Consider the following 57,671-nt stretch of genomic DNA (forward strand, 5'->3'; position numbering starts at 1 on the left):
CCGGCTGGTCGGCGTCGCCCCACGGCGGCGTCTCGTACACCCCGGACGCGACCAGCAGCACGTCGTCGAACGACGCCACCGCCGCCCGTAGCCGGCCGATCCGGTCACCGAGGTTGCTGCCCAGCGACAGCACCGCCCGGGTCCCGGGTTTCCCGGTGCCCGCGCTCCGCTGCCCGGTCATGTCCCCGGCCTGGTCCGGGTCAGGGTGACCGCGACGTCGGCGAAGTCGTGCGGGATCGGCGCCTGCGGCTTGTGCACCGTGACCGTCGCCGAGTTGACCCGTACGTCGGACAGGCACACCGCCACCAGCCGGTCGGCCAGCGTCTCGATCAGGTTGACCGGCTCGCCGGTGACCACCGCGACCAGACGTTCGGCGAGTTCGCCGTAGTGGACGGTGTCGCCGACGTCGTCGGAGCCGGCCGCCGGCCGCAGGTCGACGTCGAGCACGACATCGACGACGAAGTCCTGGCCCTGCTCGCGTTCGAAGTCGAAGACCCCGTGCCGGCCGTGGGCGCGCAGCCCGGTCAGCGAGATCCGGTCGGTCATCGCGACGGTCCTCCTTCGACGTCGGTGCTCCGGGCGCCTTGCCCGGGGCCGGTCCCGGGGTCCACGGTCGGGGCTGGGTCCACGGTTGGTGCCGGGTCCACGGTCTGGGCCGGGTCCGCGGCCGCGGCGGTCGGGGCGGGGGCCAGCCGGGGGCGCCCGCTGGCCCGCCACACCGCGAGCGCGTCGACGGTCTCGCGTACGTCGTGCACCCGTACCCCCCATGCTCCCGCCGCGACCGCGAGCACGCTGGTGGCGACGGTGGCGGCCGTACGGCCACCGGTCGGCCGTGGCGTCCCGTCCGGCCCGGCGAGCAATTGTCCCAGGTACGACTTGCGGCTGGCGGCGAACAGCAACGGATACCCCAACGACAGCAGGTCCGGCAGGCCCATGGTGAGCCGCCAGTTGTCCTGCGGGCCCTTGGCGAAGCCGAGTCCGGGGTCGATGACGATGCGGTCGGCGGCGACCCCGGCGGCGAGCGCCGCCTCGATCCGTCGGGCGAGTTCGGTCCGTACGTCGCGGACGACATCGGAGTAGCTGGCGAGATCACGCATCCGCTTCGAGTGGCCGCGCCAGTGCATCAGCACCCAGGGGCAGCCGGCGGCGGCCACCACCCCGGCCATCGCGGGGTCGGCCAGCCCGCCGGACACGTCGTTGACGACCGTCGCGCCGGCCTCGAGGGCGGCGGCCGCCACGCTGGCCCGGGTGGTGTCGACGCTCATCGGTACGCCGAGGTCGGCGAGCGCGCGGACGACCGGCAGGATGCGGGCGATCTCCGTCCTGGCGTCGACCCGGTCGGCACCCGGACGGGTCGACTCGCCGCCGACGTCGACCAGGTCGGCACCCTGCTCGCGCATCTCGACCCCGTGTCGTACGGCGGCGTCCAGATCGGTGTACCGCCCGCCGTCGGAGAACGAGTCCGGCGTGACGTTGAGTACCCCCATCACCACCGGATGGTCGGCGCGCAGCAGATCAGGCACGGCTAGACGGTACCCAGGGCCGGAGAACCCCTTGCCACCACCTCTTAGAACAGGTGTACGATTCCTCGCGCCACGCCAGCACCACCAGCCACACTCTTCGTAGCTTGTTCCTAAGCAGGGCGCACCGTACGCTTTGGAATTGCGCATCATTCAGACGTCCAAGCGCGAGGGGATGGGCCAAAGTTGCACAAAACGCCCAGAAACCACCACCATTCGCGGTGGCGGTGAGACGCAGAGTCAGCATGACCATGCTCGACTCGGCACTTCGCAAGGCTTGACAACTGCAGTGCCTCGGCTCCGCCGGCCGGGCACCGGGGAGGTTTCCGATGATCGCCACAGAGCTGGTCGACGCGGCGTGGACGAGCGCCACGCAGGTGGTCGACGCGCTCGCCCCCATACTCGCCGCCGAACCGGCCCCCTCCGACTTCAACACCGAGGGCGTCGTCACCTTCCTGGCCAGCAAGGTGGCCCCGATCCTGCTCGCCGTACTCGGCGTGATCTTCATCGGCCGGGCCAGCAAGGGCGAGATCTCGAAGGTGCTCACCAGCTCGGCGATCGCGATCGTCGGCCTCGCCTTCATCGCCGGCGCCGCCACACTGTTCTTCGTCGGGGATTACCTGATCAATCTGATGTTCGAATAGGGCGCGGGGCACGAGATGCGGCTGCGCACCGACGACGACATCTACCGGGCCCGACTGGTCTACCTCGGTCCGCCGGGCTACACGCTGCCGGTACACCTCCCGTACGCCCAGTACGGCCTGTTCATGCTGCTCGTCCCGCTGTACATGTTCATCCACTGGATGTTCACGCTCAACGTCGAACTGTTCCCCGCCTGGGAAATCGCGCTGGCGATCGTGACGACGTCGTTCATCTTCCGCTACGTCGACCCCGACCGGCCCGCACGCATGGTCATCCGGACGGCACTGACCGACTGGCGGCGCACCCGCGAACCGGCCGTCGAACGGCGCGACCCCCGGTTGATCGCCACCCGCATCCGGGTTCGGGAGGAACTGGTATGAGCGAACACATCCGGCGGAACCCGCCACCCGCCGGCGACCTGGGTGGGGCGAGAGCATGACCCGTTCCACTCCGCCGGGCCCATCCCGCTCGGCCGGCCGCCCGACCGGCAACCGTCGTGACGGTACGCGTTCACGCGACTACCACGAGCCTGATCTTGCCGAGGAGGCGGGCACCGACGGCGAGCTGGTGGCGAGTCCCGGACACGGGGCGGTCGCCGTCTTCCAGGCGCCGCAACCGCCCCGGGGTCGTCCGGCCGCACCGCCGGCGGCGGGGCGCCACCCGACGTCGGCCGCCGAGCACGCCGACATCGACTCCCCGTTCCTCGATCTCTTCGCCGAATCGCCGCCACGGGTCGATCCACCCGCCGCCGTGGCCAACCGACCGGTCGCCTCGCCAGAGACGCCGGCCCGCCGGCCCCGACCGGAGCTGCCCGGCGGCCGCGAGCGGCCGCCGGCCTGGGAGCCGGATCCGGGCCCCACCGCCCACCGCCGGCCCGAACCGGTACGGCACGAGCTGGCGCCGACGCCGGCGACGCCATCCGGTCCGGTCGTCGTGCCGCCGGACGCCGAACCGCACCACGTCACAGCACCGGTCGCCCCACCGGCCGCGGTTGCTCCGGACGAGCCGGTCACGTCCATCGACCAGTTGCTCACGAGCCCCGCCCAGCAACCGGTTCCGGTGGAGCCGTCCGCCCTGCCGGCCACCATCCCACCCGACGAGGACGTGGTCCCGAGCCGACGCCGCGCCGACAAACCGGCGACCGACAAGCGCGGCCGGCCCCGGAAGCAGCCAGCAGCGAAACCGGTCCGGGTCAAACCCCCCAAGGTCAAGTTCAGCGACCGCGACCCGTCGATCGAGCTGGCCATCTCCGAGATCGCCGGCCACCTGACGTTCGCCCCCAACACCGTCACCGCGTGGTACTGGCTGCCCGAGGTGCGGTGGGCCTTCCGGCCGGACGCCGAACGGGAGGCCCTCCTTTCGGCGATCTCCGAGCAGTACGCCGGGCTCGCCGGGTTCCGGCTGCATCTGCGCCGGACCACCCGGCCGTTCCCCGCCGACGAGTGGGCCCGGACGATCGACACCTATACGGCCAACCCGCTGCCCGACGTACCCGGGGCCGCGTCGTGGTCCGACCACCTCGTCGCCGCCCAGCGGCACCTGCTGTCGGTCAACCACGCCGAGGGGCAGACCTACCTCGGGGTGACCTTCGCCCGCCGTACGATCGGCAACTCGCTCGCCGAACGGGTACTGCGGGCCTTCGGCCGCGGCGTCGGCGAGGGCGAACGCCGCAAGCTCGGCCGTACGGTCGAACAGTTCGACGAGGTGCTCGCCGCGTTCGGCATGCGCGGCCGCCGGGTGACGTCGCAGGAGCTCGAGTGGCTGCTCTACCGCTCGGTGGCACTGTGCATGGCGCCGCCCGGCGTGCTGTCACCGGTCACCAACGGCCGGTGGGAACGCGGCGACCTGCTCGCCCTGACCGAGCAGATCGAGCGCTACCGCACCCCGTACGGCTCCACTGTGAAGCTGGTCAACCGGATGACCGGCGAGGAGCGGCACGTCGCCGTACTCGCCGTCGGCCGGATGGAGCCGCTGGAGATCCCCGAACGCCACGAGCCGTGGTTGCACTTCCACGAACGGCTGCCGTGGCCGATGGAGCTGTCGTCCCGATTCGACATCCTGGGCTCCAACGACTCGTTCCGGAACCTCGAACACCGGCTCCGGATGATCCGCTCCCAGCAACTCGACTACGCCGAGCACGGCATCGACGCGCCCCCGGAACTGGAACGGCTCGCCAAGCGGGCACTGGTGATCGGCGACGAGATGACCACCGGGCTGCCGGTGGAATCGGCCCGCGCGCACGGCTGGCACCGGATCGCGGTCGGCGGAAAGACCCGCGAGGAGTGCCTCGAACGGGCCCGTCGACTGATCCAGCTCTACTCCCGCGAACTGCGGATCGCGCTCCAGCATCCGAAGAGCCAGGACTGGTTGGCCCGGGAGTTCATCCCCGGCGAGCCGATCGCCAACACCGGCTACGTCCGCCGGATGCCGGTGAAACTGCTCGCCGCCGCGCTGCCACAGGCCGCGTCCACCGTCGGCGACCGGCGCGGTGACCTGATCGGCCGGACCGCCGGCACCTGCCGCCGGCCGGTCTTCCTCGACCTGCACTTCCCGATGGAGGTCCGCGAACGCTCCGGGCTGGCCGTCTTCGTCGCCGAACCCGGCGGCGGCAAGTCCACCCTGCTCGGCGCGCTGGGCTACCTCGCCGCCCGGCGGGGCGTGCAGGTGACGCTGCTCGACCCGTCCGGACCGCTCGCCCGGCTGTGCGCGATGCCCGAACTGCGGCCGTACTCGCGGGTGCTCAACCTGACCGGCTCCGAGCAGGGCACCCTCGCCCCGTACGCGTTGATCCCGACTCCGCTGCGGTCGGAGTTCCCGACCGGTGCGGCGGGCGACCGTGAGTTCGAGATCGCCGTCTCCAACGCCCGCGCCGAACGCCGCATGTTGGTCCAGGACATCTGCATGATGCTGGTGCCACCGCAGGTCGCCCGGGAGGCGTCCACGGCGACCCTGCTGCGACACGCCGTACGGCAGGTGCCGGCGGAGGAGACCTCGACGCTCGACGACGTGGTCGCCTGCCTGGCCGGCCTCGACGACCACGAGGGGCGCGAACTCGCCAACCTGCTCCTCGACACCGCCGAGATGCCGCTGGCCCTGCTCTTCTTCGGCCGTCCGCCGGAGGGGCTACTGGGCGCCGACGCCACCCTGACCGTCATCACCATGGCCGGTCTGCGGTTGCCCGACCTCAAGATCGAACGCGAGTACTGGTCAGCCGAGGAAGCCCTCGCCCTGCCGATGCTGCACACCGCGCACCGGCTCGCCGTACGGCGCTGCTACGGCGGCTCCATGTCGTCCCGCAAACTGGTCGGCCTCGACGAGGCGCACTTCATGGAGGGGTGGCGCTCCGGACGCTCGTTCCTGGTCCGGCTGGCCCGCGACTCCCGCAAGTGGAACCTGTCCGCCCTGGTCGCGTCGCAGAACCCGCGCGACATCCTCGGGCTCGACGTACAGAACCTCGTCTCCACCGTCTTCGTCGGCCGCATCGCCGAGGACGAAGAGATCGCCTCGGAGGCCCTGCGGCTGCTCCGGGTGCCGGTCAACGACGGCTACGAGGCCACCCTGGCTTCCCTGTCCAACGTGGATGCGTCATCGGCTTCTCGGCTCGGCTTCCGGGAGTTCGTCATGCGTGATGTGGACGGTCGCGTGCAGAAGGTACGCGTGGACGTGTCGTACGTCGAGGGTCTGCTCGACCACCTCGACACCACACCGGCCGCGATGACACCGACACCCACAGCCCTCACCTCCGAACTGCCGGATCTGGAGTCCTGACATGGCCAGGCGGGCCATGGCCATGCTCCTCGCCGTACTCGTCGGTGCGGTGGCGACCGTGTCGTGGCCGGCGCTGGGGGCAAGCCCGGCGCAAGCCGCCCCGCTGCCGGCCCGGGCCCCGGCCGAACTCTGCACCACCGAGCAGTGGCAGGCCGATTTCCGGGCCTGCGTCGACCGCCTCCAGGACGTCACCGAGGCCCGCGCCCAGTGCCTGACCGCCCCGACTCCGGGCACTCCCGACTCCGGACTGGCCGGCTGGTTCGCCGGGCGGCCCGATTCGTCGAAGCTCCCCGGCCCGCAGGGGCTCTACAGCGACTACGGCTACGCCGGGTACAGCTACACCACGTACGACATCGAGGGCGGCTGCGCCTCGACGCTGCTACACCCGGAATACCGGGTCACCACGACGATCGCCAATGGCGAGTTCATGATCGCCACCGCGATCATCGGTGCCTCGAACGCGCTGCGGGAACGGGCCTGGAGCCCCCAGTCGATGTGGGGCTGGGCCGATCCCCTGGTCGAGCAGGCCACGAAGGCGATCTACCAGAAGGTGTTCAGCGTCTTCGGCATCGTCACGCTGTGCGTGGTGGGGCTCTACCTCATCTGGCGCTCCCGGCAGTCCGACATGAGCAACGCCATGACGACCGCCGGATGGGCGGTGTTCGTGATGGTGGCGGTGACCGCCGTGGCGGCGTGGCCGGTGGCATCGGCAAACATCGCGGACCGGGCCCTGGTGAGCGGCCTGGGCGTCGTACACGACGCGGTCGGTCCGGCGGCCAGAGACGTGCCACCGGACAAATGCGCCGTCCCCAATCCCGACGCTTGCGTCGACAAACGACCACCCGCGGTACGGGCCAGCGACACATCCACCGAGACGATGCTCTACCGGAACTGGCTGCGCGGCGTGCTCGGCTCCGCGGACACCGAGACGGCCCGGAAGTACGGGCGTGCGCTCTACGATGCCAAGTCGCTGTCGTGGGACGAGGCGCAGAAGTTGCGGGACAACCCCGCGACTCGGCAGGCGACCATCGACGCCAAGGGCCGGCAGTGGATGAAGGTCGCCGAGCAGATCCGGGCCGAGGATCCGGAGGCCTACGAGTACCTCCAGGGCACCCGGGACATGGACCGGGTGGGGGCGGGCTTCATCGCCGTGCTCGCCGCGCTCCTGTTCGCAATGTTCGATCTCACCGCGTCGCTGCTGGTCCTGCTCGGGTTCCTGATCTTCCGGTGGGCGGTCGTCGCCGCACCGATCCTCGGCACGGTCGGGCTGATGCGCCCGGCCAGTGCCGGCATCCGGCGGCTCGGGAACGCCGTCGTGGCCGCCATCTTCAACATCGCAATCTTCGGTACCGGTGCGGCCGTCTACCTCCTGGCGGTCGATCTGGTGATGAGTACCCCGACCCTGCCGGGCTGGCTGCAGGTGGTGCTGGTCTGGCTCTGCGGCGTGGTCGGGTGGCTGTTGCTCCGGCCGTACCGGCGGATCACCCAGCTCGGGGGCAAGGACGCCACCGCCGCGGTCACCTCGGCCGGCTCGTGGCACCGCCAGTTCTTCAAGGACATGCGCGAGGCTGCGAAGCTCAACAGCGCCGAACCGGGTAGCTCCGCGGAACCGCAGTCCGGCAAACGTCGGCAGGTTGTCGTCGAACAGTCCAACCTGCGCCCGGAGGCGCGGCTGGAGGATCCGGCGCATTCCTCCGAGGGCCGGGAACGCTCCGGGGAGAAGGCACCGTCGTCGGCGGCGGAGCCGGCGGCCACCCCTTCCCGCGAACCGTCACGGCCACCGGTCCGGCCACGGCGCCCCGCGCAGTGGACCGAACCGGACGTCCCGGAGAGTGCTCCCTCCTTCGCCATCTACCGTCCGGGCTCCAGCGACCGCACGACGCCCGAGCCGGCGCCGCGGGTGCGTACCGAGGCGAGGTGACCGGTTGAGACGCGCACTGGAACGCCTCGTCGTCGGCGTCTTCCGGTCCCGGGTGTGGGTCGCCGTCGCGCTCGGCATGGCGATCTTCGGCATCGTGGCACTGGCCCGGCTGGTGTCCGGACCGGACGGGACCGGTGACGAGGTGCCCCGGGGGGCACCGGTGCGTCCCCTGGTCACCATCGACCCGGGTACCGGTGACGACGGGGTGGTGTCGCCACCACCGCAACCGTCGATCAAGGCCCGGCCGGGCACACCCGCGCCGGAAACCGTCGCCCGCGCCTTCGCCGCGGCCTGGGTGGACCATCAGGACGTCTCGGCCGAGGACTGGCACGCCGCGCTGCTCCCGCACTCGACGGCCGCGCTCGCCGACAAACTGAGCGGGGTGGACCCGGCGGTCGTGCCCGCCAGCCGGGTGACCGGCGATCCCGCCCTGACCCCGTACGCCGAAGGGCTCGCCGACGCGACGGTCCCGGTCGACTCCGGTCGGCTACGGCTGCGGATGGTCACCTCGTCGGACCGCTGGCTGGTCGACGGCGTCGACTGGGAGCGGGCATGACCACGGGCGGCAGCCGACGCCGGCCATGGCGCGGGGTGCTGGCCCTCGGAATCACCACCGTGCTGGTGGCGCTCTGCTGCGCCGGCGGCGTGACCGCGCTCTTCCTCACCGACCCGGCGACGGAGGACGACTCCCTTCTGCTGTCCAGCTTCGGCTGCGGCGAGAGTGGGCCGGTCGACGCCAACGGCGACCTGCCCCGGATCGACCCGTACGGTGAGGCGCAGATCCGCAACGCGGCCGTCATCATCAACGTGGGTGCGGAGATGTCCGTGCCGCCCAAGGGCTGGGTCGTGGCGGTGGCGACCGCGATGCAGGAGTCGGCGCTGTCGAACCTGCCCCACCTGGGTGCCGACAACGACCACGACTCGGTGGGGCTATTCCAGCAGCGGCCCAGCCAGGGCTGGGGCACGCCGGCCCAGCTCCAGGATCCGGTCTACGCGTCCCGAAAGTTCTACCAGAAACTGCTCACCGTCAAAGGCTGGCAGCAGATGCCGCTCACCGAGGCGGCCCAGAAGGTACAGGTCAGCGCCTTCCCCGACGCGTACGCGAAGCACGAACCGCTCGCCACGCAGATCGTCAACATCCTGGCCGACGGTGCGGCGCGGGCGGCCGGTGCGGTCTCCGATCTGCGCTGCGCGACGGACGGTGAGGTCGCCGCGTCCGGCTGGACCGCGCCGGTCGGCGAGGGCATCGTCTCCGGATTCCGGACGGCGGCGCGGCCGAGCCACCACGGGGTCGACCTCGGTTCCGGCCGCGGTACGCCGATCCGGGCCGCCGCCGCCGGGCGGGTGCTGGTCTCCCGGTGCGACGCCGACAGCGCACCACCCTGGTCCTGCGACTCGGACGGCTCCCCGTCCACCGCGGGGTGCGGCTGGTACGTCGACATGCTCCATGCCGGCAACATCGTCACCCGGTACTGCCACATGGTCAGCCGGCCGCACGTCGCCGTCGGCGAGAAGATCGCGGCCGGTCAGGTCATCGGACTGGTCGGCACCAGCGGCCGCTCCTCCGGTCCGCACCTGCACTTCGAGGTGCACATCAACGGCGACCGGAGCAGCCGCGGCGCGGTCGACCCGGTGCGATTCATGCGGGACGTGGGCGCCCCCCTGGGGGCCGGTACATGATCCGGGGACGCTGATGGGTGAAGAACCGATCCCGGACCCGTTCGCGGACCAGCCCGACTGGGCGCCGCGGCCACCGCGGCCGATCGTTCCCACCCCGGCCGCTGGCCGGAACGACCTACGCGGACGGCGGGTACTCGTCGGGCTGCCCGGCCTCGGCTGGCGCACGGACCTCCGCGCCGACGAGACGGTCGTGCAGGGCAGTCGCAGCTACGTGCCGGTCATCGTCGAACAGGACTGGTACCGCGCCGAGACGGAGCAGATCGAGGTGTTCGCGCCGTTGGTACCCGCCGAGCGGGTGTGGCTGGAGACGGTCGGACCGGCGAGTTCCGACCGCCCGTCGCGCACCGACGTGCTCTCGCGGCTGGTCTCGCTCGACGCGCCGGCCCGCCGCGATCCGGTACCGGTGGTGGATGCCGACGCGCTGGTCGGTCGGCGGGTGGTCGAGGTCTCCGACGGAGTGGAGCGGCGCGATCTGCGCGCGGTCACCGACATGCACACGAGCAGCGACGGGGACATCTGCGTACGGGTCGCCACCGAGATGGACTGGTACCGCTGGGCCTGGACCGGCCAGCCACCCAAGACACTGGAAGTACCGGTCCATCTACTCTGGATCGAGTGACACTAGGCGTTTTCTGCCGCGGCACACACCCGCCAACTATCGGACTCTGCCAGCTCAAAACGCCAGCCCTGAAGGTCGCTCTGCTCGAAACCATCTACCGAGGCAGAAATCCTCAACTCCAGCGTGACCTCGGCAAACTCATCGCGCGTTATCATTCCCAGGCTCCCCCACGAGACGTTGAACTGAGTGCCGAACTCCTGCTCACGGCTCAACAGGTCCGCACGAAGCAGCAAAAGCGGAGCCAGCCGGGCGGACTCTGGGCAGGTGAAGATGGCCGCTTTGACGTCGTCACGTTCGACGAACACCGCGCGCAGATAGTTGTCGACAACAACGTCCGGGGCGCTGCGGTCGGGCTGGGTCACGGTGTCGTACGCGACGTACACCACTCCCGCCCCACCGACGCAGAGCAACGCGATCATCCCGCCCAACACCGACAGCACCAGCCGGAGCCGCCGTACCCGGGGCATCGAACCGCCGGGCCCGTACGCGGACCGCTGACCGGGTTGCACCGGAGGCATCGCTGATTCCACGTACCGAGGTTATCGGCCCTGGCGCCCCGACCCAACGGGCGCGAACCTCCATCTCCGTAACCACAACGGCTCGATCGTTAACTATGCGTAGTCACCCCGTCGACCCTGGCCGCACTGCCTGCGCGTCCGTGAAAGGCGGTGCGGTTCTTGGGATACGGTCGTCTTTCGACGGACGTGCCGGCCACGACGAAAGGCGGACGGGGTGGCCAGCTTGAAGGGGCGGGCGAGCCGGGCTGCCGTGTTGCACCGGCAGGCCGCGGCGATGGTGGCGGCGGCCGGTGGTGCCCTCGACGCCACCCGACCGGCTCCGGCCGACCGGCGGGAGCAGCATGATCTGGCCGAGCGGCTGCGGGCCGCGGCGGCCTTGCTGGCGCCGGGTTGGCTCGGCGGGCCGTTGGAGGCGCAGTCGGCGGAGACGCCGCTCGGTGGGCCGGGGCTGCCGGAGTTCGTCCGGATCGGTACGGCGCAGCCGTTGGACGATGCCCGATTCCCGGCGATCGTCCCGCTCCTCGGCACCGGTCATCTGACCATCGACGCCGATGCCCGGGACGCGCGGGTCTCGGGTCTGATCCGGGCCGTGTTGCTGCGGCTGCTCGCGGCCGCGCCGGCCGGTTCGCTGCTGGTCCGCGCGGTCGACGCGGCCGGGATGGGTACGGTCTTCGCGCCGTTCGCCCCGCTTGCCGATGCCGGGCTGATGCCGCCTCCGGTCTCCGACCGCACCGGGCTGCGGGCGGTGTTGGCCGAGGCCGAGCAGTGGGTACGGCCCGCCCGGCCCGCCGCGGCCCGGCACAACCGCCGGGATCGTACGTTGCTGGTGGTGATCGCGTCGCTGCCGGAACTGACCGAGGGTGGTGATCTGGCCCGGATCGCCGCCCTGGCGCAGCACGGTCCGGCGGCCGGTCTGCACCTGATCGTGGCCGGCTGGCCGCCACCGCCGTTGACCGCGGAGACCACTCAGGCGCCGTTGCCGCGGACCACGATGGTCACGTTACGGAATCCGTACGCGCTGATCAGTGATCCGCCGGGTGGGTCGTTCGGCAGCCCGGCACCGCATCTGCCGTCGACCGGGCTGAATTCTCCGGTCTTCCTCGACGAGGACCCGCCGGCCCACCTGTTCGACCGGGTGTGCCAGGAGTTGGCCGACCGGTTCGACGCCCGGTCGCGGCTGTCGCTGCGTGACCTGCTGCCCGACGAGGTCGACGGGTCGTGGACCGAGGAGTCGTCGGCGGGGCTGGCGACGACGGTGGGCCAGGACGGCGATCGTCCGGTGTTGCTCCAGTTCAACGACCTGACGCCGCACTGGATGGTCGGCGGGCGGTCGGGCTCCGGCAAGACGGCGTTCCTCGTCAACGTCCTCTATGGACTCTGCGCCCGGTACGGTCCGGCGGAGTTGACGCTCTACCTGCTCGATTTCAAGGAAGGCGTCTCCTTCGTCGAGTTCGTGCCGACCGAACGGGATCAGACGTGGTTGCCGCAGGCACGGGCGGTCGGTGTCGAGTCCGACCGGGAGTACGGGCTCGCGGTGCTACGCGAACTCGACGCGGAGATGACCCGGCGTTCGGTGGCGTACAAGCGGGCCGGGGTGACCCGCTTCGCCGAGTTGCGCGAGCGCCAGCGGCTGCCGCGGGTGGTGTGCGTGGTGGACGAGTTCCAGGTGCTGTTGGCCGGCGGCGACCGGCTGGCCGGCGAGGCGGTGGACCTGCTGGAGTCGCTGGCCCGCAAGGGCCGGTCGTACGGCATCCACCTGGTGCTCGCGAGCCAGACGGTGCTGGGGGTCGAGGCGCTGTACGCCAAGCGTGACGCGATCTTCGGACAGTTCCCGGTACGGGTCGCCCTGCCCGGCGGCGGTGAGGTGCTGGAGCCCGCCAACGACGCGGCCGCCGGCCTGCCGCTGGGTACGGCGGTCGTCAACACCGCGGGTGGGTTGGGTGGGCCGCGGGGCGCGACCCGGGGGCACGAACGCATCGTCCGGTTTCCGGATCCGCACGCCGACCGGGCGGCGCTGTCGGCGCTGCGGCACCGGTTGTGGGAGGCCCGGCCGCCGGAGGCGACACCGCCGCCGGTGTTCGCCGGGTATGCGGAGCAGCGTCTCGACGACGATCCGACCTACCGGGCGGCGCTGGCGGGCCGGTCGGCGCGGCCGGCGGCGCTGGTGGGCCGGACGGTCGACGTCCAGTTGTCGACCGCGTCCTTTCCGCTCGACGCCTCGCCGGGCCGGCATCTGGCGGTGCTCGGCCCGGACCCGGCCGGCGCGGACGTGCTGGCGGCGGCGGCCCGCAGCCTGGCTGTGCAGCACGCGCCGGGTACGGTGCGGTTCGTCGTGGCCTCGTTGGTGGGTGACGGCGATCCGGCCGCGAGCGCATTGGTGGCGGAGTTGGCCGGGCGGCAGGAGGTCGAGAGTGTCGACGTGGCGGGCCTGACCGGGGCACTGGGCCTGGATCGTCCCGGCTATCTGGTGGTCTTCGGCATGGACACGGTGGGTACGGACTCGCTGCCGGCGGAGCGGCTTCGGGAGCTGCTGCGGCACGGTCCCGGCCGCGGGGTCCATCTGCTGTCGTGGTGGCGTGGGACGCGCCGGTTCGCCGAGGAGCTGGGCGGCGCCGCGGCCCGCGACGACGTGGCCGGCCTGGTCTTCCTCAACGTGCCCGGCACCGAGGTGTCGGCGCTGGTCGGTCGCCCGGTCGACTGGCAGCCTCGGCCCAACCGGGCGTTGCTCCACGACCGGCACACCGACCGTACGGCGGTGATCGTGCCGTTCACGGGTCCGGAGCGGGACGCATGACCGGGCCGGAGCCGACCGCGGACGCGTGGCGTGACTATCTGGCGGCCGCGCAGCGGCTGGACGCGGTACGCCGGGCCGCTGCCCAGGCCGCGAGCGAGCAGGCGCAGGCGGTCCAGGCCGCCCGCGACGAGCTGACCGGGGTACGGGCCCGACTCGTGCCGCAACAGTCGCGTCTGCGTGAGCTGGGGATCCGGGACCGTGATCTGGTGCCGGAGCCGGCCGAGGTGGCGGCGGAGGCCGCGAGGATGGGTGGCGGCCCCGGGGCGGTGGTGACGGCACTGCGGCGAAGCCGGTCGATCGTGGATGCGGCGGACGCCGCGGCGGCGGGTACGCTGCCCGACCCGCCGCGTGGCGCGGGCGCCCCGTGGCTGCGCAACCTGCTCGTGTACGGCCCGTTCGCTCTCGTGGTCCTGGTCATCGAGGTGGCCCTCTACCTGGTGTCCGGGGAGCGGTCGCCGGATCTCGCCGTGCTGCTGTGCGGGGCCGGACTGCCGGTGGCGGCGTTCGCCCTCGGCTGGCTGGTCGTCGGTTTCGTCTTCCGGCCGGCACCCGGCGCCCGGGTCGAGCGCACCGCTCTGGTCGGGGCTCTGGTGTGTGGTGCCCCGATGCTGGTGCTGTGCCTGTGGTCGGTTGCCGACCGGATCAACGGATAGGGCCGCCGCCCGCTACGAGTTGATGATGAGCGACATCGCCTCGGCGCGGGATTTGGCGCTGCGCTGGTGCAGGCCGCGTACGGCCGAGGTGATGGTCTTGGCCCCGGCCTTCTGGATGCCACGCATGGCCATGCACATGTGCTCGCACTCCAGCACGACGATCACGCCGCGCGGGTCGAGCTTGGCCATCAGCAGATCCGCGATCTGCGAGGTGAGCCGTTCCTGCACCTGGGGGCGGCGGGCGTAGACCTCCACCAGCCGGGCGAGCTTGGACAGACCGGTGATCCGGCCGTGGGTGCCGGGCACGTAGCCGATGTGCGCCACGCCGTGGAACGGCAGCAGGTGGTGCTCGCACAGGCTCATCACGTCGATGTCGCGGACCAGCACGAGTTCCTCGTGGTTGGCCTCGAAGGTGGTGGTGAGCACCTGGGCGGGGTCGACGCGCAGGCCGGCGAACAGCTCGGCGTACGCCCGGGCGACCCGGGCCGGGGTGTTCCGCAGCCCGTCGCGGTCGGGGTCCTCCCCGACCGCGACGAGGATCTCGCGTACGGCGCGCTGGATCCGGTCGAGGTCGACGGCCTGCTCGACGGGTACACCGGTGAGCTTGCCGTTGACCAGGCGGGCGGCCAGGTAGTCGAGGGCGTCGTCGCCGTCGGGTTCGGTCGAGGAGACCGACTGGCCGTTGGGCGACGGGAACGCCTCGACCGGGTCGGGGCGGGAGCCCGTGCCGGCGCTCAGTGTGTGCCGTCCGAGTTCGCGGCGGGCCCGCCGACGGCGGCGGCCTGTGCCCCGTCCGCCTCTGCCTGCTTCTTCAGCGTGTTCTTCTCGCCGGGCGTGAGGACCGGCGGCTCGGTCGACGGCTGGCGCTTGCCGAAGTTGTTGTACGGCGCCATCGGCGGCCGCTTGACCACCCGGGCGCAGATGCGGGCCATGTCGGTCTGGGAGATGGTCTCCTTCTCCATCAGCTCCAGCACGATGTTGTCGAGCACGTCCCGGTATTCGACCAGGATCTCCCAGGCCTCGTCGTGGGCCAGTTCGATCAGCGCCCGCATCTCGCCGTCGATCTCGGCGGCGACCGCGTCGGAGTAGTCCCGCTCGTGGCCCATGTTGCGACCGAGGAAGGGCTCGTCGCCGCTGGTGCCGTACTTGATGGCACCGAGCTTGGAGCTCATGCCGTACTGGGTGATCATGGCGCGGGCGAGCGCGGTGGCCTTCTCGATGTCGTTGCCGGCACCGGTGGTGGGCTCGTGGAAGACCAGTTCCTCGGCGGCCCGGCCGCCGAGCGCGTACGCCAGGGTGTCGATCATCTCGGCCCTGGTCTGGGTGTACTTGTCCTCGGTGGGCAGCACCAGCGTGTGTCCGAGCGACCGGCCCCGGGACAGGATCGTCACCTTGTGTACGGGCGCGGCGTGCGGCAGCGCCCAGGCGACCAGTGCGTGGCCGCCCTCGTGGTAGGCGGTGATCTTCTTCTCGTTGTCGCCCATGACCCGGGTGCGCCGCTGCGGGCCGGCGACCACCCGGTCGATCGACTCCTCCAGCGACTCGTTGGAGATCGCCCGCTTGTCCTGCCGGGCGGTCAGCAGGGCCGCCTCGTTGATCACGTTGGCCAGGTCGGCGCCGCTGAAGCCGGGGGTACGCCGGGCGACCGCGTCGAGGTCGACGTCGGGCGTGAACGGCTTGCCCTTGGCGTGCACCCGCAGGATGGCCTTGCGGCCCTCCATGTCGGGGGTGTCGACCGGGATCTGCCGGTCGAAGCGGCCCGGCCGCAGCAGGGCGGGGTCGAGGATGTCGGGCCGGTTGGTGGCGGCGATCAGGATGACGCCGCCCTTGGTGTCGAAGCCGTCCATCTCGACGAGGAGTTGGTTGAGGGTCTGCTCGCGCTCGTCGTGGCCACCGCCCATACCGGCACCCCGGTGCCGGCCGACGGCGTCGATCTCGTCGACGAACACGATGGCCGGGGCGTTGGCCTTCGCCTGCTCGAAGAGGTCGCGGACCCGGCTGGCGCCGACACCGACGAACATCTCGACGAAGTCGGAACCGGAGATCGAGTAGAAGGGCACGCCGGCCTCGCCGGCGACCGCGCGGGCGAGCAGGGTCTTACCCGTACCGGGCGGGCCGAAGAGCAGGACGCCCTTCGGGATCTTGGCGCCGAGCGCCTGGTACTTCGCCGGGTTCTGGAGGAAGTCCTTGATCTCGTGGAGTTCCTCCACGGCCTCCTCGGAGCCGGCGACGTCGGCGAACGTCGTCTTCGGCGTGTCCTTGGTGATCATCTTCGCCTTGGACTTGCCGAAGTTGAGCACCCGGGAGCCGCCGCCCTGCATCTGCGACATGAACAGCAGGAGCAGGATGACCAGCACCGCGATCGGCAGCAGGTTGACCAGCAGGGTGAGGAAGACGTTGTCCTGCGACACCTCGGTGTCGGCGGGGCCGGTGATCCGGTTGGCCGCCTTCGCCTCGAGCACGCTGTTCCAGACCTCGTCGCCCACCTGGTACGGGAACTGGGCCTCGATCTTGTCGGTGTCGGTGTCGCCGAACCGCGCCTGGTCGGCGAGGTCGAGCCGGAGCGTCTGCTCCTTGTCCTGTAGGACGGCCTTGTCGATGCCCCCCTTGTTGAGCTGCTCGAGCATCACCGAGGTGTCGACCTTGTGGTAGCTCGGACCGCTGGTGAAGAAAGAACTGAGTGCGATCGCACCGATGATCACCAGGATGATCCAGACCACCGGGCGGCGGAAGAAACGCGTACGTTCCATGCTGTTTCGAGCGCCGAAACGCCCGGACCCTCCTGATCGACGTCTTGGCCGTCTGGTTAGCCAGGAGCCGCCGGTGGCGACCTCTCGACCGGCTCGGGAGCCGGTTTCGACCCGACCTGGGTGGCCGGCCCTGATCCGACCGGACCGGCTGGTCGGCCGGGATCCGTCCGTCCGGGATCCGTCCGACCGGCCAGGATGGCCGGATTGCCCGCGGCACTGATCTGCTGCGCCACGGTCATTCGAAGGTACACCGTGAGCGCGAGGCGCGAGTGTTTCGGGGCGGTCTACGCACGGCGACACCGTCCCGGGTGTGCGTGTGGGCTCGCGGCCCCCGCGACAGCCGCCCCGGACCGCCCCGGGCTGGGTTCGGAACCGGGCCGGCCTGCTCCCGGCGCCGTCCACGGTAACGACGGTTCCTGAGAGTGGCCTGTACGCGCCGACGTGGTCAGGCCCGGGCGTAGACCTCGGGCTTGAGGACCCCGACGTACGGCAGTTCGCGGTAGCGCTCGCCGAAGTCGAGGCCGTACCCGACGACGAACTCGGTCGGGATGTCGAAGCCGACGTACTTCACCGGCACCGACACCTTGACCGCGTCGGGCTTGCGGAAGAGCGCGACCACCTCGACGCTGGCCGCCGACCGGGACTCCAGGTATTTCAGCAGCCACGACAGGGTGAGGCCGGAGTCGACGATGTCCTCGACGACCACGACGTGCCGGCCGGCGATGTCACGGTCGAGGTCCTTGAGGATGCGTACGACCCCGGACGAGGTGGTGCCCTGGCCGTAGGAGGAGACGGCCATGAACTCCATCTCGGTGGAGGGACCGTGGCGGCCGAGCGCCCGGGCGAAGTCGGCCATGAACATGACCGCGCCCTTGAGTACGCAGACGAGCAGCAGGCCGTCCTCGACCGAGGCGTAGTCGACGGAGACCTGCTTGGCCAGTTCCGCCGTCTTCTCGCGGATCTGGGCTTCCGAGATGATCACGTGGTCGATGTCGGCGTCGTACCAGGAGCCGTCAGACATGACCTAAGCCTGCCGTACGCGGGTTGCGGCCTGTCAGCGGGGCAGGCGCTTTTCGGCTGGCTGCCCCACGTACGGCGGGCGGCGGATCACGCACCGTCGCGGGTCAGGCGCTGGCCTGCCAGCGCCGGCCCTCGTCGGTGGGTTTCCAGTCGGCGGAATCGCGAGTGTCACTGGTCACACCGATGACCGAGGCGAGCGCGAGCAGCCCGACAAAAGCGAGAAGAACGAAGAATTCCATGGCGGCGTCAGCCTTTCGAGTCGGCTTGGAGAGCTTCGCCGCCGGTGCGCACCGGACGTCACGTAGAAGTCTCCGCCGCCGCCGACGGCCCGCCCAGTGGCAGAGATGCCATTGAACCTCGATTTCCTGCCACCTTCGGCGTAGGCTCGGCGGCATGCTCCGTACCGTCGCCGTGATCGCCCTCGACCAGGTCGCCGCCTTCGAACTGGGCGTGCTCTGCGAGGTCTTCGGCACCGACCGCACCGCCGACGGGTTCCCCGGCTACCGGTTCGACGTCTGCACCGCCGACGGCCAGCCGGTTCGCACCCGGTCCGGGTTCGGCATCACGCCGGCCGCCGACCTGACCCCGGCCGCGGACGCCGACCTGGTCGCCGTACCCGCCCACGCCGAGGGCGGCCACATCCCGCCCGCGGTGCTGGACGCGCTGCGCCGGGCCGCCGACCGGGGGGCGTACGTCCTCAGCGTCTGCTCCGGTGCCTTCGTGCTCGGCGAGGCCGGGCTGCTAAACGGGCGGGAGTGCACCACCCACTGGCGCTACGCCGACCTGCTCGCCGACCGCTACCCGCTGGCCCGGGTCCGCTGCAACTCCCTCTACGTCCAGGACGGCAACCTGCTGACCAGCGCCGGCACGGCCGCCGGGATCGACGCCTGCCTGCACCTGGTCCGGCAGGAACACGGCTCGGCGCTGGCCACCAAGCTCGCCCGGCGGATGGTCGTACCGCCGCACCGCGACGGGGGGCAGGCGCAGTTCATCGAGGCGCCGATCCCGCGTACGCCGGACGCGCCCACCCTCGAACCGGTGCTCGGCTGGCTGATGGGCAACCTCGACAAGACCACCACCGTCGAGGAGTTGGCCGGACGCGCCCACATGGCACCCCGGACGTTCGCCCGCCGGTTCCGGGCCGAGACCGGCACCACGCCGCACGACTGGCTGACCAACCAGCGGGTGCTGCTCGCCCGGCGCCTGCTGGAGGAGACCGCGCTGAGCGTCGAGGCGATCGCGGTCCGGGCCGGTTTCGGTGACGCGGCCGCGATGCGGCACCACTTCGGGCGCCGGGTCGGCGCCACCCCGCACGCCTACCGGGCCACCTTCCGCGAGCGGGTCTGAGCAGCCCGAAACACGAGCGGGTCTGAGCAGCCCGAAACACGAGCGGGTCTGAGCGACCAGGAACGCGAGCGGTCCAAGCCGCCCGGAACACGAGCGGGTCCGAGCCGGCCGCGGGATCAGTACCCCACGGCCAACCCGTCGGCGCGCGGTTCGGAACCGGCGACGTACCCGCCGTCCGGCAGCCGCCAGATCGCCTGGCCGTACCCGAAGGTCGACGGCTCGGGCTCGACGGTGATCTCGTGGCCCCGGCCGCGCAGGTCGGCGACCACGTCGCCGTCGAGTCCGGGCTCGACGAGCAGCGACCGGCCGGCGTGCCAGTACCAGCGCGGCGCGTCCAGGGCGGCCTGCGGGTCGAGCCCGCCGTCCAGCGTCGACGAGATGACCTGCACGTGTCCCTGTGGCTGCATGTGGCCGCCCATCACCCCGAACGGCCCCACCGGCTCGCCGCCGCGGGTCAGGAAGCCGGGGATGATCGTGTGGTACGGCCGCTTGCCGGGCGCGGCGACGTTGGGATGCGCCGGGTCGAGGCTGAACCCGGCACCCCGGTTCTGCAGGCCGAAGCCGAGGCCGGGCACCACGACGTACGACCCGAAGCCGAGGTAGTTGGACTGGATGAGGCTCACCATCAGCCCGTCCCGGTCGGCGGCGCACAGGTAGACGGTGCCGCCCCGGGCCGGGTCGCCGGGTCCCGGCGTGCCGGCCCGCTCGCCGATCAACGCCCGCCGTGCGGCGACGTACGCGGGGTCGAGCAGTCCGGCCGTCGGGACGGAGACCCGCTCCGGGTCGGCGACGTACGCGTGGGCGTCGGCGAAGCCGAGCTTCGTCGCCTCGATCTGCCAGTGCAGCCGCCGCGCCGCCGGCATCCCGGCCAGGTCGACCCCGTCCAGGATGGCCAGCGCCATCAGCGCCGCCACCCCCTGCCCGTTCGGCGGCAGCTCCCACACCTCGTGCCCGCGGTAGGCCACCGACACCGGGTCGACCCAGGTGGACCGGTGCCCGGCCAGGTCGTCGGCGGTCAGCAGGCCACCGGTCGCGGCGGCGTACCGGGCCAGCGCGGTCGCGATCTCGCCCCGGTAGAAGTCGGCGGCACCGCTGGCCGCGATCCGGCGCAGTGTGCCGGCCGCCGCCGGGTTGCGCCACCGCTCGCCGGCCCGGGGAGCCCGCCCGCCGACCGTGAAGACCCGGCCCCACTCGGCGAACTCCGGCCCGGCCAGCTCCGCGTGGGTACGCACCGACCGGGCCCAGCCGGCGGCGACCCCCGGCGACACCGGGAAGCCGTGTTCGGCGTACCGGACGGCGTCGTCGAAGAGGTCGGCGAACGGCAGCGAGCCGAACCGGTCGTGCAGGTCCCGCCAGCCGGCCGGAGCCCCGGGTACGGTCACCGGCAGCCAGCCCCGGGCCGGCAGCCCGGGGGCGGCGGACTGGGCACCACCGTGCCCCGCGCTCGGCTCGGCCCCACGGCCGCCGGTCGCGGCGAGCACCGCCGCGCGGGTCAGCGCCGCCGGCGACCGGCCCGAGGCGTTGAGGCCGTGCAGCCGCCGTCCGTCCCACACCATGGCGAACAGGTCGCCGCCGATGTCGTTGGAGCCGGGCTGCACCACGGTCAGCGCGATCGCGGTGGCCAGTGCGGCGTCGACGGCGTTGCCGCCGCGGCGCAGGACCGCCGTACCGGCCGCCGCGGCCAGCGGCTGGCTGGTGGCGACGATGCCGTGCGGGGCGTACACGGGTTGTCTGGGGTGCGGCATCCGGCCAGTCTCACCCGGCGCCGAGGTGCCCGCCATGGCGGGCCACCCGGATGCCGCCGGGCAGGAAGGTCGGCCCCTGTCCGCGCCAGGCGGTGACGAGGGCGTCGAGCGCCTCGACGTGCCGGTGGGACAGGGCGGCCGGGGCGGCGCCCAACTCGCGGGCCCAGGCGTGCAGGACCCGGCCACGCAGCGCGGCCGGCAGTGCGGCGAGCACGGCGACCCGCAGCCCGCCGGCCGGGTCGCGGGCGGCCGCCAGGTGGTCGGCGGCGAGCGCGTCGAGCGCGGCGGTGTCGGCCGCGACCAGCGCCGCGGTGCGGGCCAGGTTGCCCACCACGCCGGGGCCGAGCGCCTCGACCAGCGCCGGCAGCAGGTCGGACCGGACCCGGGCCCGGGCGTACGACGGATCGGTGTTGTGCGGGTCGTCCCACGGGGTCAGGTCGAGCGCGGCGCACGCGGCGCGGGTCTGCGCCCGGGTGACGTCGAGCAGCGGCCGGCACAGCGCGATGCCGTCGAGGACGCGGACCGCCGGCATGCCGGCCAGCCCGCGCGGTCCGGCCCCGCGGGCAAGGGCGAGCAGCACGGTCTCGGCCTGGTCGTCGCGGGTGTGCCCGAGCAGTACGGTGCCGGCCCGGTGCCGGTGGGCGGCGGATACGAGTGCCTCGTAGCGGGCGTCCCGGGCGGCCGCCTCGGGTCCGCCCGGACGGCCGGCGACCTCGACCGTGGCGACCTCGACCGGCGCGAACCCGGCCCGGCCGGCCCAGTCCGCTACGGCCCGGGCCCGCCGCGCCGAACCGGCCTGCAGGCCGTGGTCGACGGTCACCAGCCCCACGTCGACGCCCTGTCGCGGGCCGACGAACACCGCCGCCGCGGCCAGGGCCAGCGAGTCGGCCCCACCGGAGCAGGCGACCAGCACCCGGGCCCGCCGGGTGCCGGGCACCGGGTCGGTCGCGGCCGGCGGGTCCGGAATCGGGGCGGACCCGACCTGGTCGAGTGCCCGTCGGACCGCGAGCCGGACCGCGGCGACCGGCGCGGCGAGGACGGCCACGGTCGGTTGGCGGCGGGTCAGCCGGCGGCGGAGACCGGCCCGACCGGGCCGTGTACGCGGGCCACCCACGCGCCCGGGTCGCCGAGTTCGTCCAGCCGGGGCAGGGTGAGCGGGGAGCTGAAGATCTTGTTGAAGCCGGCCATCCCGACCCGGTCGACCACCCCGTGCACGAACTTGCGGCCCTCGGCGTACTGACGCATCTTGACGTCGATGCCGAGGAGCTTGCGGATCGCCTTCTCGACCGGGTTGCCGGCCTCGCGGCGCCGGTTGAACTTCGCCCGGATCACGCCGACGCTCGGGATGACCTCGGGGCCGACCCCGTCCATCACGAACTCCGCGTGCCCCTCGAGCAGCGTCATCAGCGCGGTGAGCCGGTCGAGCACGGCCCGCTGCCCCGGCGTCTGCACGATGTCGAGCACGCTGGCCCGGCTGTCCGGGTTGCGTACGGTGTCGGACAGGGTGGCCACGCCGCGGCGGATCCGGTCGAGGAGGTTGTCGCCGCCGGCCTGGGAGGCGTCGACGAACGCCTGCACCTCGCCGAAGAAGTAGCCGCGCATCCACGGCACGGCGGTGAACTGGGTGCGGTGGGTCACCTCGTGCAGGCAGACCCAGAGGCGGAAGTCGCGGGGCTCGGCCTGGAGCTTGCGCTCCACCTCGACGATGTTCGGCGCGACGAGCAGGAGCTGGCCCGGATCGGCGGAGAAGACCTCGTACTGCCCGAGCACCCGGCCGGACAGGTAGGCGAGCACCGTACCGGCCTGGACGCCGGTGAGCCGGGAACCGACCGCGTCGGTCAGCGCCCCGGGCTGCTTGTCGCCGGACAGCCGGTTGACCAGCGGTGTGATCACCTCGCTGAGGCCGGCGATGTTGACCGCCGCCCAGTCCCGCCGGTCGACGATCCGTACCGGCGGGTGGGCCACCAGCGACCGTAGCCCGGTGTACTCCGCCACGTGCCCGGCGGCCTCGTCGGTCAGCCGCCGCAGGTCGGCGACGACCTCGGTGGCCTCCTCGTAGGAGACTCTCGGTCCCGACTTGCCCAGTGCTCCCGCGGTGGCAGCGGCAAGATCCCAGTCCACGAACTGCGCCATGCAACCACCGTACCCGCGCCGGAACACCCCCGGCCCGGCTCGGAGCCGGGCCGGCGGCGCGGGCCGCTGTCAGCGGCAGCCGCAGGAGGCCAGGGCGCCGGCGATCCGGTCGAGGGCCGGTTGCGCCACGCTGGAGTCGGTGGGCACCTGGTCGGCCAGGATCGCGAACGCCAGCAGCCGGCCCTCGGCGGTCGTGACCACGCCGGAGATCGCGTTCACCCCGGAGAGGGTGCCGGTCTTGGCGCGTACGACGCCGGCTCCGGCGGCGCTGCCGGCGGCCGGGCTGCGGAACCGGTGGCTCAGGGTTCCGGACCAGCCGGCGACGGGCAGGCCGCCGAAGATGCCGACCAGTTCCGGGCGGGTGCCACCGGCGGCGAGCATGATCAGGTCGGTGAGGAGGGACGGGGTGAGACGGTTGGTCCGCGACAGGCCGCTGCCGTCGGCGAGTCCGCTCTCCGCCTCGGGCAGCCCGAGTTCGACGAGTACGGCGTCGACCGCGGCCGCACCTCCGGCGAACGAGGCGGGCTGCTGGCGGGCGAGCGCCACCTGCCGGGCCAACGCCTCGGCGATCAGGTTCTCGCTGTCGCTGAGCATGAACTCGACCAGGCGGTACATCGGCGGTGACTGGACCTGACCGAGTTCGGTGCCGGGCGCGATCATGGCGCCCTCCGGACCGGGTCCCGCGGCGGTCGCCGTCGGCGCGGTGCTGACCACCGAACCGCCGCTGGCGTCGGCCGACGGTGTGCCGGGGCCGGTCGGCGCGGTGCCCCGGGCGACGCCCTGGACGGCGGCGGCCGGCATCCCGAGCGCCTTGGCGAAGGCCTGCCCGGCGGCGATGTCCGGGTTGTTCAGCCGCCGGGTGCAGCCGGTGGCGTTCTTCGGGTTGGCGCGGGCGGCGTCGGTCATCAACGCCATGACCGGGCCGCCGCAGCCGCCGGTCGGGATGTCGGAATCCCAGCCGGGCTCGTAGATCGGGCCGGAGTAGAGCGAGGAGTCGACGGTGACCCGGGTCGGGACGGCCCCGCCGAGCGCCGCCTTGACCTGCTCGGCCAACTGGTCGAGGCGGGCCGCGCCCGGGTAGCTGCCGGTGGCGTTCATGGCCAGGGTGGGGTCGCCACCACCGATCAGCACGACCTCGCCGGGCTGGGCGCCGGCCACGGCCCGGGTCGGGATCCGGTAGCCCGGGCCACGCGCGGCGAGCACGGTCAGGCCGGTGACCAGTTTGGTGGTCGACGCCGGAACGGTCAGCGCGTCGGGTCCGCGCTCGTAGAGCACCTCGCCGGTGGCGATGTCGAGCACCGAGATGTTGACCCGGCCGCCCAGTCGCTGCGGGTCGACCAGCGGGTCGACGGCGGCCTGCACGCCGGCCCTGGTCGGCATCGGCGCGTTCGCGGTCACCCCGTCGAGCACGGGCGACGGCATCGGATCCGGCGGGTCGGCGGTCGGCGTCCCGCCGTCGGCGCCGCCGAGCCAGCCGGCGACCGGTCCGGGCCGTACGACGGCCAGTCCGGCCGCCGCGGCCACCAGGACCAGCACCGAGGCGAGTACGGCGACCAGCGGACCCCGACAGCCGGCGGCGGGCGGGGACGGGCGGCTCGGCGGGCGGTGGCCCGGCGGCCGGGCGCGGCGCGGGTGGTGGCTGCTGCCCGGCGGCCGGCTCCGGCTGGCCGGGGCGACCCGGCGGTCGCTGGCCGGCGCTCGGCGGGCCGGGTACCTGGTCGAGCGGGATCGCCCAGTTGTCGGGTGCGCCGCCGGCCGGGCGGGCCGGGGCGGGGCGATGTGCGGGCGGCACCGGTGGGGTGGCCGGCGGCCGGGCCGGCGGTGGCGTCGCCTGGTCGAGCGGGATCGACCAGGTCGGCATGTTGACCCGGCCGGTCGGACGCGGTTGCTCCGGCCGGTCGGGCGGCGGCGGGGTCACCTGATCGAGTGGGATCGACCAGGTACGGGGTTCCGGGCGCGGACCATGATCGGCGGGTGGCGGCCCGGGCGGGGAGTGCGGCGCGGCGCCGGGCACCCCGTCCATCGGGATCGACCAGCCCTGCGTCGGGTGGACCGGCACGCTGGCCCGGCCGGTCGGCGGGGGCACCACGGCCCGCCCGTGTGACGTACCCGCGCCGTGCGGAGCCGGTGGCGGTCCGCCGGGGTATCGTCCGGGAGCCGGGTGGGCCGCAGGTCGGGGGCGTCCACCGGTGGTCTGCCCGTCGAAACCCTCGTTGGGGTTCGGCGGCCCGTCCACCGGGCCAGAGTGTGAATCTTGCCTCCCCACCGGCCCCTCCTCCAGATCCGTAACTTGACTACGCGACACTACTTGCGTCCGAACACCTGACGGTGCCCGGACCGAGACGGATGGGGCAACATCCGTCCGGTCGGCGCCGCCTGGTCCGTTAGCCAGCGTGGGCAACGAGGGAGCGTGAAGATGGATTTCGACGTGACGGTTGAGATCCCGAAGGGTCACCGCAACAAATACGAAGTTGACCACGCGACCGGCCGGATCCGGCTGGACCGCACACTCTTCACCTCGACGCAGTACCCCGCCGACTACGGGTTCATCGAGGGAACCCTGGGCGAGGACGGCGACCCGCTGGACGCCCTGGTGCTGGTGCCCGAGCCGACGTTTCCAGGGTGCCTCATCCGGTGCCGCACCATCGGCATGTTCCGGATGACGGACGAAAAAGGTGGCGACGACAAGGTCCTGTGCGTGCCGTTCGAGGACCCGCGGCAGGAGCACCTGCGCGACATCCACCACCTCGGCGAGTTCGACCGGCTGGAGATCCAGCACTTCTTCGAGGTCTACAAGGACCTGGAGCCCGGCAAGTCGGTGGAGGGCGCGACCTGGGTCGGCCGCATCGAGGCCGAGGCGGAGATCCGGGCGTCGTACCGCCGGCACGAGGAAGCCGTGGCCAAGGGCGAAGAGATCCACTGAGTTTTCGCGCTGGTCGAACGCGTGGTCCGGCCGGGCCACGCGTTCGTTTCTTTCCGGACTGTTTCTCGCCGGACTGCTTCCCGCCGGGCGGGTTCTGTCCGGATCCCGTCAGTTGCCGCTCAGCCGAGCAGGTCCCTGGCCTGTGTGTAGAGGCCGAGCACCGCGCAGGCGACCGGCACCAGCGACAGCACCGTAGCCGTGTCGAGCAGGTCGGCCGCCCGGCCCAGGTAGGGCGACGGCGGGCGCCGGGCGTACGTGGCCCCGGCGACCACCGTCAGCAGCGCCAGTGGCAGCCCGCCGACGAGTACCGCGAACCCGACGGCCGGATCCCCGTCGGCCGCCAGTGCCGCCCCGAGCACCCCGAACCCGGCCAGCCCGGCGGCGACCAGGGCGGTCCGCTGCGCCCGGGTCGCGAAGAGCCGCGACCGCAGCAGCAGCGCCGCCGCGGCGACCGCCACCAGCGACCGCCCGGCCCAGCCGGCGGTGACCAGCACCGTCGCGGCCGCGACGGTGAGCAGCGCGTGCCCGACGAGCATTCCGGCGAGCAGTTCCTCGGTACGGGCGACGGCCGAGTGGACCAGCCGCCGGTCGGGCCGCTCGCGGGCAGCGTCCGTCCGGTCGGGCCCGGTGCCCGCCCGGTCGGGGGCGGCGTCCGTGGCCGGGAAGCCGTCGACGCCGTCGGCGCTGTCGGTGCCGGACGGCAGCGTGACCGGTGGCATCGGCAGCCGGCCCAGCCGGATGGCCAGTAGTGGCAGCACCCCGATGCCGCACACCAGCAGCACGGTGAGGATCGCCGCCGCGCCGGCGGCGGGCAGGAAGAGGTCGGCGGTGGCGGTGGCCGTGCCCAGCGCCCCGACGAGTACGCCGGCGGCGAAGACCCGCTCGACGGCGGCCACCCCGGCCAGGCCGAACACCGCGACCACCAGCAGCGCGACGGACGCGGCGAGCAACTCCGGGCCGCCGAGCCAGCGCAGCGGCCCGGGAAGGCCGACCGGGTCCCCGGAGGCGACCAGCAGCGCGCCGCCGGTGAAGCCGTATAGCATCGCGAACCCGCCCAGCGCCGCGCCGCCGACGGCGTCGCCGTACGCCCGTGACGCGACCGTGCCGGCGAGCGTGAGCAGTACGGCGGCGGCGAGCCCGGCGTACGCCCCGACCGGCCAGCCGGGGCCGGCCAGGACGAGGGTGAGCAGCCCGACCGCGAGCGGCACGCCGGCACCGGCGACGGTCGCCGTCCGGGTCGCCCGGGCCGACCAGCCGCCGCCACGCCGGGCCGCGTCGGCGATCACCTCCACGACGTCGTCGTATTCGAGTTCGGGCCACTGGGCGCGGGCGGGTACGAGGTGCAGCACCTCGCCGTCGCGTACCCCCTGGGGTTGCAGGCCCTGACCGGCGGTGAGCGGCGCACCGTCGGTGCGGCGCAGCACCCAACCGCCGTGCCGCTCCCCGTCGTCGGCGAGTCCCTCGCCGGCGTGGCGCAGCAGTTCGGGCAGGAGTTCGGCGAGCGGCAGCCGATCGGGGACGGCGACGTCGACCCGGCGTCGGGGGGTGCTCACGGTGACTCGGGCCAGCCCGGTGCTCATCGGCGGTCCTCCAGACGTCGGGCGTACGGAGTGCGGCGCGGCGGAGCGTGGCGCCGGGATCGCGCGGGCGGCGCCTGGCCCGGCCCGCGGGGTCAGCGCGGACGACGGCACTTTACCTACCATGGGCCGGTCCTGGTGTCCGTGTGACGGGGGGGGGATCATGTCCACCTTGGATCGGTCTGGTGTGGACGGCGCCGGGAGCCGGGCCGACGGCCCGCGACCGGGATGAGCACCGTCGCGTTCCGCCGGCCGGCGCGGCGTCCGGCGCCGGAGATCCCGGCCGGCGAACTGCCCGTGGAGCCGCCGCCGGAGATCCCGCCGGCGACCGGCGGCCGGTGGCAGCAGTTGCTGATGGTGCTGCCGATGCTCGGCGGGGCGGTCGCCATGGCGATGATGTTCGGCCGGGGCGGCGGGGCCTACTCCTACCTGGTCGGTGCCATGTTCGGGGTGTCGTCGCTGGCCATGCTCGCCACCACGTGGGGCAGTGCGACGGGCTCGCCGAAGAAGTCGGAGATGATGACCGCCCGGCGCGAATACCTGCGCCACCTGGCGAGCCTGCGTCGCCGGGTCCGCTCGACCGCCGCCCGGCAGCGGGCCGGCCTCCTCTACCGGCACCCCGACCCGGCCCGGCTGTGGTCCACCATCGACAGTCACCGGCTGTGGGAGCGGCGGCCCACCGACCCGGACTTCGGCGTGGTCCGGATCGGGGTCGGGCCGCAGACGCTGGCCACCCCGCTCGTCCCGCCGGTCACCCGGCCGCTTCCGGACCTGGAGCCGATGACGGCGGGCGCGCTGCGCCGTTTCCTCGACGCGTACTCGGTGGTCCCCGACCTACCGGTGGCCCTTTCGCTGCGCGGTTTCGCCCGGATCCACCTGCGCGGCCGGCCCCGGCCGGGTGGCGAGGCGCCGGCCGGCACCGAGGCTCGGGCGCTGGCCCGGGCGATGCTGGTCCAGCTCGCCGTCTTCCACGCCCCCGACGACCTGATCGTCGCGGTCTGTGCCGGACCGGAACGGCGTACGGCGTGGGAGTGGGTGAAGTGGCTGCCGCACGCGCTGCACCCGACCCGGACCGACGCGCTCGGCCCGGTCCGCCTGGTCACGAGTGCGGCGACGGAGTTGGAGGGGCTGCTCGACGAGGTGCTCGCCACCCGGCCGCGGTTCAGTCCGCACGGTCCGGCGGGCGGCGGGCCGCACGTGGTCGTCGTACTCGACGGCGGCGACCTGACCGGTGCGGCGCACCTGGCCGGCGACGGCGTCCACGCGGTCACCGTCCTCGACCTGGACGGCCCGCCACCCCGCCTGCTCGACCGCAGCACCCTGGTGCTCCAGGTCCGGGCCGGCCGGCTCGACACCGACTCGATGGACGGCCCGGCGACGGTCGGCACCGCCGACCGGCTCGATCCGGTCGAGGCCGAGGCCGTCGCCCGCCGGCTCGCGCCGCTGCGCCTGGTCGCCTCGGCGGGAGGCACCCACGCGGCGCTCGCCGCCGACCCCGGGTTCGCCGACCTGGTCGGCATCGGCGACCCGCACCACTTCGCCGTACGGCAGGGCTGGGCACCACGGGCCGACCGGGACCGGTTGCGGGTGCCGATCGGGATCGGTGCCGACGGTTCGCCGGTCGAACTCGACCTGAAGGAGTCCGCGCAGGACGGCATGGGGCCGCACGGGCTGCTCATCGGCGCGACCGGTTCCGGCAAGTCGGAGGTGTTGCGGACGCTGGTGCTGGCCCTGGCCACCACCCACTCGTCCGAACTGCTCAACTTCGTCCTGGTCGACTTCAAGGGCGGCGCGACGTTCGCCTCGCTCGACCGGCTGCCGCACACCGCGGCGGTGATCACCAACCTCGCCGACGAGCTGCCGCTGGTCGACCGGATGGTCGACGCGATCAACGGCGAGCTGATCCGGCGGCAGGAGCTGCTGCGCCGGGCCGGCAACCACGCCAGCCTGCGCGACTACGAGAAGGCCCGGGCCGCCGGCGCCGCGCTCGCCCCGCTGCCGTCGCTGCTGATCGTCTGCGACGAGTTCTCCGAGCTGCTGTCCGCCAAGCCCGACTTCATCGACCTGTTCGTCCAGATCGGACGGGTCGGCCGCTCGCTCGGGGTGCACCTGCTGCTCGCCTCGCAACGGCTCGAGGAGGGCCGGCTGCGCGGCCTGGACACCCACCTGTCGTACCGGATCGGGCTGCGGACGTTCTCCGCGCTGGAGTCGCGGGCGGTGCTGGGCGTGCCGGACGCGTACGAGCTGCCGCGCTCCCCCGGCCACGGCTACCTGAAGTCCGGCAACACCGAGCCGCTGGTGCGGTTCCGGACGGCGTACGTCTCCGGTGTGCACCGTACGCCCGGCCGGCCCGGTCCGGCCGGCGAAGGGTCCACCGGGGTACGGGTTCTCGGCTACTCGACGCATCTCGTGCCCGTCGCCGAACCGGTCGCCGCCCCACCGCCCGCGGCCGAGGAGGCCGGCGGGGCGACGCTGCTGGACATCCTGGTGTCCCGACTGGACGGCCAGGGCCCGCCGGCACACCGGGTCTGGCTGCCGCCGCTCGGGCTGTCGCCGGCCCTGGACGAGCTGCTCGGCCCGGTCGGCGTCGACCCGGAGCGCGGGCTGACGGTCGCCAACCCCGACCTGCACGGCGCGCTCCAGGTGCCGGTCGCCCTGATCGACAAGCCGTACGAGCAGCGCCGTGACGTGCTGTGGCTGGCCCTGGACGGGGCGGGCGGCCACGTGGCGGTCGTCGGTGGCCCACGCAGCGGCCGGTCGACGCTGCTGCGGACCCTGGTCAGCGGGCTGGCCCTCACCCACACCCCGGCGCAGGTACAGGTCTACTGCCTCGACTTCGGTGGCGGCACGCTGGCCGCGCTGCGCGACCTGCCGCACGTCGGCGGGGTGGCGGGCCGGCTGGACCCCACCGCGGTACGCCGGACCGTCGGTGACGTGGTGGGGCTCCTCGCGCAACGGGAACGGTCGTTGGCCGAACTGGGCGTCGACATGGCCGGCTACCGCCGGGTGCGGGCCACGGGCGGGTCGACCGACCCGTACGGCGACGTCTTCCTGGTGGTCGACGGGTGGCTGACCATCCGCAACGAGTTCGAGGACCTGGACGAGGCGCTGACCGACATCGCCACCCGTGGCCTGTCGTACGGGGTGCACCTGGTCGCCGCCGCCGGCCGGTGGATCGACCTCCGGCCGTCCATCCGGGACCTCTTCGGTTCCCGGGTCGAGCTGCGGCTCGGCGAGCCCACCGACTCGTTCGTGTCCCGCCGGGCGGCCGCGAACGTGCCGAAGGAGTCGCCGGGGCGCGGGATCACCACGGACGGCCTGCACCTGCTGGCCGCCCGGCCGGAGCTGGCCGGGTCCGGCGGTGACCCCGGTGCGCTGCCCCGGGCGGTGGCCGGCGCGTGGCCGGGCGAGCCGGCTCCCCGGGTCCGGCTGCTTCCGCCGCGACTGCCGTACGCCGAACTGGACCTGGGCCGCACCGAAGGGCTGCGGCTGCCGATCGGGATCGCCGAGACGGATCTGCGGCCGGTGTCGCTCGACTTCGCCGGTGAGCCGCACCTGCTGGTCTTCGGCGACGCCGAGAGCGGCAAGTCGTCGTTCCTGCGCGCCCTGGCCGCGACCATCACCAGCCGGTTCACCCCCGAGCAGGCCCGGGTGATCCTGGTCGACTACCGGCGCAGCCTGCTCGGCGCGATCCGTACCGAGCACCAGATCGGGTACGGGACGGCGGCGGCGGTCACCGCCGAACTCATCGGCTCGGCGGCGGGCTACATGCGGCGCCGGATGATCCGCCCGGACGTGACCGAAGAGGAGTTGCGCGACCGGTCATGGTGGACCGGACCGGAGCTGTTCGTCCTGGTGGACGACTACGACCTGGTGGCGACCGGGCCGAGCAACCCGCTGGCCGCGCTGGAGGAATACCTGCCGCAGGCCCGTGACATCGGCCTGCACCTGGTGCTGGCCCGGCGGACCGGAGGGGCGGCGCGGGCCGCGTACGAGCCGCTCATGCAGCGGTTGCGCGAGTTGTCGTCACCCGGACTCCTGCTGTCCGGGCAACCGGACGAGGGCTCCTTGATCGGAAATGTCCGGGCCACGCCGATGCCACCCGGCCGGGGGCGCCTGGTCACCCGCCGGGAAGGGGTACGCCTGATCCAGCTCGCCTATCTGGCAACCGACTGATTCCTTGGCCACACACGTCCCGTACCGGCCACGGACCGGGTAGCCTCCGTGCATCGATCCGCTGCCGGGGTGGTCGCACCCCGGGTGTGAAAGCCAGGGTGTGACCGGGTTGAGGCGCTGCCACCACAATGCCGTACGGCGCACCGCCGGGGCGGCGCTGCTCGGCCTCCTGAGCCTGCTCGCCGTACCGGTGGCCGCGCCGCCGGCCGGGGTGGGGGCGGGGCAGCCGGTCGCGCTGCCGGTCCGCATCGATCCGGTGCGCGAGCAGCAGTGGCAGCTCGACGCGCTGCGCGCCGACGAGGTGTGGCGGCTGTCGACCGGCGAGGGCGTCACGGTGGCGGTCGTCGACTCCGGAGTGGACGGGTCCCATCCGGACCTGGTGGGTCAGGTGCTGCCCGGCATCGACCTGGTCGCGCGGGACGGTGACGCCGACGCCGCCCCGGTCGCTGGCGCGGGGCAGCACGACCCGGTCGGGCACGGCACCACGGTGGCGGCCCTGATCGCCGGCCGCAACGACGACAACGACGGCGTCGCCGGCCTGGCCCCAGGGGCCAGGATCCTGCCGGTACGCGTGCTCGACGAGGAGAACCGCTACGACGACGCGCTCATCGTGGCCCGAGGCGTACGGTGGGCTGTCGACAACGGCGCCCAGGTGATCAACCTGTCGCTGGGCGGTGGCAGTGCCAGCCCGGCCCTCGAAGCCGCGATCGACTACGCGTTCACCCACAACGTCGTGGTGGTGGCGTGCACCGGCAACGTCGCGCCGTCGACGGCCGGCGAGGTCTGGTATCCGGCCCGGGAGCCCGGGGTGATCGCGGTGACCGGTCTGGACCGGGCCACCGACCGGCTCTGGTCCGGCGCGATCACCGGCCCGGAGACGGTGCTCAGCGCGCCGGCGACCGGCCTGCTCGGCGCCCGGCCCGGCGGTTTCTGGCAGGTGCAGGGCACGAGTTTCGCGGCTCCGCTGGTCGCCGCGACAGCGGCGCTGGTCCGTGCCAAGTGGCCGGCGATGTCGGCGGGCGACATCGTGCACCGGCTGACCAGCACGGCCCGTGACCTCGGCGCGCCGGGCCGCGACGACCGGTTCGGGTTCGGTCTGGTCGACCCGCTCGCCGCACTCACCGAGACGGTGCCGGAGGTCGGCCGCAACCAGCTGGACAACAACGAGCGGCCGGGAACCGCCCGCTTCGGCCCGGCGCCCGGCTACGAGACCGGGCCGCCGACCGGCAGCGGCTACGGCGGGCCGGGCCGGTTCGGCGGGGGGCGGGCCACCGGACCCGGTGGCGGATGGGCGGCCACCCCGACCGGCGACACCGACGAACTCGACCGGACGGGAGTCGTCGGCGGCGCGGCCGCGGTGGTGGCGCTGCTGGGCGTCGCGACCCTGCTGGCCTGGCGCCTCGGGTGGCTCCCGGACCGGCGGTCACGACGCCGGGTTGCTCCGGTTTCCGGTGGCCCGGTGTCCGGTCCGCCGCTCTGACCGTCGCCGCCGGTCGACCTCGGTCAGGAGCAGGCTCCGGTGTCGACCGAGCGGGAGCGTTCGACGCCGGCCGCCGCGACCGGCCCGGACTCGGCCGCCGTGACGGCGAATCCGGTGTTGGGGTCGTCGGCGACCGCGGCGAAGATGACGCCCAGCACCTGGCCGTCCGGCCCGATCAGCGGACCGCCGGAGTTGCCGCTGCGGACCAGCGCCCGGATGGTGTAGACCTCGCGGGTCACGTTGCCGGAGTCGTAGATGTCCGGACCGGTGATGTCGCCGACGTCGCGCACCCGGGCCGACTGGGCGTCGTACGGGCCGCCGCGCGGAAAACCGAGCACGATCGCGTCCGCTTCGACCTGGGCCGGCCGGTCCGCGAACGGCATCACCGGAGCGGACAGGCCCGGCACGTAGATCACCGCCAGGTCGCGTTCCGGGTCGTAGACCACGACCCGGCCGTTGTAGCGGCGGTCGTTCAGCTCGACCGAGACGCTACGGGTGCCGGCGACGACGTGCGCGTTGGTCATCACCCGCTCCTCGGCGTAGACGAAGCCGGAGCCTTCGATCCGCCGGGAGCAGCTGGGGGCGCTGCCGAGCACCTTCACCACCGACCGCTGCGCGTTCGCGACCACCTGCGAACCGGCAAGTGCCGGGTCGGGCGGCGACACCTCGCGGGCCCGGGTCGGTGCCAGCCCGCCGAAGACGTCGGGGAAACCGTTGGTGTCGACGGTGTCGCGCAGTGCCTGCGACAGCGCCTGCGCCTGCGCCGGCAGCACCCGGTCGACGGCACCGAGCAGGGCGCTGTGCCGTACCGAGCTGGCCAGCCAGGGCAGCGACGACGAGCCGAGCGGTACCGCGACCAGCCAGGCGACGACAAGCACCGCGACCAGTGACACCAGTGCCCCGCCGACGTCGTCGATCCGCCGGCCGGCCCGGCTGGTGATCGCGTGCCGGATGTGGGAGCCGAGCCAGCCGGCCAGGGTCTGGAAGAGGATGGCCAGGCCGAAGATGGCGATGAGTGCGACCACGACCCGGATGGCGCCGTCCTCGAACCGCTGGGCGAGCAGTGGGCCGACCTGTAGTCCGACCAGGGCGCCGCCGAGGAACCCGGTGAACGACATCACGCCGATGACGAATCCCTGCCGGTAGCCGCTGATCGCGAACAACAGCATGAGCAGTATCAGGACAACATCAACGGCGGACACCTGTCCAGCGTACGGGTGTGTGGCGACCCGGGCCGCGACGTGCGACGGGGCACGCCGGGACCGGTGGCTCAGCCGATCGGGCCGGTCAGCTCGTCGTCGGGCTCGGCGGTCTTGGGCGGGGCCGGCCGCAGCACCGACCGGGGCAGCTCCGTGACGCGGTGCCGGGGCCAGGGTTGCTCCCAGCCACCCATCTCCAGCAGCGCCGCGAGCACTCCGGCGGTGAAACCCCAGACGAGCATCCCGCGGACCTGGAACGCCGGCCCCTGCCAGCCGCTCGGTACCCGTACGGTGAGCCGGTTGGCGGGGTCGACCAGTTCGGCCACCGGCAGCCGGGCGACGTGGGCGACCTCGGCCGGCTCCCGCGGGTGCACCCGATGGGGCCGGTGCCACCAGGCCAGGACCGGGGTGACCACGAAGTTGCTGACCGGGATCCACAGCCGGGGCAGTTCGGCCAGGACGGTGACGCTGGTCGGGTCGAGCCCGACCTCCTCCTCGGCCTCGCGTAGCGCGGTGCCGACCGGCCCGCCGTCGCCCGGGTCGGCGGCACCGCCGGGGAACGCCGGCTGCCCGGCGTGGTTGCGCATCGACGCCGCCCGCTGGAGCAGCAGGACGTCCGGCCCGTGGTCCGGCTCCTCGCCGAGCAGCACGAGCACCGCGCTGGGGCGGCCGGTCGCCGGGGTCGGCAACCGGGTGAAGTCCTCGGTGCGGGCGGTCCGCACCCGGTCGAGCAGCGGGGCGGTCCAACCCGGCGGTGTCCTGGTCACGGGCCTACCACCACGCCGAGGTGCTCTTCGACGAGGGCGGTGAGGGTGGCGTCGTCGAGCGCGCCGGAGATGTCGAGGTGCCGCACCGTGCCCGTGTCGTCGAGGAAGAGGGTCATCGGCACGAAGTTGCGGGCCAGGCCGCGCAGCAGCTCCTCGTCCGGGTCGAACAGGTTGGGAAAGGTCAGGCCGTACGTCTCGGCGATGGACACTGCGGCTGCCCGCCGGTCGCGTACGTCGACGCCGACGACGTGCAGTTGTCCGGCCGAACGGTCGGCGAGGCGCTGGAAGGCCGGCAGTTCCTTACGGCACGGCGTGCACCAGGACGCCCACACGTTGATCACCGCAGGCCCCTGGATGCCGGTCATCGCGACCGGCTCGCCGCCGGTGAAGCAGGGCAGCTCGATCTCCGGTAGCTGCGGCACGTCGGCCGCCGGGACGTCCGGCGTGCGGGGTGGGTCGTCGGGGCCGGGCCGTCCGGTCGCCCCGGGGCCAGCGGCGGCCGGTGGTGCGGCGAGCCCGGCGCAGGCCGCGAACGGGGCGGGCGCCGGATCCGGGGAGACGTCGGGGTCGCCGGCTGTGCAGCCGGCCACGAGTAGGGCGACCGGTGCCAGCAGCCCGGCCAGCCATCGGCGACCCGGCGTCGCGCGTGCCGGCCGCCTCACGGTACGTCGGCGGCCGCCGCCTGCGCCGGCACCAGGTCGGGGTCGACCCCGGCCGCGGCCGCGAGGTCACGGGCGCGGGGCCCCTTGAGGAGCTTGGCGGCGGTCGGGTCGGTGGGGCCGGTGCCGTACGCCGGGCAGAGGCTGGCGAGCGTGCAGGCGCCACAGGCCGGCTTGCGGGCGTGGCAGACCCGGCGGCCGTGGAAGATCACCCGATGCGACAGCATGGTCCAGTCGCGCTTCTCGATCAGGGCGCCGACCGCGTGTTCGATCTTGACCGGGTCGGTCTCGTCGGTCCATTCCCAGCGCCGGACCAACCGCTGGAAGTGGGTGTCGACGGTGATGCCGGGGACGTCGAAGGCGTTGCCGAGGATGACGTTGGCGGTCTTGCGGCCGATGCCGGGCAGGGTGACCAGGTCGGTGAGGCGGCCCGGCACCTCGCCGTCGTACCGCTCGACCAGCGCCTGCCCCAGGTTGATCAGCGACGTCGTCTTGTTGCGGAAGAAGCCGGTCGGCTTGATCAGCTGCTCCAGCTCGGCGCGGTCCGCCGCGGCGTAGTCGGCGGCCGTCGGGTAGCGGGCGAACAGCTTCGGGGTGACCTCGTTGACCCGCTTGTCGGTGCACTGCGCGGAAAGGATCGTGGCCACCGCGAGCTGGAGCGCGTTGCCGTGGTCGAGTTCGCAGTGTGCGTCGGGGTGTGTCTCGGTGAGGGCCCTTGCCATCCGCCGGGCCCGCCGCTTACGGGCCAGTTCGGTCTCGACTTTCCGGGTGCGGCGGGTCGGTTCGGCCTTCCGGGCGGCTTCGGCGCCACGGACCGGCCGGGCATTGGTCAGGCTCACGCTGGCCAGCGTACGTCGCCCGGCTGACACCCGAGGTCAGCCACCGGCCGGCGGGGTGATCCGGCCCTCGCCGTCGAGGGTCGGCGCGGTGGTCGGGAAGTCGGACTCGCACAGGCCGCGCACCAGGTCGAGGCCACGCTTCCGGTCGTCCATGGTCGGCAATCCGGACCCGTTCATGATGGTCGAGATCAACTGCCCGTCGGACCAGGTGCCGTCGGCGGTCATCGACACCTTGAGCACCGCGCCGTAGCCGAGCCGCCCGCTGCCGTTGAGGGTGCCGCCACCCCCGGCGAAGTTGCCGAGGCTGTAGGCGATCAGCCGCCCCTTGTAGAACTCCAGCGCCCGCATCACGTGTGGCCCGTGGCCCACCACGAGGTCGGCGCCGGCGTCGATGACGGCGTGGGAGAACTTGATCGGGTCACCCCGGTTCTCGCCGAGGAACATCTCCGTGCCCGGCTTGACCCTGGTCCGGTCCGCCCCCTCGGCGCCCATGTGCACCTGCACCACGACCAGGTCGGCCTGGGCGGCCGCCTCCTCGACGATCTCGGTGGCCTTCTCGATGTTGACCAGGTTGTTGGTCCACGAGTACGGCGTGAAGCCGAGGACCGCGACCTTGACGCCGTCTACGTCGGCGATCGTGATCTGGCCGGCCCGGCCGGTGTGCTGCATCCCGTGCTCTTCGAGGGCCCGGGTCGTGTTCTCGTAACCGGCCTGGCCGTAGTCGTAGCCGTGGTTGTTGGCGAGGTTGAGCAGGTCGAAGCCGGCGTCGCGCAGGTGGGCGGCGTACGACGGCGGGGCCCGGAACGCGTGACAGCCGGAGGAGCCCGCACCGCACTTGGTGGTGCCGGTGTCCTCGGTCAGCGGCTCTTCCAGATTGCCCATCACCAGGTCGGCGACGAGCGCCTCCTTGACCGGGTCGAAGAAGCCCTGGCCACCGTTGGGCGGCAGCCGGTTGGGCGCGTTGCCCATGACGATGTCGCCGGTCGCCGACATGCTGATCACTTTGGGGGCGGGTTCGGTGGCACTGGGCACGGGCGCGCCGGAGGGGTCCCCGCCGGCCGAGGCGGACCCCTGCCAGACCGACGGCGCGGGCGCGCTGCGGGTCGCGGTGAACGCTGCGAATCCACTCAGACCAATGCCGACCAGGACAACCAGGACAGCCCCGAAGGCGACTATCGGGCTCTCCGAGAAGACCTGTCCCAGCCGGCTACGCCGGCGCGGTTCCTGGTGGGCGCTATACATAACGCGCAGACCCTACCCGGCGGACGGGGTGTGCGACGACGGCCGTACGGATGAGGTGGTTCAGCGTTCGTGCCGCACCGACCACGGCACCTCGGTCCGCGAATCAGGCCCGCCGACGCGTACCGCGTGGTGTGCCGCCCGGGCCAGCGGCGCACCCCAGCGGGACCGGGGGCCGCCGTAGGGTTCGGCCGGGCCGTCGGACGGGCAGAGCACGGTCACCGCGTCGGTGGCGGTGCCGGTGGCCTCGACGCCGATCTCCCAGAGCGCCTGCGACTTCGCCTCGGTGACGGTGGCGACCGCGTTCACCAGTGCCGCCTCGCTCAACCTGGCCGGCACCCAGGCGACGATGTTGACGGTTCCGACCCGCGCCGGGGCCTCCTCGTCGGCCGCCGCGGCCCAGGTCGGGCTGCCCAGGCCGACGGTCGCCCAGACCCGTACGCCGGCGTCGGCCGCGTCGACGACCCGGGCGACGTCGACGCCGGTGAGCAGCCCGACGCCGGGCCCGCGCAGGCCGAGCTGGTCGGCGAGCCCGGTCAGGTGGACGTCGGGGTCGTCCCGCCGGTACGAGATCGGCACGGTCGCGTTGACCACCCACTCCCGTACGCCGATCCCGCCGCCGAGCGGCGCCGAACTGATCGCGAGCCGGGGCCGGGACAGTCGCCAGACGAGCAGCGGTACGTCCAAACCTTCTTCGGATCTCGCGGCGAGGGTGGGCGCGGAGGGCATCGGACGATGCTACGGCGGCCGGACTCGGAGGCAATAGTGCCTGGCCGAGGGGGATGTATCGTAGCGGCGTCCGGGGTCGGGTGGGTTACGCTCCGGACTCAAGATTTCAAGGGGCGCACGTCCGGTTTCCGAGCGGCGTCCGCCTAGACTGACTGCGCGCGACGTGCGCGCAGGCGGAGGTGCGCGATGGACGAGGTACTGGCCCGCAGCGGGATCTTCCAGGGCGTCGACCCGGAAGCGGCCGAGGCGCTCGCCAAGGAGATGGAGACGATCGAGGCCCGTAAGGGCGAGATCGTGTTCAACGAGGGAGAGCCCGGCGACAGTCTGTATATCGTGCTCAGCGGCAAGATCAAGGTGGGTCGGCGGGCGGCCGACGGCCGGCAGAACCTGATCGCCGTGATGGGTCCGTCCGACATGGTCGGCGAACTGTCGCTCTTCGATCCCGGCCCGCGCACCGCGACCGCCACCGCCGTCACCGACACCAGGCTGGTCCGGCTGCGCAAGCAGGCCCTGCGGCCGTGGCTCAACAACCGGCCGGAGATCGCCGAGCAGTTGCTGCGGGTGCTCGCCCGCAGGCTGCGCCGGACGAACGACAACCTCGCCGACCTGATCTTCACCGACGTGCCCGGCCGGGTCGCCAAGAACCTGCTCCAGATGGCCGGCCGGTTCGGCACCCGGGACGGCGGCGTGCTGCGGGTGACCCACGACCTGACCCAGGAGGAGATCGCCCAGCTCGTCGGCGCCTCCCGCGAGACGGTCAACAAGGCACTGGCCGACTTCGCCTCGCGCGGCTGGCTCCGCCTCGACGGCAAGAGCATCATCATTCTCGACCCGGAGCGCCTGGCCCGCCGCGCCCGCGTCTGAGAACTCCGCGTCGGCGGGGACGACCGTGGTCGTCCCCGCCGACGTGTCTCAGGCGGCGGCCGTCGCCTGTGCGATCTGGGAAACCCGCTGGGGCGAGATGCCGAGCATCCGGCCGGCGTCCCGCACCGTGTAGCCGTCGGCGAGAAGTTCGCGTACGGCCTCGGCGGTGGCCCGCTCTGCGGCAAGATCCGCCTCGCGTGCCGCCCGCCGGGCGACGAGGGCATGCGAGACCTTCGGCGGCAGTTGCGGACTGACTTCCAACTCGAAGCTGTCCGGAGCCACGTCCAGCATCAGCGCGATGGCCTCACGCGCCATCGCCTCCACCTGATCAAGCCGGCGGGCCTGGCTGTGCACCCCTTTGATCTCCGGAATGCTGATGGCCCACCAATTGCCAGAGCGGGTGCACACTGCCGTGAACCTGGTCATCGTGTCCCTGCCTTCGTCCGCCTGCCCGTTGCTGGGCAGTCTAGGTACCTAGACAGAATAAGTAGAGCCGCCTAGACATCGTAGCTCGGATCTAAACAAGCAGGCTTGACTGTTTGTTTCTGAGCATGGACGCTCTTTGGCATGGCTGCCGCCGTACCGCGGGCTCCCCAGCAGGAGCGCAGCCGTGCCACCCGGGCGCGGCTGCTGGAGGCGACCGTCGAATGCCTCGTCGAACGGGGCTGGTCGGGTACGACGACGACGCTGGTCGCGACCCGCGCCGGCGTGTCCCGGGGCGCCCAGTTGCACCACTACCCGACCAAGGCGGCGCTGGTCATGGCCGCCGTCGAGCATCTGTCCGACCGCCGGGCCGCCGAGATCCGGGCCGAGGCGCGGGCCCTGCCCACCGGGCCGAACCGGCTCGACCGGGTGGTCGACATGCTCGCTGCCGCGTTCACCGGGCCGCTGTTCGTCGCCGCCCTGGAGGTCTGGGTCGCCGCCCGCACCGACGCCGAGCTGCGCGCGGCGCTGGTGCCTCTGGAGGCGCGGGTCGGCCGGGAGATGCACCGGCTGACCGTCGAACTGCTCGGCGCCGACGAGCGCCGGCCCGGCGTACGCGAGGCGGTGCAGGCCACCCTCGACCTGTTGCGTGGCCTCGGCGTCGCCAACCTGCTCACCGACGACTCGGCCCGGCGGGCCGCCCTGCTCGCCGCGTGGAAACAGCAACTCAAGGGGATCGTGAACCGCTGACCGGAGGCCGCATGATCAGGATCGGCAACGCGTCGGGCTTCTACGGCGACCGCTTCGCGGCCTGGCGGGAGATGCTCGACGCCGGCCAGCTCGACGTGCTGACCGGCGACTACCTCGCCGAACTGACCATGCTGATCCTCGGCCGGGACCGGCGTAAAGATCCGTCGCTGGGCTACGCGAAGACGTTCCTGCGCCAAATGGAGGACTGCCTCGGCACCGCGCTCGACCGGGGCGTACGGATCGTCACGAACGCCGGCGGGCTGAACCCGGCCGGCCTGGCGGACGCGCTCGCGGGGCTCGCCGACCGGCTCGGCGTGCCGGCCCGGGTCGGGTACGTCACCGGCGACGCACTCGACCGCCCCGGCGCGCTGACCGCCAACGCCTACCTGGGCGCGTTCGGGATCGCCGAGTGCCTGACGGCCGGCGCGGACGTGGTGGTGACCGGCCGGGTCACCGACGCGTCGCTGGTCGTCGGGCCGGCCGTGGCCCACTTCGGCTGGACCCGTGACGACCTCGACGCGCTGGCCGGCGCGACGGTCGCCGGGCACCTGCTGGAGTGCGGGGCACAGGTGACCGGCGGCAACTTCAGTTTCTTCACCGAGTTGCCGGACGGCGGCCACCGGCCCGGCTTCCCGATCGCCGAGGTGCACGCCGACGGCTCCTCGGTGATCACGAAGCATCCGGGCACCGGCGGGGCGGTGACGGTCGAGACGGTGACCGCGCAACTGCTCTACGAGATCGGCGGCCCCGACTACGTCGGCCCCGACGTGGTCACCCGCCTCGACACGGTCACCCTCACCGCCGAGGGCCCGGACCGGGTACGCGTCGACGGCGTACGCGGCACCCCACCGCCGCCGACGCTCAAGGTCGGGGTCAACACGCTGGGCGGGTTCCGCAACTCGATGACGTTCGTGCTGTGCGGGCTGGACGTGCCGGCGAAGGCGGCCCTCGTACGCGGCCAACTGGAGGCGGCACTCGGCCGGGACGGGCTGGAGTTCACGCTGGCGCGTACGGACCATGTGGACGCGGCGGACACCGAGACGGCGAGTGCGCTGCTGCACGTACACCTGCGCGACGCGGACCCGAAACGGGCGGGGCGGGTGTTCTCGGCGGCGGCGGTGGAACTGGCGCTGGCCTCCTATCCGGGCTGCACCCTGACGACACCGCCCGGCGACGCGACCCCGTACGGGGTGTTCACATCGGACACCGCTCCCCAGGACGGGGTCCCTCATCTGGCAGTCCTCCCCGACGGCTCTCGGATCCCCATCCCCCCACCCCCCAAGATCCCCGTGATCAGGGATCAGGACCCGCGTGTCGTCGGCGAGTCGACCACCCAACTCCCTGATCACCACGATCTTGGCGAAGGCGGTGGCAGCAAGGGCGGGCGCGGCAGCGGGCGGCGGGGGGCGCTCGGGGAGGTGGTCGGGGCGCGGTCCGGCGACAAGGGCGGTGACGCCAACCTCGGGGTGTGGGCGCGAACCGAGGCCACCCACGCCTGGCTGCGCGACTGGTTGACGGTCGACCGGCTGCGGGAGTTGCTGCCGGAGACCGCCGGACTCGACGTCGAGCGCCATGAGTTGCCCAACCTGCGCGCGGTCAACTTCGTCGTACGTGGCCTGCTCGGTCAGGGGGTCTCCGCGTCGACCCGGTTCGATCCGCAGGCCAAGGCGCTCGGCGAACTGCTCCGGTCCCGGATCGTCGAACTGCCGTGACCGGGCGACGACTGACCGCATGGGAGAACGACGGCGGTCGAACTCGGTCAGACATATCTCCAATACGCCGCGATCCGTGTCGCTCCGGGCGAGACGCTCGTTACGGAGGTGGCATTGACGGAGAACATCGCCGTCGCGGCGGCATCGCGAAGGGCATGGGGTTGTGACGTGACTGTCCTCGATACGGCCATCGATCCGCGTACCCAGGCTTATCTGGAGAACCGGGGGGCGATGCTGGAACGGCTCGCCGAACTGGACGCCGTGCTGGAGACGGCCCGCGCGGGCGGCGGCGAGAAGTACACCACCCGCCACCATGCCCGTGGCCGGCTGCTTCCCCGCGAGCGGATCGAGTTGCTGGTCGACGAGGATTCACCGTTTCTGGAGCTGTCGCCGGTGGCCGGCTGGGGCACCGACCATCCGATCGGGAGTGTGGTCACCGGGATCGGGGTGGTCGAGGGCGTCGAGTGTGTGCTGATCGCCAACGACCCGACCGTACGCGGCGGCGCGGTCAACCCGTACTCGTTGCGCAAGACCCGGCGGGCCGGGGAGATCGCGCTCGCCAACCGCCTGCCGCTGGTCAACCTGGTGGAGTCCGGCGGCGCCGACCTGCCCAGCCAGTCGGAGATCTTCATCCCGGGTGGCCAGATCTTCCGCGACCTGACCCGGCTCTCGGCGGCCCGGATCCCGACGATCTCGGTCGTCTTCGGAAACGCGACCGCCGGCGGCGCGTACGTGCCCGGCATGTCCGACTACACGATCATGGTCCGGGGGCAGGCGAAGGTGTTCCTGGCCGGTCCGCCGCTGGTGCGGATGGCCACCGGCGAGACCACCGACGAGGAGTCGCTCGGCGGGGCGGCGATGCACGCCGGCCGGTCCGGGCTGGCCGACTTCCTCGCCGAGGACGAGCGCGACGGCCTGCGGCTGGCCCGGCAGTGCGTACGCCGGCTGAACTGGCGCAAGCTCGGGCCCGGGCCGCGCACGGCGTCGGTGACCCTGCCGAAGCACGACCCGGAGGACCTGCTCGCGGTGGCCAGCGCCGACCTGCGGGTGCCGTTCGACCCGCGTGAGGTGCTGGCCCGGGTGCTCGACGGCTCGGAGTTCGACGAGTTCAAGCCGGCGTACGGCAGCGCGCTGGTCACCGGCTGGGGCGAACTGCACGGCTATCCGGTCGGGGTGCTGGCGAACGCCCGCGGGGTGCTGTTCTCGGAGGAGTCGCAGAAGGCGACCCAGTTCATCCAGCTCGCCAACGCCGCCGACACGCCGCTGGTGTTCCTGCAGAACACGACCGGCTACATGGTCGGCGCCGAGTACGAGCAGCGCGGCATCATCAAGCACGGCGCCCAGATGATCAACGCCGTGGCGAACTCGACGGTGCCGCACCTGACGGTCAACCTCGGGGCGTCGTACGGCGCGGGCAACTACGGCATGTGCGGGCGGGCGTACGACCCGAGGTTCCTGTTCACCTGGCCGAACGCGAAGTCGGCGGTGATGGGGCCGGCGCAGTTGTCCGGGGTGCTGTCGATCGTGGCCCGGCAGGCGGCGCAGGCCCGGGGCCAGCGGTTCGACGAGGAGGCCGACCTGGCGATGCGGCGGGCAGTGGAGCAGCAGATCGAGTCGGAGTCGGCGGCGCTGTTCCTGTCCGGCCGGCTCTACGACGACGGGGTGATCGATCCCCGGGACACCCGTACCGCGCTCGGGTTCTGCCTGTCCGCTATCCATAATGGACCGATCAGGGGCGCCGAGGGCTTCGGCGTCTTCCGGATGTGAGGACCCGATGATCCGCAGACTCCTCGTGGCCAACCGGGGCGAGATCGCCCAGCGGGTCTTCGCCACCTGCCGGCTGATCGGCATCGAGACCGTCGCCGTCTTCTCCGACGCCGACGCCGACTCGCCGCACGTCGCCGAGGCCGACTACGCCGTACACCTGCCGGGAAACGCGCCGACCGCCACGTACCTGCGGGGTGACCTGATCATCGCCGCGGCCCGGCGGACCGGGGCCGACGCGATCCACCCCGGCTACGGCTTCCTCGCCGAGAACGCCGCCTTCGCCGCCGCGGTCGCCGACGCCGGCCTGACCTGGGTCGGCCCGCCCGCGAAGGTGATCGCGGTGATGGGCTCGAAGGTCGAGGCGAAGGCGGTGGTCGCCGAGGCGGGCGTGCCGGTGCTGCCCAGTTTCGCCGACCCCGACCAGGTCACCGAGTTCCCGGTGCTGGTCAAGGCGTCGGCGGGCGGTGGTGGCCGTGGCATGCGGATCGTCCACGACGCCGACTCGCTGGCCGAGGCGGTCGCGTCCGCCCGCCGCGAGGCGGCCGCCGCGTTCGGCGACGGCACCGTCTACGTCGAGCGCTACGTCGAGCGGGCCCGGCACGTCGAGGTGCAGATCTTCGCCGACGCCCAGGGCAACGTGGTCCCGTTCGGCGAGCGGGAGTGCTCGATCCAACGCCGGCACCAGAAGATCATCGAGGAGACGCCGTCGCCGGTGGTGACCCCGGCGATGCGCGAGGAACTGTGCGCCGCCGCGGTGGCGACCGTACGCGCCGTCGGCTACGTCGGTGCCGGCACCGTCGAGTTCCTGCTCACGCCGTCCGGCGAGTTCTTCTTCCTGGAGATGAACACCCGGCTCCAGGTCGAGCACGCGATCACCGAGTGCGTGTCCGGCTTCGACCTGGTCCGGCTGCAATTGCTGGTCGCCGAGGGCGCCACCCTGCCGATGGCCGGTCCGCCGCCGATCCGCGGCCACGCCATCGAGGTACGGATCTGCGCCGAGGACCCGGCCTTCGCCTGGCAGCCGTCGACCGGCACCCTGCACCGGTTCCACGTGCCCGACGTGTCCGGGCGGTTCCGGCCACTGGTCCAGCCCGGCCTGCGGCTCGACTCCGGGGTGCGCGACGGCTCCGTGGTCGGGGTCCACTACGACTCGATGCTGGCGAAGCTGGTGGCCTGGGCGCCGTCCCGGCACGAGGCGGCCCGGCTGCTCGCCGCCGCGCTGAGCCGGACCGAGATCCACGGTGTGGTCACCAACCGCGATCTGCTGGTCCGGGTGCTGCGGCACCCGTCGTTCCGGTCCGGTGGTTTCGACACCGGATTCCTCGACCGGCATCCGGAGGTCTTCGCCCCACTGCTGTCGTCGGTCGACGCGGTACGGATGTCGTGCCTGGCCGCCGCGCTCGCCGGGGCCGCGCGGCGGCGGGCGACCGCGCCGGTGCTCGCCTCGCTCCCGTCCGGCTGGCGCAACGTCGTGTCGGCCGCGCAGATCGTCCGGTACGACGGGCCGGCCGGCCCGGTCGAGGTCGGCTACCGGCTGGACCGCTCCGGCGAGCTGGCGAACTGGTGGGTCCGCGCGATCGACCCCGACGACTACGACCTGACCGGCACCGGCCAGCCGCCGGTCACCGACGACCACCCGCCGATCGCCGTGGTCCGCGCCGACCCGGACCGGGTGGTGCTCGACGTCAACGGCATCCGGCTGTCCCTGGACGTCAACCGGGTCGGTGACGTGTCGTACGTGGACAGTCCGGAGGGGTCGGTCGCGCTGACCGCGCTGCCCCGTTTCCCGCAGCCGACCCCGGAACTGGAGGACGGTTCGCTGGTCGCCCCGCTGCCCGGCACGGTCGGCCGGGTGCTCGTCGACATCGGCCAGCGGGTCCGGGCCGGCGAGCTGCTGCTGACGCTGGAGGCGATGAAGCTCGAACACCCCGTACACGCCCCGTCGGCCGGGGTCGTCGCCACCCTGCCGGTCAGCGCCGGCCGGCAGGTCGACACCGGCACCGTGCTGGCGGTGATCGCCCCGCCCGACTAGCCAGGAGGCCCCCTCATGGACTTCGACCTCACCCCCGAGCAGGCACAGTTGCGCGACGCCGTACGGGCCCTCGGCCGCTCGTACGGCCACGGCTACTACGTGGCCCGGGCGAAGGCCGGCGAACCGACCACCGAGCTGTGGGCCGACGCCGGCCGGCTCGGCTATCTCGGGGTCAGCGTGCCCGAGGAGTACGGCGGCGGTGGCGGCGGCATCACCGAGCTGTCGATCGTCTGCGAGGAGCTGGCGGCGGCCGGCTGCCCGCTGCTGCTGCTCGTGGTGTCGCCGGCCATCGTGGCCACGATCGTCGCCCGGCACGGCACCGAGGGGCAGCGCAAACGGTTCCTGCCCGGGATCGCCGACGGCTCGCTCAAGGTGGCCTTCGCGATCACCGAACCGGAGGCGGGGTCGAACTTCCACAGGCTGGGGACGGTGGCCCGCCGCGACGGCGACGACTGGCTGCTGTCCGGGCGCAAGTGCTTCATCTCCGGGGTCGACGAGGCGTCGTACGTGCTGGTCGTGGCCCGTACCGCCGATGCGGCGACCGGCCGGCTGCGGCCGGCGCTGTTCCTGGTGCCGACCGACGCGGCCGGCCTGACCAGGTCGAAGCTGGAGATGGAGATCGTGTCACCGGAGAACCAGTGGCTGCTCTACCTCGACGACGTCCGGGTGCCGGCCGACGCGCTGGTCGGCGACGAGGAGACCGGGCTGCCGGCGCTGTTCACCGGCCTCAACCCGGAGCGGATCACGGTCGCCGCGATGAGTGCCGGCACGGCCCGGTACGCGCTGGAGCGGGCCTCCAGCTACACCGCGACCCGGCAGGTCTGGGGCCGGCCGGTCGGCGCGCACCAGGGCGTGTCGCACCCGCTGGCGCACGCGGCGGTGCAGGTCGAACTGGCCCGCCTCATGATCGCCAAGGCGGCGGGGCTCTACGACGCGGGCCGGGACGTGGAGGCGGGCGTGGCCGCCAACCTCGCCAAGTACGCCTCGGCCGAGGCCGCGGCGCTCGCCGTCGACACCGCCGTGCAGGCCCTGGGCGGCAACGGCATGACCACCGAGTACGGCGTCGCCACGCTGCTCGGCGCGGTGCGGGCGACCCGGATCGCGCCGGTCAGCCGGGAGATGATCCTCAACTTCGTGGCCCAGCACGTGCTCGCCCAGCCGAAGTCGTACTGATCTTCCGGGCCGCTCAGCCGCCCAGGGTGGGCCGGTCGAGCTGGTCCGGGCCGCGCCCGGCGAGGCACCGGTAGCTGAGGTCGCCGGCCGCCACCGCCTCCGGCGTCGGCGGCAGCACCTCGAGCTGCCACCCGCCGAGGTTGAGCATCAGCGAGGTGGTGAGCAGGTTCGTCGTGTTGCACAGCCGGCGGACCGCCGGGTCGGCGACGATCGTGGCGTGGTCGGCCCCCGCGACGTCGGCCGGCAGGTCGCCGATCGCGTAGGTCTCCCAGGTGTGTGGGCCGGTGCACGGCACCCGGCTCGCCACCAGCCGGCCGCCCTGCGTCCGGGTGTCGCCGAAGCACTCCATCTCGCCCGGGCAGCGGGCGCCGTCGGGCAGCGGGATCAGGCAGCCGGGCAGCGCGCCGCCGAAGTTGGTCGGGCCGATGCCGCCCGGATCGGTCGACATGCTGGCGGTAGGGGTCGGGGTCGGTGCCGCCTCCGGGCGGGTCGCCACCCACCAGGTGCCGGCGGAAACCATCACCAGCAGCACGAGTACGCCGAAGACACCGAGCACCCACGGCAGCTTGCGGCGCCGCGGCGACATGGTCGCGGGGTGGCCGCCGTGCGGGTCGCCGGGTCCGGCCGGGCGCGGCCCACCGGTCGGCGGGTGTGGCGGCGGCCCGGCGGCCTGGTGCGTCCCGGGCGCCGCGAACCCGCTCTCGTACGGCCCGGCGGGCTGGTAGGTCACGCTGATCGGTGGCTTCGACGGGTTGGCGTCGGCGGGCGGACCGGACGGTGGCGCCCACGGGCTGACCGGCCCGAGCCGGGCCGGGCCGTCGGCGGCCTGGCCGGTGTCGAGCGGGAGGGCGAGGAGCACGTCCCGCAGTTGGGCGGCGGTGGGCCGGGCGTCGGGGTCGTTGGCCATGCCGGCGCGCAGCACGTCGAGCAGGGCGGCCGGCACCCCGGGCAGGTCCGGAAGGGGCTGGCTGAAGAGTTCCAGCAGGGCGATGATGCTGGGGCTCTGGTCGGTCTGCCAGCGGGGCGGCTTGCCGTGCATGATCGCGTAGATGGTGGCGCACAGCGCGTAGACGTCGGAGGAGGGCGTGGGTTCGCTGTGCCGGAACATCTCCGGTGGCGCGTACGCCGGGGTGAGCACCTCCAGGGTGAGCGAGGTGTCCCGGTATTCGGCGATGACGGCCAGCCCGAAGTCGGCCAGTGCCGGTTCGCCGAAGCGCGAGTGCAGGATGTTGGCCGGTTTGACGTCGCGGTGCAGGACGCCGAGTTCGTGTGCGTCGGCCAGCGCGTCGGCGATCTTGGCGCCGACGTCGCGCGCCTCGGCGGGGCCGAGCGGCGACGACCGCATCCGCTCGGCGTACGAGCCGTCGCAGAGTTCCATGATCAAATAGGGGTGCCGGTCGGCGGTCACCCCGGCGTCGAAGAGGTCGACCACGTGCGGGTGCGACGACATCCGGCCGGCCGCGCGGGCCTCGCGCAGGAACCGGCGCTGATCGCGGTCGCTGTCGAGGGTCCGGTTCTCGACCTTCACGGCGACCTCGCGGCCGACCGACTCCTGGACGGCGCGGTAGACCGTGGCGTAGCCCCCACGGGCAAACACCGACAGATCCGACAGACCGGGCACCACTGGCAGTGGTAGCTGGCCTGGCGGGGTACCGGTCACGGGTTAGAAGGTACCGAAGTCCGCCGCTTCCGCTCGAACCACAACGCCAGCCCGGTCGCCACCGCGCCCAGCCCCTCCCACAACGCCACCCCGAAGAAGCGGCCCGGCGCGGCCTCGGTCAGCACCAGGACCGTGAACACGGTGAAGGTCACCATCCGGAAGATGACCGTGAAAAGGAAGAACGGCCGCCACTCGGTCGCCGCGGCGAGCAGGTAGTAGACACCCATGTTGAGCGAGGCCATCGACGAGGCCGCCATGAAGGTGCGGGTGTAGTCGCCGGGCGCGCGTTCGTCGAGCACCTCGAAACCGAGCATGACCAGGAGCGCGTCCGGGTTGATCAGGCCGGTCACCCCCATCAGCACGGCGAGCAGACCGAATACGGCGATCGTCCACCCCGAGGCCGAGCGGGGGATGATATTGATGCGAGGCACGCCCTAGGGTAGCGGTGCGGCCGGCGTGGCGGAATCGTCGCGTACGCCGGAATCCGCGCCGCCGCCGAGAAGATCCCGCAGCGCCTCCGCCGTCGTACGCTCGCTCACCTGCTCGGTCGAGTGGGCCAGCCGTACGGCGTCGTCGGCCGCGACCAGCGCCTCGGCCGGCAGCCCGTTCGCGTGCAGCGCCCGCGCCAGCACACCGGCCGTCAGCACCCGGCTACGGACGTCCTCGGCCGGCATCGACACCGCCCGCCGGGCCCAGTCCAGCGCCTGCACCGCCTGCCCCTCGGCCAGCAGCGCCGACGCGTAGCGGGCCACCGCCTGCGCCCGGGGGAACAGCAGCGACGGTTCCTTCGCCGTGGCGGCGAGCGGCGCGAGCAGCCCCACCGCCATCGCCGCGTCGCCGGCGGTGAGCCGGGCGGTGGCCAGCAGCACCCGCGGTCCGACCTGGGCCGGCGCCAGCGGGTTGTGCGGTTCGACCGCGGTCAGCACTCGCCGGGCGTCGCGTTCGGCCGCCTCGACGTCACCCCGGTCGAGGGCGACGAACCCGCGCAACGTGCCGGCGAACCCGGTCAGCAGCGGGTGCCCGGTCCGCTGGCCGTAACCCAGCGCGTCGGTCAACAGGTCGGCCGCGTGCTCGTGCTCGCCCAGGCTCCGGGCCACCGCACCGCGTACGACGAGGGCGAACCCCCGGCCCCAGTCGTCGGAGGCGGCGTCGAAGTCGCGGTAGGCACGCCGGGCCTCCCGGTCGGCGTCGGCCAGCTCACCCAACTCGGCGGCGGCGAACGCCTCCACCGCCCGCAGGGTGCCGACCGCCCACGCCTCGCCCACCCGCTCGCCGAACGGCAGGAAGAGCCGGGCCAGCCGGCGGGCCTCGGCCAACCGGCCGGCGAGCAGCCGGGCGAAGGCGGTCGTGCCGCGCAGCCAGGACCGGCCGACCGGGTCACCGAGCTCGGCGAAGAGGCGGGCGGCCCGGCCGAGCACCGCGTCGGTGCCGGCGAAGTCGCCCCGGGTCGTCGTCACCCAGGCCAGGTTCTGCAACGACCACGCCTGGCCGAGCCGGTCACCGGCGGCCAGGTTGACCTGGTAGGCGGCGGCGAAGCGACTGCTCGCCCGGCTGAGCCGGCCGGCGAGGAAGTCGGCCATGCCGAGCCGCCGCATCGCCTGGGCGCGTTCGGTCGGCAGCCCGGCGTCGGTCGCCACCTGGAGAGCCTCCTGCCAGATGGGCACCGCCCGGGCTTGTTCGCCCAGCGTCGCGTAGGCCCGCCCGGCGATGAGCAGCGCACCGGCCCGGCTCGCCGCGTCGTCGCCCGCGTTGGCGCCGATCTTCTCCGCGTAGGCCAGCGCGTCGGCCACCCGGCCGGTCTGGAGCAGGGCCCGGGCGTGGATCAGCCGGTCGGCCGCCGGCACCAGGTCGTCGGCGAGCGCGGCGGCCCGTTCGGCGTACGCGACCGCGGTCGCCGGCTCGCCGGCGGCGCTGGCCCGCCGGGCGGCCCGGCCCAGCGCGGCGACGCCCAGCGGCGCGACCGCCCGGGCCACCGAATCCGGCCGCAGCCCGACCGCGTCGGCCAGGCTGACCGCCCGCTCGACGTGATCGGCGATGAACGCGTCCCGCTCGGCGGCGGGCAGCCCGCCCGGTGCGACCGTCGCGCCCAGGACGGCGGATGACTCGCCGGCCGGGCGGGCGGCCCACTGGGCGAGGGCGGCATGCCGCTCGGCCAGATCCGCCTTGCCGATGCCGGCGTAGGCGGCCTCCCGCATCAACGGCGTGGTGAAGGCGTAGCCCTCCCGGACCCGGTGCAGCATCCGCCGCTGGAGTAGCTCGTCGACGGCGCGTTCCAGCTCCACCGCGATGACGGCGGTCGGCCGGCCGTCGCGCCCGCCCCGCCGTTCGCGCAGCGCCTCCAGCGTGCCGGCGGGCACCGAGTCGCCGATCACGGCGGCGTCGCGCAGCACCGAGCGGGCGTCGGGCGGCAACGCGTCGATCCGGGCGGCGAGCACCGCGGCGAGGTCGCGGGAGAGCAGCCGGCTGCCCAGCGAACCGGGTACCAGTCGCCACGTACCGGCCGAGTTGGCCCCGACCGCGGGGGTCAGCGCCCCCCGTTCCCGCAGCAGGGTGACCAGTTCGGCGAGGTAGAACGGGTTGCCCTGGGCGGTCGCCAGCAGCCGGTCCGCGTCGGACTGCGGCAGCCGGCCGCCGCCGAGGTAGGCGGTCAGCAACCGGGCGGCGTCGGCACCCCGCAGCGGTGGCAGGGCGTGCACCTCGGCGTCGGCGACCCGGGTCAGTGCCCCGGCGGTGCGGACCAGTTCGGGGCGGCCGAGCAGCAGCACCAGCACCGGCCCGGCGAGCCGGGACAGGGTCACGCCGAGGGCGTCGACGGTTTCCGGGGTCGCGTCGTGCAGGTCGTCGACCACCACCAGCAGCGGTGTCTCGGCGGCGAGCGCGGTGAGCAGGTCGGCAACCGCCGTGGGTACGGCGTCGGCGTCGACCGTCGGCGTCTCCTGGGCCCAGTCGTTGGCCGGCGTCGGCGCACCGATCTCGGGCGGCATGTCGCCGTAGCCCATCAGGGCCATCAGCAGGTCGACGGCGACCGTCGGCGGCTCGCCCCGGTGCCGGGTCAGCCGCTGCCCGAGGCGGCGCAGCCGCTCCTCGACGACCGTACGGGTCACCGCGGTGGCCGCGTCGCGGGGCAGGCCGACGGTGGTGCGGACCAGGTCGGCGAGCGGGCCGAGCCGGCGCCGTTCGCCGAAGGCGGCGCAGCGCACCGACAGCACCCGGGCGCCGGTGTGGCTGGCGAAGCGCCCGGCGCCGACGTCGTAGCCGGCCGCGAAGCGTTCGACCTCGGCGGCGAACCGCGACTTGCCGATGCCGGCCTCGGCGGTCATCACCAGCACCCGCGGCTCGTCCTGGTCGATGACCTCGGCGAGCCGGCCGGCGACCCGGCCGATCTCCGCGTCGCGGCCGACGAACGGCGCCTCGTCGCCGAGCCCGGACCGGGTGCCGGGCGCGTCGAGCAGGCCGAGCAGTTCGTACGCCTCGACCGGCTCGCGTTTGCCCTTGAGCCGCAGCGGCCGCAGATGGCGCCAGGAGGCGACGTGGCGGGTGGCGGCGGAGGTGGTGGCACCGGCGTAGACCGCGCCGATCGCGGCGGCGTCGGCGAGCCGGGCGGCCGTGTTGACCGTGTCGCCGATGACGGTGTATTCGATCGCGGCCTGGATGCCGGCGACCACGTCACCGGTGTTCAGGCCGACCCGCAGCCCGAGTGGCGCGCCGCCGCCGCGCTCGTCGTCGAGGACCCGGCGGACGGCGCGCTGCATCGACAGCGCCGCGCGGACGGCCCGTTCGGCGTCGTCCTCGTGGGCGACGGGTGCGCCGAAGACGGCCATGATGCCGTCCCCGGTGAGCTTGTCGACGTGGCCGCCGAAGGTCTTGACCGCACCGGCCAGGGCGGCCAGCACCCGGTCGGTGACCGCGCCGACCCGCTCGGGGTCGAGGTCCTCCGACCAGGAGGTGAAATCGGACAGGTCGCCGAAAAGGACGGTTACCACCCGTCGTTCGGCGGCCGGCAGGGTCGCGGCGGCCGGCAGCGCGGCTCCGCAGTTGTGGCAGAACCGCGCGCCGGGCACGGCGACTGTTCCACACACCGGGCAGGTCACGGAGGGTCCAACCCACCGGAGCCCGGGCCGGATTCCCCGTTTTCCCGATCCAGGTGTGCGAGTTGGGCCCGGACCGACCATTCGGCGGCCGCCCACAGCGACCGGTCGACGTCGGCGTAGACCGTGGCGACCACCTCGGCCGGGGTGGTCGCGCCCGCGGCGACGGCCTGCCGCACCTGGTCGAGCCGGGCCCGCCGGTGGGCCAGGTAGAACCGGGCGGCGGCCGCGCAGTCGGCGAGCGCCGGGCCGTGCCCCGGCAGCGCCGGCACGTCGTCGTAGGCGGTGAGCAGTTCGAGGCTGGCGAGGTAGTCGCCGAGGTCGCCGTCGGGCCAGGCCACGATCGTGGTGCCGCGGCCGAGGATCGTGTCGCCGGTGAAGACCGCCCGCTCGCCGCCGGCGTCGACCACGAAGCAGACCGAGTCGTGGGTGTGCCCCGGCACCGCCAGCACCTCGATCCGCAGCCCGAACCGGCTGAGGTCGCCGCCCGGCTCCGGCACCTCGGCACCGATCCGGTGGGCGGGGTCGACCGCGATCACGTCGACCCCGCCGAGCAGCACGGAGAGCCGGCCGGCGCCCTCGACATGGTCGGGGTGACCGTGGGTGATCAGGATGGCCCCGACCGGCGCGTGCCCGGCGATGGCGGCGAGATGGTCCGGGTCGTCGGGCCCGGGGTCGATGACGACGGCCGGCGCGTCACGGTCGGCCCGCAGCACCCAGGTGTTGGTGCCGTCGAGCGTCATCGGCCCCGGGTTCGGCGCACGCAGCAGGGTCGCCCAGCCCGGGAGCCGGGTCGCCAGCGCCGCCGCCGGTGCTGTCACGTGCGCGGTCATGGCTGCGATCGTACGACCCGGATCTGACGATCCTGCTACGAGACCACGCTCAGGCGACCTCGACGATGACCTCGACCTCGACCGGGGCGTCCAGGGGCAGCTCGGCGACGCCGACGGCGGTGCGGGCGTGCCGCCCGGCCTCCCCGAAAACGGCCCCGAACAGCTCCGACGCCCCGTTCATCACGCCCGGCTGTCCGGTGAAGCCCGGCGCCGAGGCGACGAAGCCGGTCACCTTCACGATCCGTACGACGTTGTCCAGCCCGGCGACCGAGTCGATCGCGGCGATGGCGTTGAGCGCGCACTGCCGGGCCAGGTCCTTGGCCTCCTCGGCGCCGACGGCGGCGCCCACCTTGCCGGTGGCGAGCAGCTTCCCGTTGGCGATCGGCAACTGGCCGGAGAGGTACACGTGCTGGCCGGAACGTACCGCCGGCACGTACGCCGCCACCGGCGGCACGACCTCGGGGATCGTCAGGCCCAGCTCGGCGAGCTTCGCGTAAGGCCCGGTGCTCATGCCTTCGGCCGCTTCAGGTAGGCGACGAGCTGCTCCGGGTTGGGGCCGGGCACGACCGAGACCAACTCCCAGCCGTCCTCACCCCAGTTGTCGAGGATCTGCTTGGTGGCATGCACCAGCAACGGGACGGTGGCGTACTCCCACTTCTGCATGCCGGCACCCTAACCCGCCAGGGTGACCGGGCCGGCGCGGCCCGCCGGCTCGGAGCTGGCGCGGCGACTCAACGATACGGAGCGTGACCGGGGTCGGACGGAGGACCCGTGCCGGGCGGCGGACCGCTACCCTGACCGGGCGGACGGCACGTAGGCTGTCCCGCCACGACTTCTCGGTTCCGTCGCTTTCTCGGTTCCGTCGCTTCACAGGGGAGACGATGACCCAACCACCCAGCGGTGGCGCCACGCCGCCGTCGAACGGTCAGCCGGATCAGCCGGTCTCCCCGGGCACGGCACCGGATCCCAACGCACCGGCGCCGCTCTGGCCGGGCATGGACGCCGGCCCGGCCGCACCGCCGCCGGCTTCCGCCCCACCGGCTCCGCCGGCCACGCCCGGCGTCGGGCTGGGTAAGCCGGCCGAGCCGAGCAGCCCGCCGCCACCGCCGGCCATGCCCCCTTCGGGACCACCGCCCGGCCAGTTCGAGCCGCCGGTCTCGGCCCAGCCCGGACCACCGTCGTACGGCCAGCCGCCCTACGACCAGCCCGGCTACGGACAGGCGCCCGGCTACGGGCAGCAGCCCCCGTACGGGCAGCCCGCCGCGCAGTATCCGCCGCCGGGCCAGCCGGTCTCCGGGCAGCCCTATCCCGGGCAGCCGACGTCCGGTCAGCCCTATCCGGGGCAGCCGGTGTCCGGCCAGCCGATGTCGGGGCAGCCCTACCCGGGACAGCCGACGTCGGGGCAGCCGTACGCGGCGCAGTCCCCGGGTTACCCGGGCCAGCCGGTGTCCGGCCAGCCGTACGGCAACCCCGGCGAGTACGGCCAGCCCGGCTACCCGCCCGCCCCCGGCCAGCCCGGCTACCCGCCGCAGCAGCCGCCGAAGAAGCGCCGCGGTCTGTTGATCGCCTCGATCGTCCTCGTCTTCGTGCTGCTGCTCTGCGGTGGCGGCGGCCTCGGCGCCTTCTTCCTGCTGCGCAACGCGGAGGGCAGCGACGGCGCGGCCGAACCGGTCGCCGCGGTCGACAACTTCCTCAAGGCGGTCTACACCGACCGCGACGCCGACCGGGCGGCCGCGCTGGTGTGCTCGGAGGCCCGCGACGAGGCCGCGATCAGCAAGAAGGTCGAGGAGATCAGCAACTACTCGACGACGTACGCCAACCCACGCTTCGACTGGGAACCGCCGAAGGTCGACGACCAGAACGAGGAACGGGCGATCGTCTCGGTCAAGCTCACCATGCTCACCGACGACGAGAAGAGCGCCGACCAGGAACTGAGGTTCACCGTGGTGCAGAAAACCGGCTGGTGGGTCTGCGAGGTGGGGTGAGCCCCGTCGGCTGGCTACCCTCGGATCTGTGCGAGCAGGTGAGCAGTCAGCCAACGAGAACTGGCCGGCCCGACTTCACGTGGTCACGGGCAAAGGCGGCACCGGCAAGACGAGCGTGGCCGCCGCGCTGGCTCTCGCCCTCGCCGGCGGAGGACGGCGGACCCTGCTGGTCGAGGTCGAGGGCCGGCAGGGCATAGCCCAACTCTTCGACACCGCCCCGCTGCCGTACGAGGAGCGGCGGATCGCCGGTGCCGTGGGCGGGGGCGAGGTCCGCGCGCTCGCCGTCGACCCCGAGGAAGCCCTGCTCGAATACCTCGACATGTTCTACAAGCTGGGGGCCGCCGGTCGGGCGCTGCGCAAGTTCGGGGCGATCGACTTCGCCACCACGATCGCCCCGGGTCTGCGCGACGTGCTGCTCACCGGCAAGGTCAAGGAGGCCACCACCCGCACCACCGACCGCCGGCGGGTGTACGACGCCGTCGTACTCGACGCGCCGCCGACCGGACGGATCGGGCGGTTCCTGAACGTCACCACCGAGACGGCGCGGCTGGCGAAGGTCGGTCCGATCAAGACGCAGAGCGAGGGGGTGGCGGCCCTGCTGCGCTCCCCGATCACCTCGGTCCACGTCGTCACGCTGCTCGAGGAGATGCCGGTCCAGGAGACCGTCGACGCGATCGCCGAGCTGACGGCGCTCGGCATCCCGATCGGCCACGTGATCGTCAACAGCACCCGCGAGCCGCTGCTGGCCGGCGTCAAGGTCACCCAGACCGAGTTGCGCCGCGGCCTGACCGCGGCCGGCCTGTCCGCCGACCGGGCCATGGTCGCCGGCCTGCACACCGAGGCCAAGGCCCATCTCACCCGTCGTGCGATGGAAGAGTCACTTCGTGCCGAACTGGCCGAACTCGGCCGCCCGATGATCGAGCTGCCGCTGATCCCGCAGGGCATCACCCGCCCCACCCTGGACCAGCTCGCCGAGATCCTCGCCGCCCCATCCCGGAAGTAGCCCGAAAAAGTACCCCGGACACGCAGCAGACCTCACCAGTCACCAGCCACGAGCGCGCAGGACCCTGGCCACCCCCGGACAGCAACATCCCGGCGAAGCAATCGGCGGACAGCCTTAGAGCGCAACCAGGGTCGCGAGTCGACCGAGCGCCGCCGCACCGTCTGGAGCCCGAGGACCGCGCCGCGAAGCGGTCGCGGCCCGCAGGGCGAAGACGGTGCATTCAGGCGGCGCGAAGCGGAGCGAGCCAGCCGAGGCGGAGCCGAGGCCAGCCAACTCAGCCCAACCAAGTCACCGCAAAGTACGCTCGGTTGGTGCCCTCTGATCACCAGGTGCCACGGCTGGACGTGGATCGGATTCTCGCCGATGACGGCGTACGGATCGTGGTCTGTTGTGGCTCGGGCGGCGTGGGGAAGACGACGACCGCCGCGGCGTTGGCGTTGCGGGCGGCTGAGCGGCACGGCCGCCGTACGGTGGTGTTGACGATCGACCCGGCGCGCCGGTTGGCGCAGTCGTTGGGGTTGAGTGAACTGGACAACACGCCGCGCCAGGTGAAGGGGATCGACGCCGAGGCCAGTGGTGGCGAGTTGCACGCCATGATGCTGGACATGAAGCGCACCTTCGACGAGGTGGTGCTGGCGCACACCGATCCGGCGAAGGCGGCGGAGATCTTCGCGAACCCGTTC

The 57,671-nt window shown here is 73.1% G+C and carries 48 protein-coding genes (2 of these 48 only partly in view); 22 read left to right on the plus strand and 26 right to left on the minus strand.

What is annotated here, in order from left to right:
• The 3 genes in view from folK to folP are tightly spaced (each overlapping or abutting the next) and all read right to left on the minus strand, a layout consistent with a single transcriptional unit that may run on beyond the window.
• A protein-coding gene (gene folK, locus QCD66_RS34085; protein WP_364221021.1) for a 2-amino-4-hydroxy-6-hydroxymethyldihydropteridine diphosphokinase crosses the window boundary here: on the minus strand, positions 1-181 show its start. It extends 383 nt beyond the left edge of the window; the window shows 181 of its 564 coding nt (coding positions 1-181); it begins with the start codon at positions 179-181; its stop codon lies beyond the left edge, outside the window.
• Positions 178-546, minus strand: coding sequence for a dihydroneopterin aldolase (gene folB, locus QCD66_RS34090; RefSeq protein ID WP_357535317.1), 369 nt, complete (start codon positions 544-546; stop codon positions 178-180). The genes folK and folB overlap by 4 nt, the downstream gene beginning before the upstream one ends.
• A complete protein-coding gene (gene folP / locus QCD66_RS34095; protein WP_407566927.1) occupies positions 543-1,523 on the minus strand; it encodes a dihydropteroate synthase in 981 nt (326 codons plus the stop codon). Before folP ends, folB begins: the two co-directional genes overlap by 4 nt.
• Before the next feature lie 326 nt (positions 1,524-1,849).
• On the opposite strand from folP, the gene QCD66_RS34100 reads away from it, so the two are divergent.
• The 7 genes from QCD66_RS34100 to QCD66_RS34130 are packed head-to-tail and all read left to right on the plus strand — an operon-like array spanning position 1,850 to position 10,150.
• Entirely contained in the window at positions 1,850-2,164 is a 315-nt protein-coding gene (locus tag QCD66_RS34100; RefSeq protein WP_357535314.1) for a hypothetical protein, read from the plus strand.
• A gap of 15 nt (positions 2,165-2,179) precedes the next feature.
• Entirely contained in the window at positions 2,180-2,542 is a 363-nt protein-coding gene (locus QCD66_RS34105; protein WP_212825763.1) for a hypothetical protein, read from the plus strand.
• A gap of 55 nt (positions 2,543-2,597) precedes the next feature.
• The gene (locus tag QCD66_RS34110) at positions 2,598-5,930 is read left to right on the plus strand and encodes an ATP-binding protein (protein ID WP_375735833.1); all 3,333 of its coding nucleotides are present in this window, start codon (positions 2,598-2,600) and stop codon (positions 5,928-5,930) included.
• A gap of 1 nt (position 5,931) precedes the next feature.
• On the plus strand, positions 5,932-7,851 hold the full coding sequence (locus QCD66_RS34115) for an MFS transporter (protein WP_364221029.1): 1,920 nt from the start codon (positions 5,932-5,934) through the stop codon (positions 7,849-7,851).
• A gap of 4 nt (positions 7,852-7,855) precedes the next feature.
• A complete protein-coding gene (locus QCD66_RS34120; RefSeq protein WP_364221032.1) occupies positions 7,856-8,407 on the plus strand; it encodes a hypothetical protein in 552 nt (183 codons plus the stop codon).
• Positions 8,404-9,531 carry a M23 family metallopeptidase gene (locus QCD66_RS34125; protein ID WP_375735831.1) on the plus strand — a complete coding sequence of 376 codons (1,128 nt, stop codon included), beginning with the start codon at positions 8,404-8,406 and terminating at the stop codon, positions 9,529-9,531. The genes QCD66_RS34120 and QCD66_RS34125 overlap by 4 nt, the downstream gene beginning before the upstream one ends.
• Positions 9,532-9,544: 13 nt before the next feature.
• Positions 9,545-10,150, plus strand: a complete 606-nt coding sequence (locus QCD66_RS34130) for a hypothetical protein (RefSeq protein ID WP_375735830.1) — start codon at positions 9,545-9,547, stop codon at positions 10,148-10,150.
• A gap of 2 nt (positions 10,151-10,152) precedes the next feature.
• Here the strand turns inward: QCD66_RS34130 and QCD66_RS34135 are convergent, their stop codons facing one another.
• The gene (locus QCD66_RS34135; RefSeq protein ID WP_364221041.1) at positions 10,153-10,680 is read right to left on the minus strand and encodes a hypothetical protein; all 528 of its coding nucleotides are present in this window, start codon (positions 10,678-10,680) and stop codon (positions 10,153-10,155) included.
• Positions 10,681-10,942: 262 nt separating this feature from the next.
• Here QCD66_RS34135 and QCD66_RS34140 point away from each other — a divergent pair, with 262 nt between their 5' ends.
• Both QCD66_RS34140 and QCD66_RS34145 read left to right on the plus strand, forming a co-directional pair.
• Positions 10,943-13,462 carry an FtsK/SpoIIIE domain-containing protein gene (locus QCD66_RS34140; protein WP_375735838.1) on the plus strand — a complete coding sequence of 840 codons (2,520 nt, stop codon included), beginning with the start codon at positions 10,943-10,945 and terminating at the stop codon, positions 13,460-13,462.
• The gene (locus QCD66_RS34145) at positions 13,459-14,115 is read left to right on the plus strand and encodes a hypothetical protein (RefSeq protein ID WP_375735829.1); all 657 of its coding nucleotides are present in this window, start codon (positions 13,459-13,461) and stop codon (positions 14,113-14,115) included. Before QCD66_RS34140 ends, QCD66_RS34145 begins: the two co-directional genes overlap by 4 nt.
• 12 nt (positions 14,116-14,127) lie before the next feature.
• Here the strand turns inward: QCD66_RS34145 and folE are convergent, their stop codons facing one another.
• From folE to QCD66_RS34165, 4 genes are all read right to left on the minus strand, one after another.
• On the minus strand, positions 14,128-14,745 hold the full coding sequence (folE, locus tag QCD66_RS34150) for a GTP cyclohydrolase I FolE (RefSeq protein ID WP_357535659.1): 618 nt from the start codon (positions 14,743-14,745) through the stop codon (positions 14,128-14,130).
• A gap of 104 nt (positions 14,746-14,849) precedes the next feature.
• Complete coding sequence (gene ftsH / locus QCD66_RS34155; RefSeq protein WP_364221050.1) at positions 14,850-16,865, minus strand: ATP-dependent zinc metalloprotease FtsH; 2,016 nt, start codon at positions 16,863-16,865, stop codon at positions 14,850-14,852.
• A gap of 445 nt (positions 16,866-17,310) precedes the next feature.
• Positions 17,311-17,886 (minus strand): hypoxanthine phosphoribosyltransferase, encoded by a 576-nt coding sequence (gene hpt / locus QCD66_RS34160; RefSeq protein WP_212825745.1) that lies wholly within the window; start codon positions 17,884-17,886, stop codon positions 17,311-17,313.
• 103 nt (positions 17,887-17,989) lie between these two features.
• Complete coding sequence (locus QCD66_RS34165; RefSeq protein WP_357535298.1) at positions 17,990-18,124, minus strand: hypothetical protein; 135 nt, start codon at positions 18,122-18,124, stop codon at positions 17,990-17,992.
• A gap of 154 nt (positions 18,125-18,278) precedes the next feature.
• Here QCD66_RS34165 and QCD66_RS34170 point away from each other — a divergent pair, with 154 nt between their 5' ends.
• Complete coding sequence (locus QCD66_RS34170) at positions 18,279-19,232, plus strand: GlxA family transcriptional regulator (RefSeq protein ID WP_375735828.1); 954 nt, start codon at positions 18,279-18,281, stop codon at positions 19,230-19,232.
• A 116-nt stretch (positions 19,233-19,348) separates the two neighbouring features.
• Here the strand turns inward: QCD66_RS34170 and QCD66_RS34175 are convergent, their stop codons facing one another.
• The 4 genes from QCD66_RS34175 to dacB form a co-directional block, all read right to left on the minus strand.
• Entirely contained in the window at positions 19,349-20,977 is a 1,629-nt protein-coding gene (locus tag QCD66_RS34175; protein ID WP_375735827.1) for a gamma-glutamyltransferase family protein, read from the minus strand.
• Between the two features lie 10 nt (positions 20,978-20,987).
• Positions 20,988-22,022, minus strand: a complete 1,035-nt coding sequence (gene tilS, locus QCD66_RS34180) for a tRNA lysidine(34) synthetase TilS (RefSeq protein WP_407566928.1) — start codon at positions 22,020-22,022, stop codon at positions 20,988-20,990.
• Positions 22,023-22,039: 17 nt separating this feature from the next.
• Entirely contained in the window at positions 22,040-23,110 is a 1,071-nt protein-coding gene (locus tag QCD66_RS34185; RefSeq protein ID WP_375737296.1) for a zinc-dependent metalloprotease, read from the minus strand.
• Between the two features lie 69 nt (positions 23,111-23,179).
• Entirely contained in the window at positions 23,180-24,667 is a 1,488-nt protein-coding gene (gene dacB / locus QCD66_RS34190; protein WP_375737297.1) for a D-alanyl-D-alanine carboxypeptidase/D-alanyl-D-alanine-endopeptidase, read from the minus strand.
• Between the two features lie 859 nt (positions 24,668-25,526).
• Here dacB and QCD66_RS34195 point away from each other — a divergent pair.
• Complete coding sequence (locus QCD66_RS34195; protein ID WP_357535288.1) at positions 25,527-26,033, plus strand: inorganic diphosphatase; 507 nt, start codon at positions 25,527-25,529, stop codon at positions 26,031-26,033.
• A 119-nt stretch (positions 26,034-26,152) separates the two neighbouring features.
• Here QCD66_RS34195 and eccD read toward each other — a convergent pair whose 3' ends face one another.
• Entirely contained in the window at positions 26,153-27,613 is a 1,461-nt protein-coding gene (gene eccD / locus QCD66_RS34200; protein ID WP_375735966.1) for a type VII secretion integral membrane protein EccD, read from the minus strand.
• A 225-nt stretch (positions 27,614-27,838) separates the two neighbouring features.
• On the opposite strand from eccD, the gene eccCa reads away from it, so the two are divergent.
• Positions 27,839-31,786 carry a type VII secretion protein EccCa gene (gene eccCa / locus QCD66_RS34205; protein WP_375735967.1) on the plus strand — a complete coding sequence of 1,316 codons (3,948 nt, stop codon included), beginning with the start codon at positions 27,839-27,841 and terminating at the stop codon, positions 31,784-31,786.
• Between the two features lie 100 nt (positions 31,787-31,886).
• Positions 31,887-33,266 (plus strand): type VII secretion-associated serine protease mycosin, encoded by a 1,380-nt coding sequence (gene mycP / locus QCD66_RS34210; protein WP_375735968.1) that lies wholly within the window; start codon positions 31,887-31,889, stop codon positions 33,264-33,266.
• Positions 33,267-33,289: 23 nt separating this feature from the next.
• Here the strand turns inward: mycP and QCD66_RS34215 are convergent, their stop codons facing one another.
• The 6 genes from QCD66_RS34215 to QCD66_RS34240 form a co-directional block, all read right to left on the minus strand.
• Positions 33,290-34,468, minus strand: a complete 1,179-nt coding sequence (locus QCD66_RS34215; protein ID WP_364221076.1) for a MarP family serine protease — start codon at positions 34,466-34,468, stop codon at positions 33,290-33,292.
• A 68-nt stretch (positions 34,469-34,536) separates the two neighbouring features.
• On the minus strand, positions 34,537-35,232 hold the full coding sequence (locus QCD66_RS34220) for a CoA pyrophosphatase (RefSeq protein ID WP_364221079.1): 696 nt from the start codon (positions 35,230-35,232) through the stop codon (positions 34,537-34,539).
• Complete coding sequence (locus QCD66_RS34225) at positions 35,229-35,894, minus strand: TlpA family protein disulfide reductase (RefSeq protein WP_375735969.1); 666 nt, start codon at positions 35,892-35,894, stop codon at positions 35,229-35,231. Before QCD66_RS34225 ends, QCD66_RS34220 begins: the two co-directional genes overlap by 4 nt.
• Complete coding sequence (nth, locus tag QCD66_RS34230; RefSeq protein ID WP_375735980.1) at positions 35,891-36,640, minus strand: endonuclease III; 750 nt, start codon at positions 36,638-36,640, stop codon at positions 35,891-35,893. The genes QCD66_RS34225 and nth overlap by 4 nt, the downstream gene beginning before the upstream one ends.
• A 126-nt stretch (positions 36,641-36,766) precedes the next feature.
• Positions 36,767-37,972: a CapA family protein gene (locus QCD66_RS34235; protein WP_407566929.1), complete on the minus strand. Its 1,206-nt coding sequence runs from the start codon at positions 37,970-37,972 to the stop codon at positions 36,767-36,769.
• 60 nt (positions 37,973-38,032) lie between these two features.
• Entirely contained in the window at positions 38,033-38,698 is a 666-nt protein-coding gene (locus QCD66_RS34240; RefSeq protein ID WP_375735971.1) for an adenosylcobinamide amidohydrolase, read from the minus strand.
• A gap of 186 nt (positions 38,699-38,884) precedes the next feature.
• On the opposite strand from QCD66_RS34240, the gene QCD66_RS34245 reads away from it, so the two are divergent.
• Positions 38,885-39,562, plus strand: a complete 678-nt coding sequence (locus tag QCD66_RS34245; protein ID WP_212825719.1) for a Crp/Fnr family transcriptional regulator — start codon at positions 38,885-38,887, stop codon at positions 39,560-39,562.
• A 48-nt stretch (positions 39,563-39,610) separates the two neighbouring features.
• On the opposite strand, the gene QCD66_RS34250 is transcribed toward QCD66_RS34245, so the two are convergent.
• Positions 39,611-39,988, minus strand: coding sequence for a type II toxin-antitoxin system HicB family antitoxin (locus QCD66_RS34250; RefSeq protein ID WP_375735972.1), 378 nt, complete (start codon positions 39,986-39,988; stop codon positions 39,611-39,613).
• Between the two features lie 141 nt (positions 39,989-40,129).
• Here QCD66_RS34250 and QCD66_RS34255 point away from each other — a divergent pair, with 141 nt between their 5' ends.
• The 5 genes from QCD66_RS34255 to QCD66_RS34275 all read left to right on the plus strand — a co-directional run bounded on the left by QCD66_RS34255 (position 40,130) and on the right by QCD66_RS34275 (position 47,419).
• The gene (locus QCD66_RS34255) at positions 40,130-40,735 is read left to right on the plus strand and encodes a TetR/AcrR family transcriptional regulator (RefSeq protein WP_407566930.1); all 606 of its coding nucleotides are present in this window, start codon (positions 40,130-40,132) and stop codon (positions 40,733-40,735) included.
• A gap of 11 nt (positions 40,736-40,746) precedes the next feature.
• Positions 40,747-42,447 carry an acyclic terpene utilization AtuA family protein gene (locus QCD66_RS34260; protein WP_375735974.1) on the plus strand — a complete coding sequence of 567 codons (1,701 nt, stop codon included), beginning with the start codon at positions 40,747-40,749 and terminating at the stop codon, positions 42,445-42,447.
• Positions 42,448-42,615: 168 nt separating this feature from the next.
• Complete coding sequence (locus tag QCD66_RS34265) at positions 42,616-44,214, plus strand: acyl-CoA carboxylase subunit beta (protein WP_407566931.1); 1,599 nt, start codon at positions 42,616-42,618, stop codon at positions 44,212-44,214.
• Between the two features lie 7 nt (positions 44,215-44,221).
• A complete protein-coding gene (locus QCD66_RS34270) occupies positions 44,222-46,246 on the plus strand; it encodes a biotin carboxylase N-terminal domain-containing protein (RefSeq protein WP_375735976.1) in 2,025 nt (674 codons plus the stop codon).
• A gap of 15 nt (positions 46,247-46,261) precedes the next feature.
• On the plus strand, positions 46,262-47,419 hold the full coding sequence (locus QCD66_RS34275; RefSeq protein WP_375735977.1) for an acyl-CoA dehydrogenase family protein: 1,158 nt from the start codon (positions 46,262-46,264) through the stop codon (positions 47,417-47,419).
• Positions 47,420-47,432: 13 nt separating this feature from the next.
• Here QCD66_RS34275 and QCD66_RS34280 read toward each other — a convergent pair whose 3' ends face one another.
• Genes QCD66_RS34280 through QCD66_RS34305 form a run of 6 tightly spaced genes read right to left on the minus strand, consistent with a single transcriptional unit; the run spans position 47,433 to position 54,663 of the window.
• Positions 47,433-49,079, minus strand: coding sequence for a protein kinase domain-containing protein (locus tag QCD66_RS34280; protein WP_375735978.1), 1,647 nt, complete (start codon positions 49,077-49,079; stop codon positions 47,433-47,435).
• Positions 49,076-49,510 carry a hypothetical protein gene (locus tag QCD66_RS34285; protein ID WP_375735979.1) on the minus strand — a complete coding sequence of 145 codons (435 nt, stop codon included), beginning with the start codon at positions 49,508-49,510 and terminating at the stop codon, positions 49,076-49,078. Before QCD66_RS34285 ends, QCD66_RS34280 begins: the two co-directional genes overlap by 4 nt.
• A 3-nt stretch (positions 49,511-49,513) precedes the next feature.
• Positions 49,514-53,170, minus strand: coding sequence for an adenylate/guanylate cyclase domain-containing protein (locus QCD66_RS34290; protein WP_407566932.1), 3,657 nt, complete (start codon positions 53,168-53,170; stop codon positions 49,514-49,516).
• Complete coding sequence (locus QCD66_RS34295; RefSeq protein ID WP_364221109.1) at positions 53,167-54,000, minus strand: MBL fold metallo-hydrolase; 834 nt, start codon at positions 53,998-54,000, stop codon at positions 53,167-53,169. The genes QCD66_RS34290 and QCD66_RS34295 overlap by 4 nt, the downstream gene beginning before the upstream one ends.
• A 49-nt stretch (positions 54,001-54,049) precedes the next feature.
• Positions 54,050-54,511 carry a RidA family protein gene (locus tag QCD66_RS34300; protein WP_375735055.1) on the minus strand — a complete coding sequence of 154 codons (462 nt, stop codon included), beginning with the start codon at positions 54,509-54,511 and terminating at the stop codon, positions 54,050-54,052.
• Entirely contained in the window at positions 54,508-54,663 is a 156-nt protein-coding gene (locus QCD66_RS34305) for a DUF4177 domain-containing protein (protein WP_013736319.1), read from the minus strand. The genes QCD66_RS34300 and QCD66_RS34305 overlap by 4 nt, the downstream gene beginning before the upstream one ends.
• A gap of 701 nt (positions 54,664-55,364) precedes the next feature.
• Between QCD66_RS34305 and QCD66_RS34310 the strand changes: the two genes are divergently transcribed.
• The 3 genes from QCD66_RS34310 to QCD66_RS34320 form a co-directional block, all read left to right on the plus strand.
• Positions 55,365-55,985 (plus strand): hypothetical protein, encoded by a 621-nt coding sequence (locus tag QCD66_RS34310; RefSeq protein WP_375735059.1) that lies wholly within the window; start codon positions 55,365-55,367, stop codon positions 55,983-55,985.
• 28 nt (positions 55,986-56,013) lie between these two features.
• A complete protein-coding gene (locus QCD66_RS34315) occupies positions 56,014-56,988 on the plus strand; it encodes an ArsA-related P-loop ATPase (protein ID WP_364221117.1) in 975 nt (324 codons plus the stop codon).
• Between the two features lie 308 nt (positions 56,989-57,296).
• Positions 57,297-57,671, plus strand: partial view of an ArsA family ATPase gene (locus QCD66_RS34320; RefSeq protein ID WP_375735054.1) — the start only. The gene runs 777 nt beyond the window's last position; the window shows 375 of its 1,152 coding nt (coding positions 1-375); the start codon lies at positions 57,297-57,299; its stop codon lies beyond the right edge, outside the window.

The organism is Polymorphospora sp. A560, from assembly GCF_045781765.1.
GTDB classification, from domain to species: domain Bacteria; phylum Actinomycetota; class Actinomycetes; order Mycobacteriales; family Micromonosporaceae; genus Polymorphospora; species Polymorphospora lycopeni.

Excerpts from the sequence above, each read along its gene's own strand:
- folB (WP_357535317.1), bottom strand. The coding sequence starts at position 546 with ATGACCGACCGGATCTCGCTGACCGGGCTGCGCGCCCACGGCCGGCAC.
- QCD66_RS34100 (WP_357535314.1), top strand. The coding sequence starts at position 1,850 with ATGATCGCCACAGAGCTGGTCGACGCGGCGTGGACGAGCGCCACGCAG.
- QCD66_RS34105 (WP_212825763.1), top strand. The coding sequence starts at position 2,180 with ATGCGGCTGCGCACCGACGACGACATCTACCGGGCCCGACTGGTCTAC.
- QCD66_RS34110 (WP_375735833.1), top strand. The coding sequence starts at position 2,598 with ATGACCCGTTCCACTCCGCCGGGCCCATCCCGCTCGGCCGGCCGCCCG.
- QCD66_RS34115 (WP_364221029.1), top strand. The coding sequence starts at position 5,932 with ATGGCCAGGCGGGCCATGGCCATGCTCCTCGCCGTACTCGTCGGTGCG.
- QCD66_RS34125 (WP_375735831.1), top strand. The coding sequence starts at position 8,404 with ATGACCACGGGCGGCAGCCGACGCCGGCCATGGCGCGGGGTGCTGGCC.
- QCD66_RS34130 (WP_375735830.1), top strand. The coding sequence starts at position 9,545 with ATGGGTGAAGAACCGATCCCGGACCCGTTCGCGGACCAGCCCGACTGG.
- QCD66_RS34140 (WP_375735838.1), top strand. The coding sequence starts at position 10,943 with ATGGTGGCGGCGGCCGGTGGTGCCCTCGACGCCACCCGACCGGCTCCG.
- QCD66_RS34145 (WP_375735829.1), top strand. The coding sequence starts at position 13,459 with ATGACCGGGCCGGAGCCGACCGCGGACGCGTGGCGTGACTATCTGGCG.
- ftsH (WP_364221050.1), bottom strand. The coding sequence starts at position 16,865 with ATGGAACGTACGCGTTTCTTCCGCCGCCCGGTGGTCTGGATCATCCTG.
- hpt (WP_212825745.1), bottom strand. The coding sequence starts at position 17,886 with ATGTCTGACGGCTCCTGGTACGACGCCGACATCGACCACGTGATCATC.
- QCD66_RS34165 (WP_357535298.1), bottom strand. The coding sequence starts at position 18,124 with ATGGAATTCTTCGTTCTTCTCGCTTTTGTCGGGCTGCTCGCGCTCGCC.
- QCD66_RS34170 (WP_375735828.1), top strand. The coding sequence starts at position 18,279 with ATGCTCCGTACCGTCGCCGTGATCGCCCTCGACCAGGTCGCCGCCTTC.
- QCD66_RS34175 (WP_375735827.1), bottom strand. The coding sequence starts at position 20,977 with ATGCCGCACCCCAGACAACCCGTGTACGCCCCGCACGGCATCGTCGCC.
- QCD66_RS34185 (WP_375737296.1), bottom strand. The coding sequence starts at position 23,110 with ATGGCGCAGTTCGTGGACTGGGATCTTGCCGCTGCCACCGCGGGAGCA.
- QCD66_RS34195 (WP_357535288.1), top strand. The coding sequence starts at position 25,527 with ATGGATTTCGACGTGACGGTTGAGATCCCGAAGGGTCACCGCAACAAA.
- eccD (WP_375735966.1), bottom strand. The coding sequence starts at position 27,613 with ATGAGCACCGGGCTGGCCCGAGTCACCGTGAGCACCCCCCGACGCCGG.
- eccCa (WP_375735967.1), top strand. The coding sequence starts at position 27,839 with ATGAGCACCGTCGCGTTCCGCCGGCCGGCGCGGCGTCCGGCGCCGGAG.
- QCD66_RS34235 (WP_407566929.1), bottom strand. The coding sequence starts at position 37,972 with ATGTATAGCGCCCACCAGGAACCGCGCCGGCGTAGCCGGCTGGGACAG.
- QCD66_RS34240 (WP_375735971.1), bottom strand. The coding sequence starts at position 38,698 with ATGCCCTCCGCGCCCACCCTCGCCGCGAGATCCGAAGAAGGTTTGGAC.
- QCD66_RS34245 (WP_212825719.1), top strand. The coding sequence starts at position 38,885 with ATGGACGAGGTACTGGCCCGCAGCGGGATCTTCCAGGGCGTCGACCCG.
- QCD66_RS34250 (WP_375735972.1), bottom strand. The coding sequence starts at position 39,988 with ATGACCAGGTTCACGGCAGTGTGCACCCGCTCTGGCAATTGGTGGGCC.
- QCD66_RS34255 (WP_407566930.1), top strand. The coding sequence starts at position 40,130 with ATGGCTGCCGCCGTACCGCGGGCTCCCCAGCAGGAGCGCAGCCGTGCC.
- QCD66_RS34260 (WP_375735974.1), top strand. The coding sequence starts at position 40,747 with ATGATCAGGATCGGCAACGCGTCGGGCTTCTACGGCGACCGCTTCGCG.
- QCD66_RS34270 (WP_375735976.1), top strand. The coding sequence starts at position 44,222 with ATGATCCGCAGACTCCTCGTGGCCAACCGGGGCGAGATCGCCCAGCGG.
- QCD66_RS34275 (WP_375735977.1), top strand. The coding sequence starts at position 46,262 with ATGGACTTCGACCTCACCCCCGAGCAGGCACAGTTGCGCGACGCCGTA.
- QCD66_RS34295 (WP_364221109.1), bottom strand. The coding sequence starts at position 54,000 with ATGACCGCGCACGTGACAGCACCGGCGGCGGCGCTGGCGACCCGGCTC.
- QCD66_RS34300 (WP_375735055.1), bottom strand. The coding sequence starts at position 54,511 with ATGAGCACCGGGCCTTACGCGAAGCTCGCCGAGCTGGGCCTGACGATC.
- QCD66_RS34305 (WP_013736319.1), bottom strand. The coding sequence starts at position 54,663 with ATGCAGAAGTGGGAGTACGCCACCGTCCCGTTGCTGGTGCATGCCACC.
- QCD66_RS34310 (WP_375735059.1), top strand. The coding sequence starts at position 55,365 with ATGTCGGGGCAGCCCTACCCGGGACAGCCGACGTCGGGGCAGCCGTAC.